The sequence below is a fragment of the Marinomonas algarum genome, from assembly GCF_020532605.1.
GTDB lineage: Bacteria > Pseudomonadota > Gammaproteobacteria > Pseudomonadales > Marinomonadaceae > Marinomonas > Marinomonas algarum.
Genome location: NZ_JAJATW010000008.1, coordinates 57,672 through 115,342, shown reverse-complemented (window position 1 = coordinate 115,342; position 57,671 = coordinate 57,672). Strand labels below are relative to the sequence as shown.

The following is a 57,671-nucleotide window of genomic DNA, read 5'->3' as shown; positions in this document are numbered from 1 at the left end:
CTTTTTTCATACCAACACCAGACATAACGGAAGCAAATTCCATTGCTGTCGCTGAGTTAATATCTAAAGGTGTCGCCGACAAGGCGGGGAGAGACACGACGGACAGAGAAAGGATAAACAGTAGACGGGTGAGAAAATCTCGAAAAACATTCGTATTCTTCATTATAAAATCCTTTTTTAAATGCTGCATCAGCACGAAATGCCATCTTGGCTAAAAAAGCTCGGCGGAATTAGATGCTACTAAAACAGCCGAACGCGATTAGAATAAAAGGTTTTCTAACGAAGTTCAATATCTACACATTGTTTTATCTGGTCGCTTTATACATGCACACCAAGTGTACGGTTTACCTCGGTCAAGGTTGCAATAGGATCTGGAGACTGCGTAATAGGACGCCCCATAACAAGATAGTGACTGCCCGCAGACATGGCCTCTGCTGGTGTCATGATACGTTTTTGGTCACCTTGAGCAGCACCTTTAGGACGAATACCTGGCGTTACTAATACAAAGTCTTTGCCCAACTCAGTCGACAACATAGACGACTCTTGGGCGGAGCAAACCACACCATCCATTCCAGACGATTTCGCCAATGCAGCCAAACGCTTAACATGTTGCTCAGGCGTGACATCAATACCGACCTCTCGTAGGTCAGATTGATCCATGCTGGTCAACACAGTCACCGCAATGAGTAAAGTTTTGTTGTCCATTCGTTGTTGCAATGCATTTGCCGATGCTTCCATCATACGACGTCCACCAGAAGCATGGACATTCACCATCCACACTCCAGCACGAGCGGCCACATCTACGGCATTTGCGACGGTATTGGGAATGTCATGGAATTTTAGGTCTAAAAATACCTCAAACCCTAACTTATGGAGCTCGTCTAAAATAACAGGACCAGACGTTGTGAATAACTCTTTTCCTACTTTTACTCGACACTGTTTTGGATCAAGTTGTTTTGCCATCTCAATAGATTGCGTCATGGTTGGGTAGTCTAGGGCAACCACAATAGGGGATTGGCAGCTCATTCAGTGTCCTCTTGTTTCAATCTTCGTTGTTAATAATGAACGGTTTAAGGCTACTCACCTTCTAAACCGTGAATGGGTTTTACTACACCCCAGTTTTTGCAACTCGGGCATTGCCAATGCAATTGATGACCGGAGAAGCCACATTGACGACATTGGTATTTGTGCTTTGCTTGAGTAAGCTGATCAATCAACTCAAATAATACCGCCAGATGCTGTTGATTGTAGCCCTGTGAGTCAGTCAGTTGTAAGCTGATTAACTCCTTAAAACCTTTAATAGTGGGATGTCTTCTCAACTGCTCAACTAAGAACATCTCTGCGTACTCGGGATCTGTTTCCATATAGTGTTGAGACAAAGCAACGATGAGCGCAGTCGACGGTTTCTTCTGGTTATACTCCTGCAAAAACTTAATATAACCACCACTGCCCCACACTTTCTGATAAGACTCTTTTAACTTGGGTAAAATCACTGAAATAAACTCAGGGTCTTGTTCTGCTGCGTGTTTTAGCTCTTTAATTGAATCACGATGTCGACCTTGTCCACTTAGCACATCTGCTGCCCCAATACTGGCACGGATGCAACTCGGATCAACGGTTAATGCGTCTTTGTAATGCTGATAAGCCGGCTTCCATAACTCATCTTTCTGTAGATTCTGAGCCATCTCACAGTGAAAATGAGCCTGTCGCTTCACTTCTTTTTTACTCGTTGTTTCCCTGAGTAGCTCATCGCCTATTTGAATGGCTTTATCCCAGCTTTGCTCGAACTCATACAAATCCACTAGCAAAGAAAGAATTTTAGACTGAAATTCGGTTTTACGCGACGTAGAAGCCATGTTGAGGAGCAAGCGCCCTGCACGATCCAATAAACCGGCCGACATAAAGTCACTGGCCAGTTCCATTTGCACCATGTGCATTTCACGCTCAGAAATTTCAGGACGCGCTAATAGACTTTGATGGATATTAATGGCTTTTTGAATTTCACCTTTTTTACGAAATAAATTTCCTAGCGTGAGGTGAATATCAAAGGTTTCAGAGTTCACCTCTAACGAGTCAACAAAGGCATCTATTGCCTCAGAATGTTGGTCGTTAAGAAGATGGTTAAGACCACGAAAATAGTCTTTCGGAATACTTTTCTTTGGCGGTTTATTTTTTAATGTCGAATTTTTGCGACCCATTATCCATCCGACAAAGAGTGCGACGAACAGGACTAGAAATAACCCCACTTCGGTCAACGCCGTTACTCCTTGCCTACAGAAAGCTCTTTCGTAATGGAGGCTTTTCTTAAGGCATCAATTTCTTGTCGCGCTTTCTCATTTTTACGAGTCAACACTCTTATCTGACGTTCATTATGTAAAAAAGCAACCGAACTGATAAGCAATGCCACACAAGCCCCAAAAGTAAAAGCGAGAATCATATAGAGCGCAACACTGAGCTCGGGACCTTGCCAAAAAACAAGGTCAAGCGAGATAATTTGCGGGTTTCGAATGGCGAAAAACACACCAATAGCAAGAAAAAAGATAATAAGAACAGCAGAGACAATTCTTTTTAGCCACTTAAGCATAAGGCAACCTATCAAAAAATAGAATGACGATATTATGCCGCTATAGCCATAAGATTTCGAGGCATAAAGAACAATTTAGTTAAGTTCATTTGTATCATTACTTGGCAGATTCACCAGCTCTCTCAACTCTTTCCCAGGCTTAAAATGAGGGACATATTTAGCATTTAGCTCAACAGAATCGCCTGTTTTTGGGTTCCTGCCAATTCTAGGTGCTCTGTAATGCAATGAAAAACTCCCAAAACCTCTAATTTCAATGCGCTCTCCATTCGCCAAAGAATCCGACATATGATCAAGCATTGCCTTGATAGCTTGTTCTACATCCTTCACCGGCAAATGAGATTGCTGGTCGATTAGCAACTCTATCAGCTCAGATTTCGTCATTTCTGTCCTCGCGACTATATTTTGATCACTACGTAAGACTAGCTAAATTCAGAAAGAAAGCAATAAGTTAACGCACTTTCAGACTTTTTTTGCTGATTTTATTTAGCCAAAATCGTGAATATTACTCATAGGAGCACTCTTCCGCTAGCGCAGAGCTTATCTAACTTTTATAATGCTGATCATATTTACTACATTGGAAGAGACAATAATGAGCTATAACAAAATCCCTGCTGGCAAAGATGCACCAAACGATATCAACGTTATCATTGAGATCCCGGCACAAGCCAATCCAGTAAAATATGAAGTTGACCATGACATGGATGCTTTGGTTGTTGACCGCTTTATGACGGCACCCATGTTTTATCCAGCAAACTATGGTTATGTTAACGACACGTTAGCCGATGATGGCGACCCAGTAGATGTATTAGTCATCACGCCTTATCCTGTTGTTCCTGGCTCTGTGATTCGCTGCCGCCCTGTTGGCGTACTCAATATGTCCGACGAAGCCGGTATGGATGCCAAGTTAGTGGCCGTGCCACACGAAAAACTCAGTAAAGAATACGGTCATATCCAAGACGTCAATGACATCCCTCAACTACTGCGTGACCAAATCGAACACTTCTTTGAAAACTACAAAACGCTTGAAAAAGGCAAGTGGGTGAAAGTAGAAGGCTGGGCAAACGCTGATGAAGCGAAAAAAGCCATTATTGAAGGCATCGCTGCGTTTAACGCTAAATAACTTCTCTGTTTTTCAAAGACCTAAAAAAACCGATTCACATCGGTTTTTTTGTTTTTGCTCGAAACAAACGTCGTCTTAAGATACTTGAGAGTCCAAGAAACGTTCAGCATCCAACGCTGCCATGCAACCTGTACCCGCTGACGTAATCGCTTGACGATAAATATGGTCAGAGACGTCACCCGCTGCAAACACGCCTTCTACACTCGTCTGTGTTGCATTACCGTGAGAGCCAGATTGAACGGATAGGTAGCCATTGCTCATCTCTAATTGCCCTTGGAATATGTCAGTATTTGGCTTGTGCCCTATCGCAATAAAAACACCTGCCACTGCGAGCTCTTTCGTATCACCTGTTTGAGTATTTTTAATACGTAAGCCCGTTACCCCGGTATCATCGCCCAATACTTCATCTAATTCTGAAAACCATTCGATGTTCACATTGCCATTTTTGGCTTTTTCTAACAATTTGTCAGATAAAATTTTCTCAGAGCGAAAAGTGTCACGACGATGAATAACCGTCACACTTTTCGCAATATTGGCAAGGTACAGCGCTTCTTCTACCGCGGTATTACCACCACCAATAACGGCAACGTCTTGATTACGATAAAAGAAACCGTCACACGTCGCACAAGCAGACACGCCCTGCCCCATGAACTTAGTCTCACTTTCTAAGCCAAGATACTGAGCACTGGCCCCTGTTGAAATAATTAGCGCGTCACAGGTGTAAACACCGCTGTCACCTTCCAAACGAAATGGGCGATTTTGTAGGTCAACCTTACTAATCTGATCAAATACAATTTCCGTCTCAAAACGTTCCGCATGCTTACGCATACGATCCATCAACTCAGGCCCTTGTACACCTTGATCATCTCCCGGCCAATTGTCGACATCCGTTGTTGTGGTTAATTGTCCGCCCATTTGCATACCAGTAATCATCACAGGGTTTAGGTTGGCTCGCGCGGCGTAAACCGCTGCGGTGTAACCTGCTGGGCCAGAACCTAGAATCATTAATTTCGCGTGTTTTACATCACTCATTGTGTTGCTCCTGTTAAAAAGTCATTTGGCCCTACTGCGGGAACCTTTAAAAAGTTAGGTGAATTCTAACGAAAATACGGTCAAATTCTTAGGGAAATATATTCATTATGCGTATAGCTCAACTCTATTGGTACTAAATACCCGTTTTACGCGAGCAAGCTGAGCATTCTGGGTCTTGTGTTAAGCGCATTTCTCGCCATTGTCCTGTAAAGCCATCAAATAAACGAAGATAACCGTGTTTTACTTCACCGCAACCACTTGCCAGTTTAAGTGCTTCTAGGGCTTGAAAAATGCCTAACATACCGACAACAGGCGCAATCACACCACTCTCATTACAACTCAGTTGTTGATCAGCAAGATCAGGGTACAAGCACTCATAACAGGGCGACGACTGTTGATGATATAAGAAATTTACTAGCTGTCCCTCCCAACGGATAGCGGCTGCACTGACTAGCGGTGTTTTTGATGCCAAGCAGGCACGATGGATACTTTTTCTTGCAGTAAAGTTATCAGTACAATCCAGCACAACATCCGCCACATCGACCGCCCGCTGAAGCGCTTCATCCTCTAAAAATTCCAATATCGTATGTATTTTTACCTGAGGATTTTTCTTAGCCAATTGTTCTGCGGCAGCGGCGACCTTATGCATCCCAATCTGAGTATCTTCATACAATACCTGACGCGGGAGATTACTCAACGCCAGCTGATCCCCATCCGCTAACGTCAGTGTTCCCACTCCAGACGTAGCAAGGTAAGTGGCTGCAATATTACCAAGGCCGCCCATCCCTACCACCAAGATATGAGACGCCATCAGTTTACACTGCCCATCGATGTCAAAATTAGGCAGTAACAGTTGTCGACTATAACGATCTAACTCTGATTCATTCATTTTTACGTAATTTCCTTACGGTCTATTCTGCCCGATCGGTCCATTCTTTGCTAAACTCCATAAAATCTTACTTTACGAGCATCAACATGAAGTTTCCTGGCAGACGAAAACTTAAACACTATTTCCCCGTTTCTCAACCCAAACCTATTTTACCCACGTCCGAAGTACAACCCGATAAAGACACCTATATTGTCGGACTAGACGAAACCATCGTTGATGTTGTCGCTAATGTATCCGATGCCTTTCTAGATAAATTCAGTATAAAAAAGGGGCTGTCTAACTTGGTAGACGCGGACACTGCGGTTGAAATTTTTGCTGAGCTCACCGCAGAACAATGCATTTCTGATCACTTTGCCGGTGGCACAATCGGCAACACGATTCACAACTACTCCGTCTTGGCCGATGACAAGTCAGTTTTGTTCGGTGTCATGTCGGCCAACATTGGTTTAGGGTCACCAGCTTACCACTATATCTGCCACACCAGCAGCAAAGTCGATATGAATCATTTACAAGGCGTCACAGGGGATATCGGGCGTGGTATCACCCTCATTACACCAGACGGTGAGCGTACTTTTGCCATTGCTCCGGGCGATATGGACGAATTAAATACCGATCATATTCCAGAAAGCATTGTCGCCGGTGCCGCAGCCTTGGTGACTTGCGCTTACCCATTACGTCATCAAGCAAAGCCCATCAAGCAAGCCATGATAATGGCGTTAAAACATTCCCGCCAGCATAACGTACCGGTTGCTTTAACGCTTGGCACCACACACTTGGTGGAAGAGCATCGCGATGAATTATTAGAGCTCATCAAAGAGTATGTGACGGTACTGGCCATGAATGAATCAGAAGCGGAGGCACTAACTGGGTTGTCTGACCCCTTGGCAGCTGCAAATAGGATTCTAGACCATGTCGATCTGGTGCTGCTAACGGCAGGTGCAGAAGGTATGTATTTGTGTGGTCACACAGAGGAAGCCTTAAAACGAGAAACAACCAATCCCATCAAATCAGGTCATCTTGCTGATTTTAATCGTTGGGAGTTCAGTCGCCCCATGGCAAAATCGGCTTGCCAACACCCCATTAAAGTCTTTTCCCATATTGACCCCTACTTGGGTGGCCCCGAGAAAATACGCAACACCAACGGTGCAGGTGATGGCGCCTTGTCTGCTCTGCTGCATGATATTTCTGCCAATCATTTTCACAAAGAAGCACAGCCAAATTCAACAAAACACCTTGCCCCCTTTCTGGCCTACTCGTCTTTTGCACAAATCTGTAAATACGCCAACCGCGTCAGTTACGAAATATTAGTACAAAATGCATCACGCTTATCACGTGGCTTGCCGGAGCGAGAAGACAGCTTAGAAGAAGCTTATTGGGAGCAATAAAAATACCTTAGGGGCTAAAAACAAGAAAACCATCGTACAGATGGTTTGCTTGTGTTCTTAAGGATTCGTAACACTTAACTCATTGCAGCAATGCCAAGCGCTTCATTGTGTTCAAACATACGATCCAGTTCCAACAAAATAACCAACTCTTCGTCTTTTTGATACACACCCTGAATAAACATCAAGGCTTCGTCGTTACCGACACTTGGACTTTGCTCGATCTCACCTTGATACAAGTAAAAGACTTCTTGTACAGCATCAACCAACAAGCCCACTTGCTCACCATCATGTTCGATAATAATGATGCGCGTGTCGTCAGAAATCGTGCACTCAGGCAAACTGAACCGCACACGCGTGTCTACCACAGTGACGACGTTACCACGCAAATTAACGATGCCTAGCACATAAGAAGGCGCACCTGGAACGGGGGCTATTTCACTGTAACGTAAGACCTCTTTAATCTGCATGACATTGATGCCATAGGTCTCATCAATCAACTTAAAAGTAAGGTACTGCAGCAACTCACCTTTCTTGTTTTCAGACAAGGATTTCCCGTTTTCTTTAATCGGTGCTAATTCAGACATGGCTCACATCCATATTCAATTTAATTAACGTGGCATAAAAAAACTCACCACAAGATTGTCTTAGCTTACAACAATTTGTGATGAGTCTACGAGCAAAATTAAGTAACAATTAGTTGTCTTGCTGGATACCAACAATCGTCCAATTGGCTTTTGCATCTGACATGTTTTTCTCTAAATGCCAAATCTCATTCGTATCAGACGTTTCGTCGCCTTCTTTAATCCAACCAGAAAACTTCAATGAAATAGAAGCTGTCGAGCCGATAAACTCACCGCGAACCAATTCCGCCATAAGAGAAATGACTTCCGTACGAGGCTTGTTATCACCGTGAGTGGCACGCTCTGTGACCAGCATGTTGTAAAGTTCAGGGCTGACATAATCAAGAATCTCATCAAAGTTATTGTCATCCCATGCCTTTTGCAAAGTAATGTAATGATTTTTCGCTTCTTCAACAAAAGCTTGCTCATTGAACCCCGGTGGTAGCTTGATCTCTGGCTCAGCGCCAAAACCACTCATACCAGACATAGGTGACGGCTGAACACTATCTCGAGTTGAATTTGGCATTTCGCGGAACATGTTGTTTGTCCCAGCCGCTTTGGCCTGTGCTTGGGCTGCACGTCGTTTTGGTGCAATGAAAAATTTGTATACCAAGAAGCCAATCAGAGCGAATAATAAAATATCACCGAATGAAATGCCTTCGAAAGCACCGCCGCCTAATAGCGTAGCAAATAAGCCGCCTAACAAGAGACCGCCTAACAAGCCCCCCCCTAAACCACCTAGGAAACCAGGTTTTTTCGCACCTGCAGCGGCATTGGTCGTGTTATTTGTACTATTAGTAGCGCTTTTAGGCTTAGAAACAGAAAAACTTTTACCAAAGCTTTTACCGCCCCCAAACTTTTTCGCCTGCACGTCAGCACTGTAACCGCCGGCACCTATTGCTAAAACAAATGCCATGAACATGGCAAATACGGTTGTTTTCACAAACTCTCTCCTTTATTTAAAATTCACTAGACCTACGGCTTGACGTAAATCTGCAATTAGACCACGAGCACGAGCTCGTGCTTTTTCGGCCCCTGCCTGTAAAACTTCTTCTACATGAGCAGGGTTCGCCATTAATTCAAGATACTTTTCTCGCGGTTCACTTAGTTGACCGTTTACTAGTGCGAAAAGTTCCTTCTTTGCTTCGCCCCATGCAATACCATCGGCAAATTTCTGACGCATATCTGCTGTTTGTTCCTGTGACGCAAACGCCTGATAAATATCAAATACCGTTGAGTCACTCGGATCTTTCGGTTCACCGGGCTCCAATAGATTCGTTTTGATCTTATTAATACCCTTTTGTAGCTTTTTCTCGGTATCAAACAGCGGAATCGTGTTGTTATAACTCTTACTCATTTTACGGCCATCCAGCCCTTTTAAAATAGAGCCTTCTTCACCAACAACCGCCTCTGGCAGTACAAAGCGCTCACCAAATAGATGATTAAAACGCCCTGCAATGTCTCGTGCCATTTCAATGTGTTGAATTTGATCTCGGCCAACAGGCACTTTGTGGGCATTGAACGCTAAGATGTCTGCCGCCATTAATACAGGATAACAAAACAAGCCCATGGTAATACCAAAATCAGGATCTTGTTCATTAGCCAGGTTTTCATCCACGGCCCCTTTATAAGCGTGAGCACGATTCATCAAACCTTTGGCCGTCACGCACGTCAGCAACCAATTCAATTCCGCAATTTCAGGAATATCAGATTGACGATAAAAAGTCGCTCTGTCTGTATCTAACCCACACGCTAGCCAAGTGGCTGCTATTTCCAAACGAGATTGCTTAACACGCTCTGGGTCTTGGCACTTAATCAAAGCATGGTAGTCTGCCAAAAAGAAATAAGACTCTGTGTTGTCTTGACGACTCGCTTCGATTGCAGGGCGAATGGCCCCCACGTAGTTACCTAGGTGTGGCGTGCCTGTGGTAGTAACACCCGTTAGAACAATTTCTTTGGCCATTGCAGTATCTCTTTCCTATAATCAGTCAATATCAAAAATAGATGAAGTAATATCAAAATCCGCACTTACATTAGCACAAAATACAGAGAGAAAGCGCCAGCCCTATAAGATAATTTCCCGTCGGTAATCTTTTACCTCAACATGTAAAAAATACCCCAGTTGCTCAGCATCATGCAGTAACTGCTGTTCATCACCGTGGTTTAAGATATTAATTCGACGCCCATGTTGCGTCAGCAAATTCAACTCATAACAACCATAGCTGAGGCCATGTTTGCTTTGAACAATCTTGTTGTTAATTTGCAAAGACACAATATGCCCTAGCTTCACGTTACGATCTTTATGATTGTTAAAGCTATTTTTTTCTTTATCAAAACTCGATCGACGTAAAAACGGTTTGATCAGCGCCATACCAAACGTCCCTATCGCAATACCGAAGCCACCCAGAAAAATCGCCAGATCATAACGATCAGGAAAGCTCAAAAGACGAACAGCAAGGCCAAGCAAAAAAACACCCACAACGATATAAATCATGCAAAACGACATTGCGCTGAGTGTCGGCTTTAGATAAGCAAGATCCCCCTTTATCACCAATTTATGGGACAAAAACTCTGGACCATTTTTAAGAATAGTACGCTGCAAACTGACAAGACAAGAATCGTGCTCATTCATAATGATTTCAGTACCCCATGTGTGTGTTTACATAAAAACGCAACAAAAAAGCCCACCGAAGTGGGCTCTTTTAGAAAACCAAAGTGGTTAAACAGCACACCAGGTCACTGTTTTATTTTTTGTACGCTTTGATCTCACCAGATTTCACACGAGCAATAAAAGAGTGCAATTCTTTTTTCACGACAGGCATCAGTAAGTACAAACCAACAATGTTGAAAATAGACATCGCAAACAAGGCCGCGTCAGAGAAATCGATGACCGCACCAAACTGGATAGTGGCACCAATCACTACGAAAAGGCAGAACAAAAGCTTAAACGCTAACTCAGGGCCTTTGCCTTCGCCAAACAAATAGGTCCATGATTTAAGACCGTAGTAAGACCAAGAAATCATCGTAGAAAAAGCAAACAATACCACGGCTAATGCCAACAAGTATTTAAAAATGCCCGCCGTTTCTGTGAAAGACGCTGCAGTGAGCGTCACACCCGTTAGACCAGAACCATCGTATGGCCCCACATTTAAACCAGCAATAGTGATAACTAAAGCGGTCATAGTACAGATCACAACCGTATCAACAAACGGCTCTAACAGTGATACTAGACCTTCCGTAATAGGCTCTTTGGTTTTTACCGCAGAGTGAGCAATCGCAGCAGAACCAACCCCTGCTTCATTAGAGAAGGTTGCACGTTTCAAACCTTGGATAAGCGCACCAATAAAACCACCGGCAACACCGGCTCCGGTGAAAGCCCCTTCGATAATCGCCCCAAACGCAGCACCCACTTGGCCAATATTCGAAATAATAACGATCAACGCCATACCAACGTATAAAGCCGCCATCCATGGAACAATTTTTTCTGTTACAGATGCAATAGAAGGCATTCCTCCTACAATCACTGAAAACACCAATGCCGCTAAAACAAGGCCGGTAATAACGCCAAACTCACTTGGCACATCAAAGGCATAAGACAACATGGCGTGAGCTTGGTTCGCTTGGAACATGTTACCCGCACCCAATGCAGCAAGAATACACGTCAATGCAAAGCGACGGCCAGAATTTTACCTAAACCGCCTAGACCCTTTTCTTTTAGACCTTGGCTTAGGTAATACATTGGACCACCCGACACAACACCAGAAGGCAGAACTGTTCGGTATTTCACACCTAATGTACACTCACAGAACTTAGACGCCATACCGAGCAAGCCACATAGAATCATCCAAAACGTCGCACCAGGGCCACCAATGGCAAGAGCCGCACCCACACCTGCGATATTACCTAGACCAACCGTCCCGGAAAGTGCCGTTGTTAACGCCTGAAAATGAGAAACCTCACCGTCTTCTTTAGCGTTGGGGTCGGTGTATTTCCCTTTCACAATATTGATCGCCAGACCCACCTGTCTAAACTGCACAAAACCAAAATAAAGCGTAAAAATAAACGCAGCGAACAACAACCAACCCACAATAAGAGGAAAACTGGCTTCGCCTACCGGTACACTCTTAAAGATTAAGCTGACAAACCATCCTGTGTAATCACTAAAAAAGCCATCTACTGTACTGCTGAATGAAGCAACGGTCTCTTTAAACGAACCGGTTTCTTCTGCAAAAGCACTGGTACTAGAAGCTAACATAAGCCCCAGTGCTGTCTCTCGTATTTTGTTCATAACAGTTTCCTTAAATATAAAATGAATGCTTATGACTGTCTCTTCGTATTAGCTTTAAAACGTGAATCAAAAAAAATGAGACAGGTGCCAGCGTAATAAAACACATAATGGCGAAGATAAGAGGCGACAAAAAATCATCACAGGACTTGGATGATTTTTTGCTCTGTTAATACATATGAAAAAACTGTGCCAAAAAAGAGATATATTTCGTTTAAAAAACAAACAAATACACTATTAATGGAAACATCCACACCACACTCTCGCACCAAAACAGTTCAGAGACTATATAATGCGTAATAATAATGCAAACAGTGTCCACAAAAAGATCACAATTCGACAAAAAACCATATCACCGGCACCAAAGTGCGTCGCTCAGTCCTGAATATCGCTCTATTTGCGTCTGTGCTGCCGTTCGAATCAATTGGCGTGACCCCCAAAGGGTAAATTCTGATTTAGCCCGAGTAATGCCTGTATAAAGCAGCTCTCGCGTTAAAACAGGAGAAGGAACCAAGGGAAGCAACAAAGCAACACGCTCAAACTCTGACCCTTGAGACTTATGTACTGTCATTGCAAACACCACCTCAAACTCCCCTAGACGACTGGGCAGCAACCCTTTAAAGTCGCCATCTGCCTGCAAAAACCAAACACGCAGTCGACCTGACTCATCCGGCATGCACAGACCGATATCGCCATTAAACAAACCAAGGGCTGCATCGTTACGCGTTAACATAACGGCTTTGCCGGGATACCAGACGTGAGGGTCTTTCATTCGCCCTCTGCGATAAAAATACTGCTCTAACTGAGCATTGACTTTTTCAACACCCAACTCCCCTTGGCGAACCGCCGTTAAAATTTGGTAACGCGAAAACACCTGATACAAGTCCGCAATATTCTTTCCTACGCGCACCGCTTCCCAATAATCGTCGTAGCCTTTTGCCAGTGTGCCAATATCTGCACTCTTTTGACCTTCTACAGGCTCACGCCATGCTATGTCATCAAAATCAGACTGAAGACACCTTAATACTCCCTGTGCGTCCCCTGCGTTCATGGACTTCGCTAAATACCCAATACCACTGTTAGCATCAAAACGATAACTGGTGCGCAACAAGGTCAACGCTCGGCTAATAGGTGGCGCAGAAGAGCGGGCGAAAGGCATTAGGTTCTCACCCGTCAGCTTGGTCAAATAAGCCCCCCATTCTGGCTGAAAATAAGCGTTCTCAATACCGGCGGATAAATCACCAAGCACACTGCCCGCTTCGACGGAAGCAAGTTGGTCTTTGTCGCCCAGTAAAATCAAACGGGCATGAGATGGCAAGGCATCGATCAGTTTCGCCATCATGGGCAAATCCACCATAGACACTTCATCGACCAAAAGAACATCCAAATGTAAGGGGTTATCTTTATTGTGCTTGAAGCGACTGCGGCCAAAATCACTGCCTAACAACCGATGAAGTGTTGTGGCTTGTTCTGGAATCGCACTTTTTATGCGGTCATCTAAAGGCAAAGACGCTTTGGCTTTCGCAATGGATTCCGTTAACCGCGCAGCGGCCTTGCCGGTTGGCGCGGCTAATTCAACCCGTAATGGTTTGTTTAACGCCGATTCAGAAAAAGCCAAAGACTGCGCCACCAGCAACGCCAAAAGCTTGGTGACAGTGGTGGTTTTTCCGGTTCCCGGCCCACCGCTGATCACAGAAAAAGGCAAGCTCGCGGCGTTCGCCACAGCGACCTTTTGCCAATCCACATGATCGTGAACGATCGGGTTAGGAAAAAGTGTCGCAAGTAAATTTGCATCCACATCAAAAGGCGTCACCGTCATATTATGGTTGAGATACTGCAACACCTGTTGTTCATACTGGTAATAACGAAATAAATACAGTCTCGTTCCCTTTAATACCAAAGGCCGCTGAGTAGGCCCTGTGCATTCATCAACGCACGTAACAAGCGTACTGCTTGCGAGCAATTCACACCAACTTGATACGCTGTCTAATCCCTCTGCAGTAAAAGAACGATAAAATCGGGCTCGATCAATGCCTTCCGGTGGTGTCTTCCAGAGTGTCGCCAAATCAATACAAATGTGCCCTTCACCTAAGTAAGCACTGCACAACGCTCCGGCGATTAAAACAGCGAAACGGTCTTCCCCAGCTTTTTCACTTAATTGCTCAACCCACTGCCGATCAATCGGTCGCAAAACCCCTTTACGCTGTAAAAAAGACAGAGTCAGCAAATCAGACTCATGCTTCTGATCAGAAAGTGCCGGTTGATCTAGCGCATTTAATAAATCAAGTTGATTAGAAAAGTCCATATTGCACTGCCTCCTCTGGGGTGTTGTTGGAAAACTCACCACGGAATAATTCATCGAGCGCATTCACATGCTCAAGACGTAAACGCGTTTGAAAAATCCCAGTTTGTTGTCCTACCGTCATACCACGTAAATACAAATAGAGAACGCCACCCACGTGTTTGTCATAGTCATAATGCGGTAAACGTTGCTTCAAAAGTCGGTGCAGAGCCAAAGTATAAAGCTGATACTGAAGGTCGTATCTGTGCTCAGCCATGGCCTGTACTAGATTGTCTGGCTCATAGTCGTCAGTGCTGTCTCCCAAGTAATTGGACTTGTAGTCTAATACGTAATAACGACCCTGCCATTCGAACAATAAATCAATAAAGCCTTTTAACATCCCTCTTAACGGGCGATCTTGTATGCTTGGCGCCACTCGGGAAACCTCATCATATTTCCTTGCAATGCGATCAAGTTGCAAAGCATTCATCCCTTCTACTGGAATAAAAAACTCCAGCTCTTTACGGCACGCTTTAGGGGACAATTGTCCCAAACTCATCCCCGGTATCAGCTCTGTGTTGATGATATCTGGCAACCAATTTTCCAGCACCGTTTGCCAGTCGCCAAAATCGTGACGTTGGTAAAATTGTGCCATTAACGATTGGTGACTGTTTTTTAACAAATCCTTAAACGTGGGATCAGACACGACACTCTGTAACGCTTTGCCTTCCAGTGTGTCATGTAAAAAAGTGCCTGGATTGGCCCCTTTAGGAAAGTTGAACCGATCAGGCTCAGGCGTGCTGTCTTTTTCTAATTTCTCCTGCGTGTCCCCCTCTTCACCTAACGCCAGAGGGTCAGCCACTTGTGTCATTTCATCCAAGCCAGGCAAGCTTTCATCTTGGTGACCCTTTTCTTCTACCACCAAAGACGAGTAGCTGCCTACCCACCAGTCACGCTCTACTCGACCAGAAAAAAGACGGGCTTGAGGCGAACTGGGCGCAGTGTACAGCATCTCAAATCGAGGCAAGATTTCAGGACTGCTCGAAAGATCCACCAGCATCATTTGCTTGGTGGAATAACATTCGCATAATGTTTGCAAACTCGGATACAAGTCCCCAGCTTCCATCCGCTCACCCTCCGCAATCAAAGCCCCTACACCACTTAAATGAACATCAGAACTCGCACTGTTTTTTTGCGTCGCCGCTTTACCCACCTCCATAACGCCAATAAAGCAGGCTTCTTTTGAACGGGTTAACGCCACATACGCCAAACGTATTTCTGCCGCATACAACTCTTCTTTATGTTGCTCTTTTTGCTCTTCTTCTGGATCGATTGCAATCCACAGCTGCTCTTCATGATCATGATACAAAGCCGAAGAACCTTGATCACGATACGGTGTAAAAGCAAAAGGCAAATACACAATGGGGTATTCCAAGCCTTTACTTTTATGAATGGTGACAATCCGCACTAACTCAGCGTCGGTTTCAAGGCGAATTTTCTGTTCATCACTGTCGCCGTTAGGATTCTGCAGCGCCAGTTTCAGATAACGCAACACACCTTCTTTTGAATCCAGCTCAAGTGACTTTTGTTGAAGCTTTTCAGTTAGGTGCAAGAAATCGGTCAGACGGCGCTCACCACCTAATCGGCTGAGCATATTCGTCGCCAGAGCCACGTCTTCCATAAACTCACGCAGCATAGGCAATAAACCTTGCTTATCCCAAACCTCTAGGTAATGACGAAACGCCTGAACCCACTTTTCATATACCACATCGTCGTGATTCAGTGTGTCCAGTTCCTCTAACGACCATTCCACCAAACGGGTCGCCAACGCAGAACGAAGCTTGGACTCTTGCCCATTGGATAAGATTGCCGTCAGTACAATTAACAACTCGCGCGCTTCGACCGTTTCGAACACTGAGCCTTTATCACTCAAATACACACTGGCGATACCTCGCTGACGCAGGGCATCTTTTAACGCATCGGCTTGCGTAAAGTTTGTCACCAACAAGGCAATATCTTTGGGTCTTACCCCTTGTTCACCAATAAAAGTCGTGCCTTTTTGACCTTCTAATAACACGCCATGGACATGGGCCGCACAAGATTCCGCCATTTGTATCCGGTACTCTTTGGCTGAAACCGGCTCATCACTTTTTAAATACAAAAATTGCAACGCAGCCTGGGTTTCCCCTTGGCGCCTAAACCCCCCTTCGACACCACGGTCTTGCACTTCAACAAAAGGGATGCCCGGTACGCGAAAAGGGGCTTTTTGCGTACTAAATAAACCATTTACTGCTTGAATCATGGCAGCGGACGAACGGTAATTGGTTGCCAGAGAATACACACCATGAACATGCTTCTTAGCGGCTAAGTAAGTATAGATATCTGCACCACGAAAGGCATAAATTGCCTGTTTGGGGTCACCAATCATGATCAGACCTAACGCGTTTTGGTCGGTAGTGGCGGCCTGGTAAATGGTCGAGAAAATACGATATTGCACGGCATCCGTATCTTGAAACTCATCAATTAACGCAATCGGATACAGGTGTCGGATACGTTGCGCCAGTTTGCCTGCCTCATCTTTTGCCAACGCCGCATCGAGAGAAGTAAGCAAGTCAGTAAAAGTAAGCGATTGCGTACTGCGCTTCCAACGCATCATGCGCTCTTGGGTTTTCTGCCAGAGTTGCGCCAGCAATACGGCTTTTAATCGCCCTGAGTCTGGGAAGCTGTCGCGCAATACTTGCACCAAAGTAAAAAATTCATGACAAGGCGGTTCACCGCCTTTTTTTAATTTCAGACTTTGTTCCGCTGCATCAAATTTCTCGAGGCTTTTATCCAATTCAAAACGGGATGAATTCGCCCATGCACTGATTGACTGAATGTCTTTGGAAGGGTCTTTTCTCCAAAAAGTACGCTTAATCCCACTGTTTTCTAGGGCATCAATAATATTTTGCGATTCTGCCAGCCACATGGCTTTGACCTTAACCATCACGGTTTGCGCATGGCTCAACGCACTTTCCCAATCGTAATCGGGCACCACCAATTTGGCATCGGGTTGGCTATTCAATAGATAAAGGTCTTTGTGTAGCGCCTCAGGCGATGACCAAATCGGCTGAATCAGCGCCGCTTTCGTGTCATCTAACGGATAAAACACACTGCGCCAGACATCTTTTACCGCTAACAAAAGCGGAGCCTGTTCGTCCGTTTCGATACTTTGCTGGAACAACATGCGACTTTCAAAGGCATTTTGACTCAACATACGCTGACAAAAACCATGGATGGTAAACACCGCGGCTTCGTCCATTTGTTTTTCTGCATAAAGCAATTTTTCGATCGCGTCGGCCTGTTGCACATCGGTCATTGCACCCATCCAGTCCACTAAAAAAGCATCTTGACTGGTTTTTAACATCAGGGCTTTGCGTGCGACTCGAATCCGCGCACGAATCCGCGCCTTTAGCTCTGCGGTAGCCGCTTCCGTAAAGGTCACGACCAGGATTTGATCGACCGTTAAAGGGTGATCTAAATCCTCTTCTTGTCCTGTTGGCACCAACAAGCGCAAATATAAATTGGCAATGGTGTACGTTTTTCCGGTCCCCGCACTGGCTTCTATCAAGCGTTTACCAAATAACGGAAAGGTCAATGCGTCGAGCATTTCTGTGGTCAATTCACCCGAGGATAAAGGCTTATTTAATGTACTCATTCAAATACCTCCAAATGACGATGCATTGGCAACCAGACCTGTTCACACAGACTGACAAAAAGATCTTGATGATCGTTTAGATTAGGAAAATAGCGTTGCCAGTAAGCGTCATTCACTTCGCTTTCGGTAAAAGCACTGTCATTGTCGTGGTATATTTTGAAGGCTTTTTCCCAAGCTTTGTCGGTATTTTCATAGGTTTTCTTCGCACAAAAACTCTTACACCACGCATCGGCACTCTTTGATGGCAGGATTAGAGGCTGACACAAACCGGTTTGCAAGAGCGCCAACATATCCAAAAGATACTGGCTCGCTTCGGCTTGAGACACGGCCATAAAACCCCGTTGTTCCAACACGCCCTCTTTGGTTAAGTTGATAAGATGATGTTCTTTAGGGGTGCCTTGGGCCGATAGCGCCAGATGTTCAATCCAAAACGACATGGTTTGATAAGAAGAGAGACCACCCAGTCGATAAGACAGGCGAGTAGTGGTGGTAGGTAAATCGACCCATCCTTGCAATACCAAACTGCCTAAGTTCACATTCACTTCAATGGGTGCTTGGCTTTCAAGGGCGTAACCTTGCAAAATCGAACATAACTGCCGACATTGATTTTGGCTTTGCTTCAATGCCAAGCGCCCCATCGCGCCATAAGGTAATGCCCCCATCAACGACAAGCGTTGGATAAATGCTTCCTCACCGCCCTCTAACATGGACTGCAAGAGTTCGTCGCGAAGCTGATAGCCTGCTAGCTTATCCAAAGCAAAAGGTTCGTCTTCTAACTCCTCCTCTGACTTAACACTTAAATAGGCTTTTAACCGACGTTGCGTAAAGTATCGTGCGGGGTGAGTGATAAAACGCGACAACTCATCCAAAGCTAACGTCAAATGTGACTGCTCTAGCCCTTCTAGCGGCGTTATTTTAGTATCTCGTTCAATTTTCACACTCAACAAAGCAGGTAGCCATTGCTTGTCATAACTAAACAATCGTGAAGGTTCTAAGGTGACACCTTCTTGATTAGGAGCGGTGTAATAAGCTGAATTAAAGGGTTGCAGCGGGTGCTCGACCATTAATTTTTCCAACAAAGCCGCTTGTGCTTTCTCTGGTAACAGCGCTTGATCCTCGCGATAGACACAACTTTGACCGATGTATTCCAGTAACTCACTGACTAAAATAGAAGGGTTTTTCGTACTATTGTCTTGAATACTGCGCCCCACGTAACTGAGGTAAAAGCAATCTCGCGCTGACATTAAAGCTTCCAGAAAGAGATACTTATCGTCTTCCCGTCGGCTTCGATCACCACTACGATACTGTCCAACCATGAGGTCAAAACCCACCGGCGCGACACTTCGCGGGTAATCGCCTTCGTTTAAACCCAACACACAAATCACTTTAAAGGGCACAGAGCGCATCGGCATCAGAGTACAAAAATTCACTCGTCCTGCGAGAAAACGCTGACCACCTTGGGATTCTTGTAACATAGGCGACAATAATTGTCGTACCACTTGTTGATCTAATACCGCCTCAAAATGCGCTTGTTGCCACTGTTGCGTTAATGCATCAAGCTGTGTGGTCAGCAAGGTGTCAAACGAGTCGTCTTCGTCCAATAAAAGGAACCGCTTTGACAAAGAATACAGTGTCTCAATCCATTCGTTTGGCGTTAACGATTTCATTAAACCGGTTTGTGTGTCTTCAATCGCCACAATAAACTCGGCCAGTTTACCGGCAACAGAGGCTTCTAAGCCCTCTACATCACCGTAACTTAAGGTATCTTGCCAGATGTGATCGTGCCCCATGGCATAGCCAAGTAACATGCGTCGAACACCATTAAGCCATGTATGGGTTTCTTGTACCGGAAGGTCGTGATGCTGTGCCGTTCTTCCGTCTAACCCCCAACGGACTCCTACTTCAGAGGCCCACTGGCGAATGCGCTCAAGCTCCTCCGCGGTTAACTCAAAACGCGCCAAAACGGCAGGCACTTCTAACACACTGATCAATTCAGACAGTGTAAAACGACTGTCAGCCAGCCCTAACAAATACAAGTAAGCGTCCACAACAGGGTTTTCCATTCCCCCTGATTGGTCAATCAAAGCAAAAGGAATACGCTTTGCACCCTTGCCTTGACCAAAGACCGCTTTCACAAAAGGGCTGTAAGCATTAACGTCTGGCAACATAACAATGATATCTTTCGGTGTTAAATCTGAGTTTTTTTCAAACATATCCAAAAGTTGATCGTGCAACACTTCCACTTCACGTAAAGCACTGTGACACAAATGCATGCGTACGCTTTGATCCTGCTCATCAATAAGGTGACGATAGTCTGCGCGTGTTATTGTGCTGTCTCTTTCTTGCTGAGAGCCGTGGTTTTCAAGTGTCAGCACATCTTGCTGTATCCAGTGCAGTAATGTACCGGACTGAGTGGTTAGATAGTCTTCAAAGACAGCTAACTCGTCGTCAGCCATGTCTTGCAACTGCGCAATATAATCGCGCCCTAATCGCCCCCAACTGGCCAGTAAAGGGTTGGCATCTAAATGCAGAGTCTCTGTGCTTAAGCCTGGCTTTAGGTTTTGACGTTTAATTTGACGGCCCAAGTAATGCTTATCCACCACGTCACCCCAATAGAACTGACAGGGGTTTTGTAGAAAAAGATGCACATCAATCCAGCCTGATTCTGCTAATACACGTAATGACTCTAGGGTATTAGGAGGCAGAGAGGAGACGCCAAAAATGAAGATCCGTTCGGGAATACCGGTCGGTCGAGAGGAGGATTGCGAGGCTTCTTTTAATGCTTCAATTAGGTTGCCACGATGATAAAGAGACGTCCCTTGCTCACTGACATCGGCAACCAAGTCGCGCCACAAAATCGCTTGCCAAGGTTGCTGTTCAAACAAAGCGTTTAACACTGGATCACTTTGATCATTTGCCTCCCAGACCTTAATCCAATCGGGCCGATAAACAAGGTATTGGTCGTAAATATCGGCAATACTGCTGCACAACTGAAAACGTCGGATCTGGGTGTCGTCTTCTTCAAGATACCAATGTAAAGCTTGAAATTCTGGCTCTTGAAGGCGAGTGTCCAGCAAACGCATCAAACGCCAGACTAGAAAGGGCTTATTAAATTCACTTTGTGATGGGATATCCTTGAGAGTCTGCTTAAAAGTATTCCAGACAAACGTAGAGGGCAAAGGAAAAGCGAGCCCTGCTGAAATAGAATGAGAGTCGGCAATAAACATTTTGAGCCACTGCGCCATTCCTGGGTTTTGCACTAAGATGTGCTCGTCGTCAAAAGGGTTATCAGGTGGTGAAATGGATAAAATTTTTGCCAGCAAAACGGCTAAATCCTCTAACCGGTTGCCTGTATAAAGTTGAAACATGCACGCGTCCTTCTATCAAGATTGGCCAAAACAATAGGATGGCTCAAACACAAAGAGTAGCGTAAAACAGGTTGGCAAAACACAGCAAAGAGGTGTTTTTTAGGATGAGATTCAGGAGGTGTTTTAAGAATGAAATAACAAAGTTATGGTGGAGCCTAGCGGGATCGAACCGCTGACCTGTTCGCTGCCAGCGAACCGCTCTCCCAGCTGAGCTAAGGCCCCATAACGTATGATCAGACAAAAATGTCTTGGGAAAATCAATGACTTAGTTGATGAGGTGAATTTTAGATTTGCTTTTAGAGACTGTCAATACCTTTCAACACTTTTAATACAAAACACTGCACAAATGTTGTCATTCGATACAAAAATCTCTCTGTCTGTTCATTGCCATAAATACGAAGCCTGTGGTTTCATTGACTGTTATTTAATGCTTCAGCCACCCAAAAGTGTGAGAAAAGAGAGACATATGATCGAGTTTCCAACGGTACTGGATGATCTAATGATGGCTCAACAACCTATTATCAAACGCACCAAAGAGATATTTGGTTATGAGCTACTGTTTCGTGACAAAGATACCCAACAAGCCAATGTCACCAACGCCGAGGCGGCCACCAGCCAAGTACTCGTGAATCTTTGTATTGGAATCACTCAACTCGAACTGCAATTAAGAAAACCCCTCTTTGTTAACATGACAACGGAGCTTATACTTTCTGATGCTTTTTTTCCGATTGCACCCGATACGGTTTACATTGAAATTATCGAAGGCCAAACCGTTACACCCGACTTTGTTGAGGCTGTGAAAAAGTGGCAAGCCGCAGGTTATCGATTCGCTTTGGATGACTATCAATTCAATGCTGATTATGACGCTCTTCTACCTTGGGTATCCATTATAAAAGTCGACGTATTAGAAACGCCGCCAAATAAATACCTTGAAGATATTAGAGCATTAAAAGCGAGAGGACTCATTTTGTTAGCCGAGAAGGTGGAAGACTCCACCATGTTTGAGCAATGCAAACAACTTGGCTTCGATTTATTTCAAGGCTATTTCCTACAGCGGCCCGAAATAGTGAAGGGTAAAAAAATAGACTCTGCTACTCACGGAGCCATCGAGCTCTTCAACGCATTACAAGACAGCAATATCAGTGTTGAAACGATCAGCGCCTTAGTTGAGAAAAACCCTAAGCTGTCTTATCAACTTTTGCGTATTCTCAACAGCCCAGTATGTGGCATCAGCAAAACCGTTACCTCAATTAAGGAGGCGGTCATTTTTTTAGGCCTAACACAGCTAAAAAAATGGACACTGCTCATCACTTTAACGTCATCGACGAATCAACCTAAAGCGCTGTTGAAAATCTTACTGACCAGGGGGCGTTGTTGTCAGCTACTCGCTATACAAAATGGCTCTAACACCAGTGAATCGGCTTTTATGGTGGGCTTGATGTCTGGCATAGACGCTGTTTTTCATGTTGAAAAATCGGTTGCGCTGTCGCAAATCGCTTTAGATCAATCAATACGCGATGCCATCTTTTCTTACACGGGGGAATGGGGAGCTTACCTGAAACACACTCTAGACTGTGAAGAGCAAAACTGGGAGGGCATGGCAGCGATGACAGCGTCGCAGAGAAGTCTACTTAACCGAGCTTTTTTAGACGCGATAATCTGGTCTGATGAAGTGACACACTCAATTGCTTAAAATAATACGATTTATTTTCCGCAATTGATTGACAGCCACGAAAAAAACCATAGAATGTGCCTCACCTTTTTCAAGGCCAGTGTGGTGGAATTGGTAGACACGACGGATTCAAAATCCGTTGCCGAAAGGCGTGGCGGTTCGAGTCCGCCTACTGGTACCATTTAGATGAAGCCCTAACTGTTTACTTAGTTAGGGCTTTGTTGTTTCTAGAGCCTGTAAAACGCTCCCTAGAAACAAATTAGCTTTAGTTCCGCCAAGCCAAATCGGTATTTCCAAGCGGCACTTCAAGACTGTTTCCGCCACTTGGCGGATGCCCTACCATTTCGTCATAAGCACTTTGATGACACAGCACCATAGCCCCTACCGTTTTATCTTTGAACAACGATTGCAACTCAAGCTTATTATGACTCGTCAAAAAGCGACCCTTGTTATTTTTTACGTAATGCTCTTGCCCGTCTATCTCTACAGACAGTTGATACAAACTTGGCTCCAAAGAATGAAGTCTTACTTTGTCGATGTGGGTGAGCTTTTTAAGTTCTTTTAATAGCATGGCAACACTCCTTTTTTGATGCATTAATTACGCACTCAATGCACTAAGAGTTCACAAAGAAAGGCAATCCAGGCTTTCTTTGCCAAGATACCTTGCCAGGCCAAGCAGGATGACACCAAATATCACCAATCGCCACTAACTGACCCTCTTCACAAATATAAGGAAGATGATCTCGCCACCAACTTGGTATTTGCCAATCATTAAGCCATTTCTTAAGTTTGCGGCTGTGTCCGTTTGGCATTAACAAGCTGATACCTTGCGGCCGTGCTATCAACTGACAGCGCCCTGTACCTTGCACCTGAATCTCATCAAAAGAACGCTGTAACACCGTATTATTAGGCAATTCACCTACCACTACAGGCAGATCTGGCGGCAACAAATACAGAACATCAAGATGACGCATAAGCCGTCCATTCAGCCATTTAAACGTGGGTTGTTTGTCTTTTGCAGAAAAGAACATTCCATCAACACTTTCTAACTGAGCATGGGGAAAAGAGACATGCTGGCGTGATAAGAAATGGCGTAACCAAAAAAGACGCTCCTCTCTCGGTTTATCGGCAATACAGCGCAAAGGCAACCCACCAGAAGCATCACACCAAATATCGAGCTGCTGGTGAGCAAACCTGGACAACATGGCATAATCCGTTGCTAAACGCTGTGCTGTTGAGCCAATGCTTTGTTCCATGTGCGCAAAGCGTGATTTCAATACGGGCATTACCTGACGGCGTAAAAAGTTTCGCGTAAAGCGTTCGTCACTATTAGACTCGTCTTCTACCCAGTGTAAGCAATTCTGTTGGGCGTAATCCTGGAGTACTTTTTTATCGACCCCCAAAAAAGGTCGTATTAACCTTGCCTCGGAACCAGCCAACACTCGCTGGTAAGGGATACCAGATAACCCTTTACCACCGGTGCCACGCAGTAAACGAAATAAAACCGTTTCCGCTTGATCGCCAGCGTGGTGCGCCAATAATAAGCTCCCCTGTCCAGCCATAATGTCCTGAAACGCTTGATAACGTGCATTTCTAGCGGCTTCTTCAATTGAGGTCTGTGATTCGAGCGTCACTCTCTGTGAAACAAACCGCACGCCCAAGGTCTGGCAAACCTGCTCACAGTGGTGCAACCAATCATCAGCATGGTCACTTAAACCATGATGTACATGAATCGCTGTTAGCGCCGCCTTTTGCGACTCTGAAAGCGGCTGAACAAGAGCGTGCAATAAAACATGGGAATCAATACCACCACTAAAGCCAAGATAGACCGGATGATTCTCGCTGAACAAAGCATCCAGCCATTGCTTATTAAACTGCAAAGATGATGAAGAGGTTAAAGGTAATCTTGTTGAAAGGCTCATCGTGCACTCGACTGTTTACAGCGGAACAATATATAGAAAAACAAAAAAGCCTCCGTACAAAGGAGGCTTTTAATAAAAACTTTATTCCATATAACGTAAATTTACATGTAACTTGCGTTTATAGACCGTAAGACATTAAACGATTGTAACGACGAGCCAAGAGCTCCTCAGTCGTTAAGGCTTCCATTCTATCAAGCGCGGCAAGGATATTTTGCTTCAAACTGTGTGCAACTTGCTCATGGGCCGTATGCGCACCGCCTAATGGCTCAGGGATAATCGTATCAACCAGACCCAGCTCTTGAAGACGCGGTGCGGTAATACCCATAGCCTTAGCCGCATCAGAAGCGCGATCCGCACTCTTCCACAAAATAGACGCACAACCCTCTGGTGAAATCACTGAGTAGGTACCGTATTGCATCATCATCAGCTCATCACAGACGCCGATTGCCAAGGCACCACCGGAACCTCCTTCACCAATAACCGTGGAGATAATCGGTGTTTTTAAACGAGACATAGCAGCTAGGTTAAAGGCTATTGCTTCACTTTGACCACGCTCTTCCGCACCAATACCAGGGTAAGCGCCAGGTGTGTCAATAAGCGTCACAATCGGCATATTAAAACGTTCTGCGGTTTCCATTAAACGCAACGCCTTGCGGTAACCCTCTGGACGAGGCATACCAAAGTTACGAAGCACCTTTTCTTTTACTTCGCGACCCTTTTGATGACCAATAATCATCACAGGACGCCCCTCTAAACGAGCAATACCGCCTACAATCGCTCGGTCGTCAGCGTAATGACGGTCACCGTGCATTTCTTCAAAGTCGGTAAAAACATGCTTAATGTAGTCAAGCGTGTACGGGCGTTTTGGATGACGCGCTAACTGAGAGACTTCCCAAGCCCCTAAGTTACTAAATAGACTTTTAGTAAGCGCTACTTTTTTGTCTTCAAGGCGACTGATTTCATCGCTAATGTTAAGTTCGTTATCGTTGCCGACTAAACGCAACTCTTCGATTTTTTGTTCGAGCTCAGCAATCGGCTGCTCGAAAGGGAGATAATTTAAATTCATGTTTAATTACACTACTGTTTGGTTGCCATCAAATTCAAAGACAAAAGACCAGAAGCCATTCGCTCCATAGCTCTATCAAGCATGTCTCTACGTTGTACTCTATTTCAAAATTGTTAAATGAGACTAAGTATACACTAACTGGACATTTTGTTTACCGTATTGTTTCTGCAGTTGATGAATTAATTCATCATCCGGCCGCACTTTCCACTCAGCCCCTAAACGAACATCGCCACAAGCTTGGTCCATATCAAAGTGCACCACCACATCACAGCCATCACCACGATACGCTTTCATATGGTTCGCTAACGTCTGTATATCACGAGGCGTTACTGTGTCAGACGTCCATTGAATACGCAATGCTTCAACATAACGAACACGCGCTTGAGGGATGTCTAAGATATTACGAGCAATGACTTTTTGTCCACCACGGAACCCATCCACTGTAATCTCACCTTCCACCACGACCACTTCGTCTTTCACAATGGCATGTTTAAAACTGTCGTAGTTATCCGGAAAAACCGTCACTTCAATACGCGCCGATCGGTCGTCTAGCGTAACAAAGGCGATGTTCCCGCCCTTTTTACTTTTCGTTACGCGTAAATCAACAATCAAACCTGCCATGATCTGGGTATCGCCACGCTTAGGTTGTAAATCAACAATTTTTGCTCGGGCGAAACGGCGAATTTCTTTTTCGTATTCATCAATCGGGTGACCTGTGACATACAGACCTAACGTGTCTTTTTCACCGTCTAGACGCTGACGCCCGGACCACTCATGCTGAATACCAATGTCTTTGTAGGCATCTTCTGTATTCTCTTCGACAGCAATACCAAATAAATCCATCATGCCTGCGTCTTGGTTTTTCGCATCTTGAACCGCTCTTTTTAGCGCTTCATCAATACTGGCAAACAACGTCGCTCGGTTTGGCCCTATGGTGTCAAAAGCGCCCGATCGTACCAAGGCCTCCATAACACGCTTATTAACCTTGCGACCAACACGCTGACAGAAATCAAAAATATGCTCAAAAGGTCCTTCTTTACGTGCCTCAACAATGGCTTCAATAGGCCCTTCACCGACCCCTTTAATGGCACCCAGCCCATACACAATCGCCCCTTTTGGGTTAACAGTAAACTTGTACACTGACTCGTTCACACTGGGCAATGCTAATTCCAGTTTCATTGAACGACACTCTTCAATGAAAATAACGATTTTATCCGTGTTTTGCATATCCGCTGATAAAACGGCCGCCATAAAGGGGGCTGGATAATGGTTTTTTAACCATGCGGTTTGATAAGACACTAAGGCGTAAGCAGCGGAGTGAGATTTGTTAAAACCATAACCGGCAAACTTCTCCATCAGGTCAAAAATATTCCCTGACAAATCACGGTCTACATTATTTTTCAGCGCGCCTTCCATGAAAATCAAACGCTGCTCTGCCATGACTTCCGCTTTTTTCTTACCCATAGCACGACGTAGTAAGTCAGCGCCACCCAACGAAAACTTAGCCAGTACCTGAGCGATCTGCATCACCTGCTCTTGGTACAAAATAATCCCGTAAGTTGGCTCTAATACAGGGATCAAGTCGTCATGTTGGTAATCCGTATGCGGGAAAGCCAGATCAGAACGACCGTGCTTACGATTGATAAAGTCATCCACCATGCCCGACCCCAAAGGCCCTGGTCGATACAAGGCCACCAAGGCGATAATATCTTCGAAGCGTGACGGCAAGAGCTTTTTAATCAATTCTTTCATACCGCGGGATTCCAGCTGAAACACGGCGGTGGTTTCTGCTCGCTTGAGTAGATCGTAAGTCGACTTGTCTTCCAGATCGATCAGTGCAATGTCCAGTGGCGGTTTGCCTTCAAGGGCATTGATGGCGTCGATGTTTTTTACCGCCCAATCCACCACGGTGAGCGTTTTTAGCCCCAAAAAGTCAAACTTTACCAAGCCCGCTTCTTCTACATCGTTTTTGTCGTACTGAGTCACCAGACCCGAGCCATCTTCTTCACAGTACAAGGGAGCAAAGTCAATCAGCTTAGTAGGCGCAATCACCACACCACCCGCATGCTTACCAAAGTTACGCACTACCCCTTCTAATGAAATCGCCATCTCCATCACTTCGGCAGCGTCTTCATCGCCCGCTAAAAACTCAGGTAACGCAGGCTCCTCTTCCAACGCTTTACTTAAGGTCATGCCAATCTCAAAGGGGATTAACTTAGACAGTTTATCGCCTAGGCTGTAGGGCTTACCTTGCACCCTGGCCACATCACGCACCACCGCTTTCGCCGCCATAGCACCAAAGGTAATAATCTGTGATACCGCATCACGCCCATAGGTACGAGAGACGTAATCAATAACCTTGTCGCGGTTTTCCATACAAAAATCGATGTCGAAATCCGGCATGGATACCCGTTCTGGGTTCAAGAATCGCTCGAACAGCAAATCGTACTCAAGGGGATCGAGATCGGTAATTTTTAAGGCATAAGCGACTAAAGACCCGGCACCGGAACCACGACCAGGCCCAACGGGAATGTCGTTGTCTTTGGCCCACTGGATAAAGTCCATGACAATCAGAAAGTAGCCGGGAAAGCCCATTTGATTAATGATGTTGAGCTCAAAATCAAGACGATCCCAGTATTCTTGGCGACGCTTTTCAATACGTTCACCGTATTTCTTCGTTAGAAAATCAAAGCGCTCTTTCAAACCATCGTAGGACAATTTGCTGAAGAAGGCTTCCATTGTCATGCCATCTGGGACAGGGTAATCCGGTAAAAAGTATTCGCCTAATAAAACATCGACACTACAACGTTTGGCAATTTCTACCGTATTTTCTAAGGCTTCTGGAATGTCCTCGAATAAGGCTTCCATTTCTTCAGACGTTTTAAAATACTGCTCTTCAGAATAACGACGCTTACGACGCGGATCATCCAGAGTCACACCATCATGGATACAAACACGTGCCTCATGAGCGTCAAAATTCTCTCGCTTTAAAAAACGAACATCATTTGTTGCAACGACAGGGCAATCTAGCTCTGCTGCCAATGGCACGACTGAATGTATGTAGCTCTCTTCGCCAGGGCGACTCGTACGTTGTAATTCAACATAAAAACGGTTTGGAAAAACCGTCATCCAATGAGTCAGACGCGCTTTTGCTTGTTCCTGTCGCCCCTTCTGCAACAGCAAACCTATGTCGCCAAAACCTGCGCCAGATAGAGCGATAACGTCTTCACTGCATTCTTCAATCCATGCTTTTTGTACAATGGGTCGACCTTCCGATTGGCCAAGTTGATAGCCACGGGAAATAATGTCAATGATGTTCTTATAACCTTGATTTGACGTCGCCAGCAACGTAAAACGATAACGATCCTCGACCTCATCATCTTCTGCCACCATGACATCAGCACCGCAGATAGGCTTTATGCCTTTTTCCATAGCACCTTTGTAAAACCGCACAAAACCGCATAGATTATTTTCATCGGTGATGGCAACGGCAGGCATCGACATGGATTCTGTCGTCCCCAGTAAGCCTTTTATTTTCACTAAGCCATCGACTAAAGAAAACTCAGTGTGTACTCGTAAATGCACAAAAGAAGCAGACAAACTTTTATCCTTCTAAAATCTTTTTAACTGGCCCGAAACTGCGCCGATGAATGGGCGTAATACCATGTTGTCGAATTGCAGCAAGATGTTGAGCGGTTGGGTAACCTTTGTGCTTTTCAAAACCGTATTCAGGATAGTGCTCTGCGGCTTTGACAATGTCTCTATCTCGGGTAACTTTGGCCAAAATAGACGCGGCGGAGATCGCAGCGTGTCGAGCGTCGCCTTTCACCACAGCTTCAGCAGAACAGGGTAAATTTGGCGGAATGCGATTGCCGTCCACCAGTACATGTTCAGGCGCAATGCACAGCTTAGCGATTGATCTAGCCATGGCTAACATACTGGCATGCAAAATGTTGATATCATCAATTTCTTCAATACTCGCGCTGGCTACGGCGTAGCACAAGGCTTTCTCTTGAATCTCTAAAAACAAAGCTTCACGTTTTTTTTCACTGAGTTTTTTTGAGTCTGCTAAGCCTATAATGGGACGCTGTGGGTCTAAAATGACCGCGGCCGCCACCACCTCTCCTGCCAACGGCCCTCTTCCAGCCTCATCCGTGCCGGCCACCAAATCACCAAGATAAATATCACTTACGAAGGGCTCATAAATCGGCGTTCCCATTAGGCTCTACCTTGTTGATCAGCGTGACGCTCCAGCATCGATAAAATCGCTTCAGCGCCGGTTTCACCGGCATTTTTACGCAGCATTTTGTGCAATTCGAGATATTTGGCTTGAATGCCTTCATCGTGCACAAACGAGCGCCAAGTGTCTAAAAGTTGAGTCGCAAGATTATCCGGCGTCGCAGCCTCCTGGAGCAATTCAGGTACCAAGGCCTCGTTCGCCAGTAAGTTCGGCAAGGAAACATACGGCACTTTGAGCATACGGGACATAATCGCAAAAGTGAGCTTATTAACTCGGTAAGCCACCACCATGGGACGCTTGACTAGCATGGCCTCCAAAGCCGCCGTACCCGATGCTAACAAAATAGCATCTGATGCAGCCATCACTGTACGAGACTGCCCTTCAACTAATACCGCCTGCATATTCGCTTCTTGCAATAGGGTTTCAATTTGTTCACGACGAGCGTGATTGGCCGCGGGGATTAAAAACGTGGCGTTCGGCTCTTTCTGTTGAATGCGCTGCATGGTGTGAATAAACAGTGGTGCCAGACGAGAAACTTCACCTTCTCTTGAACCCGGTAAAATAGCAAATACAGGGCCGTTAATAGGAGGCAAAGCCAATGCTTTTCTTGCCAGATGCGAATCACTTTCTAGAGGAATATCATCGGCTAATGTATGGCCAACACATACAACCGGGATCAGGTGCTGATGATAAATAGGCAGTTCAAATGGAAATAAGGCAAGCATAAGATCCACGGATTTTTTGATCTTAAAAATACGTTTTTGACGCCACGCCCAGACGGAGGGGCTAACATAATGCACCGTCGGAATGCCTCGCTGTTTAAGCTTGCGGGCCAAGGGTAAATTAAAATCAGGCGAGTCAATGCCAATAAAAGCCGTTGGTGGATAGGCAACACAGGATTCATACAGGCGCTTACGTATGCCGAGTAACTCTCTGAGTCGACCCAGTACTTCCACCAATCCCATAACGGATAATCTATCCATAGGAACAATACTGGTTAACCCTTGAGCTGCCATCAGCGGGCCACCAATGCCTTCAAATAGGGCATTCGGTTGGCGCTGTTTTAGATGTGCCATTAAATTGGCACCGAGAATATCGCCTGATGCCTCACCAGCCACCAACACATAACGTGTCACAGACGTACTTTGCATTTAAAACCTCTAATAATAAAAAACCCCGAAGCAGTCCGGGGTTTTCTTGTAACACGGGGTACTCATCGTACTTATCGGACAATGCCACGTTTAGATTGCCGTATCGACAAAATAAATTCGACCACTTCAGGAATATCAAAAAGGTCGCTATTCTCTATATCAGACAACGCCGTTTGCAGCGTTAGCCCCTTTAAATAAAGCGTTTTATAGGCACTACGTAAAGCTCGGATGACTTCTGTAGGCACACCACGTCGACGCATTCCTTCAAAATTCATCCCATGAGCTTTAGCAGGATTACCAGACACCATAATATAACGAGGGACATCCTTTGACACCATGGATCCCATGCCACACATGCTGAACGAATTCACCTGACAGAACTGATGTATCCCAGTATAACCACCCAAAATAACATAATCGCCAAGGGTAACGTGCCCAGCTAAAGCGGCAAAATTCGCCATAATATTATGATCGCCTACGTGACAATCATGACCAACATGCGTACTGGCCATAAACAAGTTGTGGCTGCCAATTGTGGTAATGCCCTGATCTTGCACGGTGCCGCGATGAATCGTGGCGTTTTCTCGAACCACATTGTGGTCCCCCATGACAAGCTCAGTGGGCTCGCCTTTGTACTTCTTATCTTGGTTCGCCTCACCAACAGAAGCAAACTGATAAATCTCATTATTAGAACCAATCGTCGTGTGACCATTGATCACAACGTGGGACTTAATAATGCTACCCGCACCAATTTTTACATTCGGCCCAATCACACAAAAAGGCCCAATCTCGACGCTAGAGTCAATTTCTGCTTTCGGGTCAATCAAACTAGTTGGATGTATCAGCACTATACCTTCCTGTCAGCACACAGAATTGTTGCAGAACACGCTAACTCACCGTCAACCGTTGCTTTGCAGTCAAATTTCCAGATCCCACGCTTTTCTGTAACGATTTTTGCTTCTAGTTGTACACGATCACCCGGCACAACTGGACGCTTAAAGCGCACTTTATCAGAACCCACAAAATAATAAATGGAACCATCTTCTGGTGTTTTATCCATGGTTTTAAAGCCTAAAATACCAGCGGCTTGTGCCATAGCTTCAATGATTAACACACCAGGCATAACGGGGTGGTTAGGAAAATGCCCATTAAAATAGGGTTCATTAATGGTGACATTTTTGTAAGCAACAATGGACTCTTTCAAGTTCAGTTCAACAACACGATCCACCAACAAAAATGGGTACCTGTGCGGTAGGTATTGGCGGATTTCATTTACGTCCATCATTTAGTATCAACCTTCTCTAAAAGCTTATTAACCTGTTGTTTCAATTGTAAAAACTGTTTTGCCATTTGATCTATTCTTCTGACTCTTGCTACGGTACGCCGCCACGTTTGAGTGGGCTCCATAGCGCCTCCAGATGAATAAGAACCCGGTTCTAATATAGAATGGCTGATCAAACTCATTGCTGTTACATGCACTTTATCAACGATATTTAAATGCCCAACGATGCCAACGCCACCAGAAATAGTGCATGAAGCCCCTATTTTGGTACTGCCAGCCACAGAAGTACCGCCTGCAATGGCTGTATTATCCCCAATTACGACGTTATGAGCAATTTGAACTTGATTATCTATCTTCACACCGTGACCAACTTGGGTATTTTCGATCGCACCACGGTCAATGGTAGAATTTGCACCCACCTCTACTCTGTCACCTAAAACCACAGAGCCAAGCTGATTAATCTTTTCCCAGCGGCCCTGATAAGGTGCAAACCCAAATCCATCAGCGCCAATCACAGCACCACTATGAATGATACAGTCACTGCCGAGTACCACATCATGATACAGGGTAACATTGGGATAAAGGCGAGTGCCGTGACCTATTTTCACACCTCGACTCAATACGCAGCCCGCCCCAATGATGCAGTCGCCATCTATTTGTACGCCGTCATCAATAACGACATTCGGGCCAATAACCACCCCTTCCGCCACCTTAGCCCTTGTAGAAACCACTGCGCACTCATGGATACCTGACCAAGATTCACTTTGTGGAACAAACAAGTGCGATAGCTGAGCAAACGCCAAATAAGGATTCGCAACAACAATGGCATTGTTCACCCGTTGCGCTAACTGCGTATTTTTAACAAGCACCGCACCCGCTGATGTATCTGCTAACTGGTGCTGATACTTTGGATTGGCAAGAAAGCTCAACTCTTCTTTCGTGGCCTTTTCCAACGTACCTAATCGCTCAATCACCAAGTCAGGGTCACCGCTGACGACACCCTGAACTTTCTCCGCCAGTTGCCCTAGCGTATAACTCATGGGTTAATTATCCTTATTGATGCGATTTAATAGCTCGTCAGTAATGTCTGACTCCGCGTTTGCATACATACTCAATTGTCTATTTAAAACAAGATCAAGGTTACGCTCTTCAATCAGCGCCTTTAAAGCCGCTTCACCTTGAGGGGTTATAGACTGAATCACCTCTTGCTCAAGGGCCTTAGCTTGGCGCTGCATATTGGCTGCCATAGCACGGATCTTATTTTGATCTTCCGCTAACTGCTTGCGACGTTTGTCAAACTCTTCTTTTGACAAGGTCAACTCATCGCGTTGTAAATTATTAGCCGCCGTTTTGAGATCTTCTTGGTCTTTTTGTAAACGCGCATCCATCGCGGCTATTTTTTGCTTAGGGGCTTCTGCCGCCTGTTGACCAATTTTGCTGCCTAAAAGTGCAGCCCTAAAGTCAACAACAGCGACCTCAGTAGCCTGAACTTGGCTAAAAAAACAAAGCGCAAATAAAGCGGTTATGATCTTTTTCATTTTATATCCTATTAAATAAAGTGTTCAATTTAAGCTCAACATTTACCATCAACTAGAAAAACGACTTAGAACGTTGTCCCTAGCTGAAATTGGAAAAAGTCTGTGCTATCTCCGTCTTTCGAATTTAACGGTCGTGCAAAGTTAAATGACAAAGGTGCAATCGGCGTAATCCATGTCCAACTCAATCCAACGCTGTAACGAATTTCACTTAAATCCACACCTTCATTACACTCACTGTTGTCTACATAACAGACATCGGTAAATACGTTACCACCATCTAAAAACAAGGCGGTTCTCACTGACTTATGATCTTCGACCATAGGGAGCGGGAAAATAATTTCCGCCGTACCTGTCATCAGAATATTGCCACCCAAAGCAGAAGTATCTTCATCTGGGTCGTCATAAGAGTTTTTTGGTCCTAGCGAAGAAGCGCTGTAACCACGCACAGAGTACGAGCCGCCTGCATAGTAATTCTCGAAGAAAGGCAGAGCCTCCGTGTCGCCATAACCATTACCATAACCTAAACGGCCTTTGGCATGAAATAGCCAGAGGTTAGACCCACCAAGCGACCAGTACTTTTGCGACGTTAAACCCAGTTTGTAATATTGCTGATCACCAACAGGGGTCGCGACTTCAAGTGAAGCTTTTGTAGAATAGCCATCCGTTGGTAGTACCCCACCAATCAGATCAGAGTCACTCCAGGCTAAACTGGCAATAACATCATCATAGTTTTCGCCATAGGTATCTATGTAATACTCTGTCTCATTTGAAGGGGTATAGCCCAACTGAACAACACTTTCTTTTACAGTTACACCAAAAGTTAGGCGCTGGGTGTCCGATATTGGGTAACCATAGTTAAGCCCAACACCGATTTCATCTAATTGGTAATCCTCGACATCATCATCGGCATAATCACTTTTTTCATAGAACAGACTCACACCACGACTCACACCATCCACTGTGAAATAAGGATTGTCATAAGAAATGGCGTAATCTTGTTTCGACGATGTACGAGTTGCACTAAACGAAAGCTTGTTCCCTGTTCCTAAGAAGTTACGTTTGGAAATCCCAAAACCAAGCACTGTCCCGTCTTCTTCAGAATAGCCAATGCTGGCCTGAATACTGCCTGATGCCTGCTCCTGAACCACGACATCAAGATCCACCTGATCGGATGTGCCGGCCACTGGACGAGTACGTAAATCGACACTACCGAAGAAGCCTAAACGTTCAATGCGGCGCTTAGACGATTGTATTTTAGAATGTGTGGCCAAGGCCCCTTCAAACTGAGTCATCTCTCGACGCAACACTTCATCTTGCGTCTCACTGTTACCACTAAAGGTAATGCGGCGAACATAGACCTTTGGACCTGGGGTAATTTGATAGCTTAAATTCACCGTATGATCTTCGCGCTTTTCTGGAATCACATTAACGTTGGTGAACAAATAGCCATCGTCACCAAGTTCAGTCGAAATACCTTCGATGATCTTGGTCACTTCACTTCGAGAAAACACATCACCGGTTTTCTGAGTCACTTGTTTCCACACTCGGTCTTCTGAGATAGGTAAAGAGCCACTTAGTGAAATTTCATTAAGAGAGTAAGGCTTACCCTCATCAACGTTAATCACAATATAGACATCACGCTTGTCAGACGACAAACTCACCTGACTCGACACAACATTGAAATCTAGATAACCGTTATCCAAGTAAAAGCTTTTCAGGGTATTAAGATCGCCTTCAAGCTTCGCCTTAGCGTATTCATCTGCGGAGCTGAAAGGGTTCCAAGAGCCCGTTTCGGCTGATTCAAAGTCTTTTGTCAGAAGTTCCTCATCAAACTCTTTATTACCAACGATGTTGATGTGAACAATCTTTGCTGTGTCTCCCTCGTCGATATTAATGACGATTCCGGTCCTATTACGTGGCATTTCTTCAACCGCAATACTCACCTTAGCGCTATAACGACCAAGGGCATAATATTGACGTTGTAATTCTTGCACTATCTGGTTAAGCGTTTCTGGCTTGTAAATCTCACCTATTTCCAAACCAGATAGCTTTAGGCCACGCTCAAGATCTTCGGTTTGAATTAAATCATTCCCTTCAATGGTTAAATTACCGATAGAAGGACGTTCTTCAACATCGAATATTAAAACATTATTTTCTTCATAGACGTTGATATCACTAAAGTAACCCGTACTAAACAGGGACGTAATAGCTTGATAAACTTTACCAGAATCGTAGGATTCGCTTTCACTAAAACCAATGACATCAAAAGCACGAGCGGAGGGCATTTGCACTAGCCCATCAATCCGAACGTCTTCTACCGTTTTTGCAACACTTTGCGCGCTTATTAAAGCCAACAATACCGCTGAAACGACTTTCACACATACCTCTCTATAAGCGGGCAATATCATTAAAAATGGCAATGGCCATTAAAGCAAATAAAAGAGAAGCGCCAACCCGATAAGCAAACCCTTGAATTCTCTCAGATACAGGTTTGCGGCGAGCCGCTTCAATGCCAAAAAACAACAAATGCCCACCATCTAACATGGGGATAGGCAACAAATTAAGCACCCCTAAACTGACACTAAGGTAAGCCATAAACTTCAAAAAAGACTGTAACCCTGACTCGGCGGACGCACTTGCCACTTTTGCAATGGTGATGGGTCCAGACAAATTATCAACCGAAATCAATCCCTGCAACATTTTACCAATCGAAGAAACTGTCAAAGACACCATCTTAGACATCTGCGCGACACCATAGGTCAAAGACTCAATCGGACCATAGTGACGCTCACGAATTAAACTTTCATCCCATTGCGGCGGAACCACCGCTACACCAGCATAACCGATCAAACGACCGTTCTGCTCCGTAGAATTAGGCAATAATAATAATTCTAACGTGCGACCTTCTCGATCAACTTCAACCAACAGAGATTGACTTGGGTTCGCTTGCACGAGCTCAACCACTTGACGCCATCTAGAAACAGGTTGGTCATCAATCGCTAAAATCGTATCGCCAGCCATAAAACCAGCAGAGGCTGCCGCTCCCCCTTCTACAACTTGAGCAATAGTAGGTACCACCTCTGGCTGCCACGGGGAGAAGCCAAAAGCGCGAATTAAATTACTGGGCTCTTCACCCACTAACCAACGGTTTAAAGCCACCGTATCTTCTTGTAAAGAATCGGACTCTGCAAGTTGGTAACGAACGATAATGGTTCCTGTTTTACCAATCAAGTCCGCTAACACTAAATTTACGTCATCCCAAGAAGAAACTGCCTCACCATTAACGGCGACCACTTCATCACCAGACCGCATCTGAGTCTGAGACACCGGTGAATTTTCAACAATATCACCGACTTTGGGTGCCATTGTCTGAATACCCAACAATGCGACACCCGCGTAAATCACCACGGCTAAAATAAAGTTAGCAATAGGACCCGCCGCAACAATCGCAATACGTTGCCATACGCTCTTAACATTAAATGTTTGCGACATGAGTTCAGGTGGTACATCCCCTTCTCGTTCGTCAAGCATGCGAACGTAGCCACCCAATGGAATCATAGCAAGGGTGTATTCTGTTCCCGTTTTTCCAACATAACGATAAATCGGTTTTCCAAATCCCACAGAAAAGCGCAATACCTTCACACCACAACGGCGAGCAACAAAGAAATGCCCAAATTCATGAAAAGTGATCAGCACCCCTAACGCCACAACAATAGAAAGAATATTTTGTATCATGAAAAACATCCGCGAAAAATAATGTCATTAGCCAACTGTCGCGCTACTTTATCTGCTTCAAAAACGTCATCAAGCGTTCTAACAGGCATAATATTCGCTTTCGTTAAGACACTTTCATTCAAAGCAGCAATATCCAGAAAACCCATCTTTTTCTGCAAAAAAGCCGCGACAGCAACCTCATTTGTCGCATTAAGCACGGCCATAGCGGTTCCTCCCATGTACCAAGCCTCTGCTGCCAGTCTTAGATTAGGAAAACGCTGCTTGTCCGGTGCTTCAAAATTCAATTTTGCGACATCAATGAGACTCAAAGGCGCCACATTAGTTTCAATTCGATCTGGCCAACTCATTCCATAAGCAATAGGGATTTTCATATCAGGGTTGCCCATTTGTGCAATCACTGAACCATCTCGGTAAGACACCATCGAGTGAATAATGCTTTCAGGGTGTACCACAACGTCTACATCGTCCGGTGTGACATCAAACAGCCAGCACGCCTCGATTAGCTCAAGCCCCTTATTCATCAAGGAAGCAGAATCGATGGATATTTTCTGCCCCATCGACCAATTAGGGTGCTTACAAGCCTGCTCCGGTGTAACTTGCTTCATTTCTTTGAGTGAGAAATTACGAAATGGACCACCAGACGCTGTTAGAATGATTTTAGCCACGTCTTTTTGGTGAGCGCCCTGGGGAGTTTGTGGCAAGCTTTGATAAATAGCATTGTGCTCACTATCAATTGGCAACAGAGCAACATTATTGCGAGCAACCTCATCCATAAACAGCTTGCCCGCTGTCACCAATGACTCTTTATTAGCCAATAAAATACGCTTGCCTGAACGAATACCGGCCAACGTTGGCTTTAATCCAGCAAATCCCATGATCGCCGCCATAACTTGGTCTACCGCAGCATCACAAGCAATACTGTCTAAAGACGCCTCCCCCCATTCAAAGGAAATGGCTAGATCATTGCACTGTTCAGCCAACGCCTCACGGGCTCTTTGCGATCCCATAACCACGCGCTGAGGTAAAAACTGACGACATATTGCCGCCATTTTATCGACGCTTTCATTGGCCGAGGCACTGACTAAAGTAAACTTATCTGGGTGCTGAGCAATAATATCCAGTGTGCTTTGACCGATCGAACCGGTAGCGCCTAGTAAACAAATTCCCTGCATCAAAGCCACCCGATCAAACTAAGTAACAGTACATAAATAGGTGCCGCCGCCGTCAGGCTATCGACACGATCCATCACACCACCATGACCAGGAATCAAATGACTGGAGTCCTTAAGCTGCTCGTGACGCTTGAACAAACTTTCAGTCAGATCTCCTAATACAGACACAAAAGAAATAATCAACGCCACCAAAGCCAATCCTATCCATTTTGCCAATGAGAAATCGGAGTAAAATGAAAACAGCATCACACCGACTTGTGTCAAAACCACACCGCCGATCACCCCTTCCCAAGACTTTCCAGGACTGACAGAACGCGCTAATTTATGCTTACCAAATGCTCGACCAGCAAAGTAGGCACCTGAATCTGCCCCCCAAATTAAGCCCATTAACAGTAATACCCACACCACAAACGCTTCTGACTGTTTCAGTACAACCAATGACGCCCATGTAGTGACCAACACCAAGACACCGAACACTAAACGACTGAGTACATGCTGCCAAATAAGTTGAGTGGGATAGCGAATCACCCAATACAGGGCAAGAAGCCACAATGCAGGGCTAATCGACAAAGATATTTTTGATAAGTCAGTTTGGTAAACAAGAAAACACACAACACCGATGAGACAGGCGAAAACTAAGCGGGCCAACTGATTCTGAACACCTGAAAGGCGCGCCCACTCCCAGCCCGCTAAGAACACAACACCGCCCATTGCGAGAATAAAATTGGTTTCTTCTAAGACAAAAACGGCACAAACAAACAACACAGCCATAACAATGGCACTAAGAATTCGGGGAAGTAACATACTTATCGGCCACCATAACGTCGCTGACGATTCTGAAAGGTCTGGATAGCCTCTTCAAAATGTTGTTGATCAAAGTCCGGCCATAACACCGGCAAGAAGACAAACTCAGAATACGCCGTTTGCCATAATAGAAAGTTACTGATTCGCTCTTCACCAGAAGTACGAATAAGAAGGTCAGGGGCAGGTAGATCGGCAAGCTGCATATGCTGACCTAACAAGGTTTCGTCGATATCATCAGGGGCTAATTCACCCTTAGCCACCAAATTCGAAATATTTTTTACCGCTTGAGTGATGTCCCAGCGGCCACCGTAATTGGCAGCGATCACCAGTGTCATGTGATCATTCTGCTCTGTACTGGCTTCAACGCTTTTGATTTGCTTACGCAACCCCTCACTGAAACCCGATAAATCCCCAACAACTTGCAGGCGAATTTTATATTGATTGAGTCGTTTCAGTTCTTTTTTCAAAGAGCGCATAAACAACGCCATCAAACCATCCACTTCCAGCTTCGGTCGCTTCCAGTTTTCACTGGAAAAAGCAAATAGGGTCAAGACCTGTATACCGCGTTTTGCTGCCGCCTCAACCACGCGTCGCACAGCAGAAGCACCCGCTGTATGACCCGCGATACTTGGTAGGTGTTTCTTTTTAGCCCAGCGATTATTACCGTCCATAATAATAGCAATATGAGCCGGTACGACAGCTGAATCAATGCCAGCGCCATCCAATTCAGTCATAGCGATACCTTAGCAAATAAAAAAAGCGAGCCAAGACTCGCTTTCCTCATTAAATTTCCATCAAGTCTTTTTCTTTTGCAGCAAGACGCTCTTCAACAAGTCCTACGTACTTATCAGTAATCTTCTGCACTTGATCTTGACCACGACGATCATCGTCTTCAGAAATTTCTTTCTCTTTCAGTAGGTCTTTCAAACTACCATTCGCATCACGGCGAATGTTACGAATAGCAATACGACCGTTTTCTGCTTCGTTTTTCGCTTGCTTGAAGTAGTTTTTACGCGTTTCTTCCGTTAAAGCTGGCATTGGGATACGAATCAAGTTGCCATTTGTTGCTGGATTTAAGCCAAGGTCAGATTTCATAATGGCTTTTTCAATCTCAGGCACAAGGTTATTTTCCCAAGGAGAAATACCTAAGGTACGTGCGTCTTCCACGGTAATGTTTGCCACTTGGCTAAGAGGCGTATCAGAACCGTAATAATTTACTTTTACAGAATCTAGAATACTTGGGTGCGCTCGACCCGTACGAATTTTTTTGAACGCAGATTCAACTGAAGAAACCGCTTTACTCATACGGTCTTCAGCATCTTTAAGAATTTCGTTAATCATCATTTCCTCACTTAATCAGTGTGCCTTCATTGCCGCCAACCATAATGTTGACTAGGGCACCAGGCTTGTTCATATTAAATACACGAATAGGCATACTGTGGTCACGAGTCAAACAAATAGCAGTAAGATCCATTACACCAAGCTGTTTCTCAAGGACTTCGTTGTAATCTAATGTATCATATTTCACAGCCGCTGGATCTTTCATAGGATCAGCAGAATACACACCGTCCACTTTTGTCGCTTTCAGTACAACATCAGCATCAATCTCAATACCACGCAAACAAGCGGCAGAGTCAGTTGTAAAGAATGGGTTGCCCGTACCAGCAGAGAAGATCAATACATCGCCTTCTTTCATTAAACGCATCGCGCGACGTCGATCATAGGGCTCTACAATACCCGTCATCGTTATGGCTGACATAACGCGTGTGGCAATATTCGCACGCTCCAATGCATCACGCATTGCTAAGGCATTCATAACCGTTGCCAACATGCCCATATGATCACCCGTCACACGATCCATGCCCGCTTGGCTTAATGCTTGACCACGGAATAAGTTGCCGCCACCAATAACAATCCCAACTTCTACACCAATGCCACGCAGTTGGCCGATTTCAAGAGCAATTCGGTTCAATACTTTAGGGTCGATACCAAACGACTCGTCTCCCATCAAAGCTTCGCCGCTCAGCTTAAGCAAAATTCTTTTGTATTTTGGACTCTTTTCTTTTGGCATATCAACCTCCGGCAATGGTTTTACTTATAATATCAATAAACATCGTATTGATTGTATTTGTCTTTCATAAAAAGGGGCAGTCAAGCTGCCCCTTTTCTTTGCAAGACAACACCACTAAGGATTAACCTTTAAGCTGTGCTGCTACTTCTGCTGCAAAATCTACTTCTGCAACTTCGATACCTTCACCTACTTCTAAGCGAATGAAAGAAGAAACAACAGCGCCAGCATCTTTTACAAGCTGACCGACTTTGACTTCTGGATTCTTAACGAAAGGCTGCTCAGTCAAGCTGTTTTCAGCCAAGAACTTTTTCATACGGCCAACAATCATTTTGTCAACGATTTCTGCTGGTTTACCAGCCATGTCTGGCTGCGCACGAACGATTTCTTCTTCTTTCGCTAGCACTTCTTCAGGCATGTCTTCACCGCGAACAACGCGAGGAGCAACAGCAGCAACATGCATAGACACGTCTTTAGCCAGCTCATCAGAACCGCCTTCAAGTTGCGTCAATACAGCGATCTGACCGTTACCGTGAAGGTAACCACCTACTAGGCCGCCTTCAACAAGTACGGCACGACGAGGTGTGATGTTCTCACCGATTTTTTGAACTAACGCTTCACGTGCTTCTAACATGTCGCCCGTGATGACTTTAGCCATATCTGTTTCTTTTGTTGCAAAAACAGCGTCAGCCACTTTGTTTGCAAACGCAACGAAACCTTGGTCACGAGAAGCGAAGTCAGTTTCAGAGTTAACTTCCACTAACACACCGTAAGAAGCATCGTCAGCAACACGCATAATAATGGTGCCTTCTGCTGCTGTGCGGCCTGCTTTTTTCGCTGCTTTCATGCCACTTGATTTACGTAGCTCTTCAATCGCTACTTCAACGTCAGCGTTCGCCGCAACGAGTGCTTTTTTACACTCCATCATGCCTAAGCCTGTACGTTCACGTAGCTCTTTTACCAATGCTGCAGATACTGCGGCCATGTTCAATCCTCTTTTACCAATTCAAACTTAAAAAAAGGAGGCTTAGGCCTCCCTTTAGAAACCACAACAAACTCAAAGGTTTGATTATGCTTCGGTTGTGTCAGCAGCCGCTTCGCTTACTTCAACGAATTCTTCTGCTGAACCCGCTGTTGCATTACGACCTTCAAGGACGGCATCTGCGAAAGCACCAACATACAATTGAACAGCGCGAATAGCGTCGTCATTTGCAGGGATAACGTAATCAACGCCATCTGGGTTACTGTTTGTATCGACGATACCAATAACTGGGATACCTAGTTTGTTTGCTTCTTTAATAGCGATACGTTCATGATCAACATCAACAACAAACAACACATCAGGCAGGCCGCCCATGTCTTTAATACCACCCATAGAAAGCTCAAGTTTTTCAAGCTCACGAGTACGCATCAACGCTTCTTTCTTAGTCAATTTGTCAAACGTGCCATCGGCCATTTGACCTTCAAGTTCACGTAGACGTTTGATAGAAGTACGGATGGTTTTGTAGTTTGTCAACATACCACCTAACCAACGGTGGTTAACGTATGGCATACCAGAGCGAGCAGCTTGCTCTTTAATCGTTTTAGATGCAGCACGCTTAGTACCAACAAACAAAACCTTGTTTTTGCTTTCAGCCATTTTTTTAACAAGCTCTAGGGCATTGTTAAGTGCTGGAACAGTGTGCTCAAGGTTAATGATGTGGATCTTGTTACGAGCACCGAAAATGAATGGCTTCATTTTTGGGTTCCAGTAACGAGTTTGATGACCGAAGTGTGAACCAACCAATAATAGGTCGCGCATAGAAACTGTAGGCATTTTACTATCCTTTATTTGGGTTATTTAAGCTTACCAGCTAAAAGCATCAGTCGAACAAGGTTTAAGGCAACCTAAGACACCCAAGATACTTTTATTCGTTGCGGCAAGATCGTTGATTTGAATAATTTAGCTTATAAGAGGCACAAGCCTTTTAAGCTGGCGTTTTATATCATATTCAAATAAAAACCAAAAGGATTGAACGCTTTTTTTCACCATCATCAGGCATACGTTTTTTTCGGTGTGAGAGGCGATTATAGTCCTTAAGTCATGTAGAATAATGCGCAACTTCACTCTATGTGAAAAAATTACATGGAAATAAACTTCTTAAAGACAGTGACATTATGAGTAACGAGACCCTACAAAAAATTGCAGAACTGACCAAAGATGGACGTTTAGATGTGCCAAAATGGACACCACGCCCAGCGTCAACACGGTTTACAGACATCAGTGACATAGAAGGTATGCGCTTAGCTGGCAAACTGGCCGCTGACGTTTTGGTTATGCTTGAAGAATACGTTGTGCCCGGTGTGACCACTGAACAAATCGATATTATTGCCCATAACTACATTGTTGGTGTTCAAGGTGCTGTTCCTGCGCCATTGAACTACCACGGCTTTCCTAAATCATGCTGTACCTCTGTAAACGATGTTATTTGTCATGGTATTCCTAATGACAAAGCGCTGAAAAAAGGCGACACCGTTAATATTGATATCACTATTATCAAAGATGGCTACTATGGCGACACCAGCAGAATGTTTTTTGCGGGCCCTGCTTTACCGCACGCTGAACGCCTTGCCAAGGTGACGCAAGAGTCTCTTTATTTAGCCATCGACCTTGTCAAACCTGGCGTACGTTTAGGCGACATCGGGGCGGCAATCTCAGCCTACGCTCACAAACACCACTGCAGCGTAGTGGAAGAATATTGTGGCCACGGCGTAGGAACCACGTTTCATGGCGAGCCTCAAGTTGCGCATTACGGTAAAGCCGGTACAGGCTATATGTTAGAAGAAGGCATGACCCTAACAATAGAGCCTATGATTAACGCAGGTAAAAAACAGGTTAAACACACAGGCCCTGATAATTGGATTGCAAAAACCAAAGACGGTCGCTTGTCTGCGCAATATGAGCACACACTGCTCGTTACCGCGACTGGCGTTGAAGTATTAACCCGTCGACCTGAAGAAACGCGCTTCTCATAGAAGCGCCGTTTGAGTTATTGTTTTTGTTTATTCTTCATAATTTATGATCATTATTTGTGCCGATTTCGTATTTCTCTTCGTTAATAGATGATCAAATACCACAACGCTTAGAGGCTTTTGTATGGACTTCCCTGCTTTTCCAGACGCTCCGCCATTATTGACACAAGATGAAAAAAACGAACTGGCCCAAGCGGGCTGCTCCATCACTCGTTACAAAGCCATCATTGAAGAAAAAACGAATCTTTACAATGACTTATTTCATTCACTTTATCCAATAGAAAAGCTGGTTAAAGGGTTATCTGCCTTTTTTGACGAAATCATGCGAGCCGCATGGTCTGCCAAAGGGCTAGATGATGAAGAGCATGTTAGTTTAGTCGCTGTAGGTGGCTATGGTCGCGGCGAATTGCACCCTAAATCAGACATTGATCTCTTAATTCTGATTGAAAATGAAACTTCTGCACCCAAAGAAAAACTCGAAGCCTTTATTACTTTCTTATGGGACATCAACTTAGACGTTGGCCACAGTGTTCGGACCGTCAATGAATGTACGGATATGGCGGCTAAAGACATCACTGTCATCACCAATCTCATTGAATCTCGAACCTTAATCGGCTCACCCGATCTACTTGCGACACTTAAACTGCACGTTGATATTTCACAAATGTGGGATGGCCACTCCTTTTACCTTGCCAAAGTGGAAGAGCAAAAAAAGCGCCACGCTAAGTATCAAAACACAGCGTATAACTTAGAACCGAATTTAAAAGAATGCCCCGGTGGCCTTCGAGACATGCAAGTCATTGACTGGGTCGCCAAGCGCCACTTACACACAACTCGACTCAGCGCTCTGATCGAAAAAGAGTTTTTATCTGAAGACGAATACATCCAACTTAAAGGAGCGGTCAGTCACTTGTGGCGTGTGCGTTGGGCATTACACATGATCGCAGGACGCAAAGAAGACAGATTACTGTTTGATCACCAGCGCACCTTGACCAAACTTTTTGGTTTTGACGATGACGACCTAAAACGCAACGTTGAGCGCTTTATGCAGGGCTACTATCAAAGTGTGGCTGCCATACAACAACTCAATGATCTACTCTTACAGCACTTTGAAGAATCCTTTCTTGAAACAGACACCGTAGACGCCGTTGACGTTCTTAACGATCACTTCCAAGTGTCTAATGGGCAGATAGAAGCCCGCTCCGAAACTTTATTTCAAGATAACCCTTCTAGCATGATGGAAATTTATGTGTTGCTCGGTGCCAATGAACACATCAAAGGCATTCGCGCCAACACCATGCGACAACTTCGAGACAACCTTGATCTCATTGATGATGATTTTCGCAGCAATAAACGTAATACCGATTTATTTCTTGATATTATTGCCAGCCGTTATCGACTGACCAGTATCTTGCGTTCAATGAAACACCTTGGCCTACTCGGACGTTATCTGCCTGAGTTTGGTGCTATTATCGGTCAAATGCAGCACGACTTATTCCACATTTACACCGTCGATGCCCATACCCTTCAATTGGTCGAAAACTTACGTCGCCTTTGGTTACCCGAATTCAAGCAGAAATTCCCTATCTCAGGACAAGCCATCCGTCATGTTCCAAAAGTTGAATTACTCTATATTGCGGGTCTTTACCACGACATCGCCAAAGGACGAGGCGGTGATCACTCGGAGCTAGGTTGTGTCGACGCACAAGCATTTTGTGAACGCCATGGGCTTTCAAAACGTGATACTGCGTTGGTGGTATGGCTCGTAAGAAACCATTTGTTTATGTCCGTCACAGCGCAGCGTAAAGACATCTCTGACCCTGAAGTAATCTGGGAATTCGCCAGCTATGTTAAAGACCAAGAACACCTAGATTATCTGTTCATCTTAACGGTAGCAGACATCAATGCTACCAACCCGACAATGTGGAACAGCTGGCGCGCCTCTTTAATGCGTCAGCTGTACCTTGAAACAAAACGCGCTTTGCGTCGTGGCTTAGATTCCCCTATTGATGCCGATATGATCAGTGATGAACACAAGCAACGAGCATTGGAAATCATGATAGAACGCAATGTCGATATCACAGAAGCGGAGACTATCTGGGACACCATTGAAGACGAATATTTTATTCGCTCCAATGGCGATGAAATTGCTTGGAACACCGAGGCCATTTTACGCCACCGCCCGAGCGACAAGCCACTGATTGCGATCACCCCACTTGGTGGCCGTAACTTTTCCGGTGCCAGTAAAATCTTTATCTACACACCAATCAGCAGACACTTATTTGCCGTCACCGCTGCTACCTTTGAACAACTTGGCTTAACAATTTTAGACGCGAAAATCAGTCACACCACAAATAATTACAGCTTAGACAGCTTTGTGGTGATGGACAGTAATGACAATGACACTATTTTGCACCTTGATAAAGAGCGCATCACTCTGATCCGCAAAGCATTGATGGAACAACTGCAAAACCCTTCTATGTACGCCAGTGTTGTGCAACGTCATACACCAAGAATACTGAAGATTTTCAATTCGCCCTCCACCGCGCACTTTGTTAGTCAACCAGAAGAAGTTTGGTCAGCACTCGAAGTCACCGCACCGGATCGATTAGGTCTACTTGCCCTGATCGGACAGTTTTTTATGAATCACAACATTATGCTGCACAAGGCCAAAATCGCCACACTCGGCGAACGAGTCGAAGATACCTTTTACATTACCGATGAAAACGGGGATCTGATTACTGACTCTGAACGCATGGACAGCATTTGCACCCTTTTAAAAGAGAAAATAGACCGTTTTTCTCAAGCAGTGGACTGATAACAATGAACCCTTTAATACATTCTTTGCACCCATACCCCTTCCAAAAGCTTGCAGAGCTTATTGAAGGCATCACACCTAATCCAGACAAAAAGCTGATCAAACTGACCATTGGCGAGCCCCAACACGAGGCACCCCAAGTCGTATTGGAGACACTTGCTAATAGTCTGGCAGGCGTCAGTAAATACCCCAGTACAAAAGGAGAGCTGCCTTTACGTAGCACCATCAGCGATTGGGCTAAAAAACGCTTTTCACTGGATACGCTCAACCCAGACACACAGATACTGCCGGTGTCAGGCACACGCGAAGCACTGTTTGCGATCACGCAAACCTTGGTAGGTGAAAAACAAAACGCTCTAGTGATTAGCCCAAATCCTTTTTATCAAATCTATGAAGGGGCCGGTATCTTAGCTGGGGCTGAGCTTCACTATTTGCCTTGCGGATCTGATACCCAATACAAGGTAGATTACTCGCGTGTTGACGATGCAACATGGGCCCGTTGTGAGGTGTTATTTGTTTGCTCACCCAACAACCCAAGCGGCACCGTCACAACGCTAGAAGAGTATGCTTACCTAATCGAAAAAGCACATACCTTTGATTTCACCATCGTCGCGGATGAGTGCTATTCAGAGATTTATTTTGGCGATCAGGCGCCGCTTGGCTTACTGGAAGCTTGCCAAAAACTGGGCAACACCGACTATAAAAACTGCCTAATTTTTCAGTCATTGTCGAAACGTTCAAACTTACCAGGACTTCGCTCTGGTTTTGTTGCGGGTGATGCCAATATATTGAAGCCTTTCTTGCTTTATCGAACCTATCAGGGTTGTGCTATGCCCATTCACCATCAAGATGCTTCAATTGCCGCATGGAATGATGAGAATCATGTGGTTAAGAATCGTGAAATCTACACACGCAAATTTGATTCGGTACTGGAGATTTTGTCTCCTGTAATGCCAATAAACAAACCTGAGGCGGGCTTTTACCTTTGGCCAGAGTTAAGCATGACAGACGAAGACTTCTGCACCTCGCTTTATAAAGAAGAAGCGGTACTGGTGCTGCCAGGCAGTTATTTAGGTCGTGAAGCCAATGGCAAAAACCCAGGCAGCCATCATGTTCGCATGGCCTTAGTCGCAGAAGAATCTGAGTGTGTTGAAGCAGCAGAACGTATCCGACACTTTATTCAGCGCCGATAGTTTTATTTTTTACTGTATTTCGTTAATTTCTATTTTTATAACAAGCTAACTCATTTTGGAGTACATACATGAGCAACCCCATTTTCGCATTCGGTCTTGGCATCGGCACACAAAACAAAGAAGGTAACTGGTTAGAAGTCTTCTATTCAGCGCCAAGCCTAGGGGCTGAAAAAAGCACTCAAGATGCCCTATTAGAAAGCACCAATTACGAAGGCGGCAACAGTACGTTGGTACTGGATGAGAGCGACTTAAACCGCTTACACATGAACCTATTAAAAGCAGGAAACATCGAACAAGCCGAGTTGGCTTCTCGACTCAAAGCCTCTCGTCAGCCGGTTATTTTATGTGTCCTAGCAAACGATGAAGCACCCAGCAATCCAGCAGAAGTCTACTTGAAGCTGCAATTGATCTCCCATCGTTTGATCACGCCTCATGCAACGGTTCTTGATGGCATGTTTGGTTTATTGATCAACACCGCTTGGACCAATGAAGGTCCAATTGATGTTCGTGAATTAGCGGATCGTCAACTGAGTGCACGTATGGAAGGCCGTACCATTGAAGTCTTCAGTGTGGATAAATTCCCTAAAATGCTTAACTTTGTTGTACCAGCAGGCATTCGCGTTGGCGATGCTGCACGTATTCGCTTGGGTGCCCACCTAGCCGAAGGCACAACGGTAATGCACGAAGGCTTTGTTAACTTTAATGCCGGCACACTGGGCAACAGCATGGTAGAAGGTCGTATTTCAGCAGGTGTTGTTGTTGGTAATGGCTCTGACCTAGGCGGTGGCTGTTCCACTATGGGGACGTTATCTGGCGGTGGCAACATCGTTATTGCCGTTGGCGAAAAATGCTTAATCGGTGCCAATGCCGGTATCGGTATTGGTTTAGGTGATCGCTGTATCGTGGAGTCGGGCTTGTACATTACTGCAGGTTCTAAAGTCGCTGTACTCGATGAAAACAACCAAGTTGTTTCGACCGTGAAAGCACGTGAATTGTCTGGTCAATCAGATCTATTATTCCGTCGTAACTCATCAACAGGCGCCATCGAATGCAAAACCAATAAAACCGCCATTGAGCTGAACGAAGCACTGCATTCACATAACTAATAAAACACCAGGATAAAACGCGCCACGTTTGCAATAGCATACGTAGCGCGCAATGGAGTCAATTATGATCGAAGTCTTTGGCATTAAAAACTGCGATACCATGAAAAAAGCGTTCCGCTGGCTAGAAGAAAATAAAGTGGAATATCGCTTTCATGATTATAAAAAAGAAGGCTTAGATGCTGAACTTGCCAGCAACTGGATAGCAACACTCGGCTGGGAAAACGTCATCAACAAGCGTGGCACAACGTGGCGTAAACTCGACGACGAAACAAAAAATACCATGAATGCAGAAAACGCCGTTCAACTAATGATAACGCAAACGTCTATCGTGAAGCGCCCTGTCATCGTTTCAGGGGAAACCAAGCTACTCGGCTTCAACCCTGATGACTATGCTAAACACTTACTTTAGTGCGGCAATGGCGTATAAATAGTGGGTCGATCCAGACGTCTTATTGTCGGCGCTACTGGTGTGACACTGGGTCTGTATCCTGACGTTGTGACATCCGATTGAATCACTGGTAAAAAATACGACTCTTGGATGACTGGCTCATAAAATAGGCTGCACCCAGTCAATAACAAGCCTAGAAAAATACTAACGCCTAATTTCATAACCCCACCTTTATTTGATTCTCCTGTTATAGTAACGGAGTTTTTTCATAAGGTAGCGAAAACTAACACAAAGGTAAAGAATGTCTGACTTATCTCCCACACTCGACCTCGCCATTGATTTAATGTCTCGCCCTTCGGTTACGCCCGAAGACGCTGGTTGCCAAGAAGTTATGATACAACGACTTAAAAACATGGGCTTTGAAATTGAGCTCATGCCTTTTGGTGAAGTAAAAAACTTTTACGCGAAACGCGGTCATACCGGTCCTAATCTTTGTTTTGCCGGTCACACTGACGTTGTGCCTACAGGGCCAGAAAGCGAATGGAAAGTACCGCCCTTCTCCCCAACCATCATTGATGGCATATTGTATGGTCGTGGTGCAGCTGACATGAAAGGCAGTCTTGCCGCCATGATAACCGCCGTTGAAGACTTTGTGAGTAAACACCCCGATCATGATGGACAGATTTCTTTTTTAATCACCAGCGATGAAGAAGGCCCTTTTGTTGACGGCACAACTCGAGTAGTTGATGCCTTGATGGCACGCAATGAAAAAGTGGACTGGTGCATTGTCGGTGAGCCTTCTAGCACCCATACGTTAGGAGACATTATAAAGAATGGTCGTCGCGGTTCTTTCAGTGGCAACCTTACTGTGTATGGCAAACAAGGTCATGTCGCTTACCCACACCTGGCACAGAACCCCATTCACCTTGCCGCACCTGCTCTCGCTGAAATGGCAGAGGCTCACTGGGACGACGGCAACGACTTCTTCCCACCGACCAGTTTTCAAGTGTCCAATATCCATGCTGGCACAGGGGCAACCAATGTGGTTCCTGGCACCCTTAACGCCCAGTTCAACTTTCGTTTCTCATCAGAATTGGATTTTGACGCATTAAAAGCACGCGTCATTGATATTCTAGACAAACACCAGCTACGCTATGACGTTGAATGGACTTACAACGGTCTACCCTTTTTGACACGCCCTGGCGAACTGGTCGACGCTATGATTGACGCGGTGGAAAGTACCGTCAATATTACACCGGAACTTTCTACCTCCGGTGGCACGTCAGATGGCCGCTTTATTGCGAAAATGGGCACACAAGTGGTTGAGCTTGGTCCGATCAACGCGACGATTCATCAAATCAACGAATGCGTCGATGCAGAAAGTCTAAACCAGCTTTCCAGTATTTACTCTCGCATTCTCAGCAATTTATTTGCTGGTAAAAGCACCAAAGAGTAACCTGAGCCAATGAGACACGCTATTCACAAATTCGCCATGAAGCAGGGAAATAACCCAAGAGCTGCGCTCGTCAAAATGATTCAAGGCGGTATTGTATTTGTGTTTGGCGTTCTCATTTTGATGGTGGCCGATCGTGTTGTTATCGCCTCCCTTGAGCAGGAGATCATGGCCTTATTCGGCATCATTCTCGCTGGAGCAGGCGTAATTTGGACCTTTGTTGGTTATTTCTCCATGAGCATTCTTCGTATTTACCACATGATTAATAAAAAGGATTAGCGCCATGACGCTACCGCAATCAGACATAGAAGTGTATGTGTTGTCTTGCCCAACTGAAAACATCATTGCTTGGCTTGAAAATACCTTTACAATCGTCGACCAGTCGCCTCTCTCATCGTTAAGCACAAAAGTGACGCTGTCTTTCAAAGAGAACCGCATTGATGTCACTATTTTAGAGCAAGCAGCAGGTAAACGTTTCACCTCAATCTGGTTCGATTCAGATCAGACTCCGTGGGAAAACGACATGGCTTGCGCAAAACAAGTGTTTGAATCCCTAAATTGTGAAGTGCGTTGTAACTTTCAAGGGTGGGAAGAAGAAGGTGACCAAGACCCTGATCAATGGTGGCGAATTAACAGCCACGGTGAAGGGCCTTTTATTTGGAATTAGCCACTAACGTGCTTTCTATTACTAATGGAAAAGCCTATTACTAATGGAAAAGCAAAAGTGGCATAACAAGCAATACTGAAAATTTAAGAGACTTTATATATGCAAATTACACTAATGAAAGGCAAGCTTCATATGGCCAGCGTAACACAAGCAGAGCTTTGGTACGACGGCTCCTGCGCCATTGATAAAGACCTTGTTGAACTTGCAGGATTTAGAGAGTTCGAAAAAATTGATATTTACAACGTCGATAACGGCGAACGTTTTCATACTTACGTTATCTTAGCAGAAGCAGGCTCGGGCACCATTTCTATGAATGGCGCGGCAGCAAGAAAAGTTCAAGTCGGCGACCGTGTTATCATCGCAACCTACGCCCAAATGGAAGAAGCCGAAGCGGATCAATTTGATCCCAAGCTAGTCTACTTGAACAAAGACAACAGCGTTGAGCGAACAACCAATACTATCCCAGTACAAAAAGACTAGTATTGTACTGGCTCTTACCGAGCGCCCATAAAAAAGCCTTTTTCCTATCAAAACATGAGAATAACTCATTATTTGGACAGTAAAAAAGGCTTTTTTTATTTCAATTTTTTCTTGGAAAACGGGTAAAGATTTATGCTAATGCCGCTAAGGCTGCATCGTAGTTTGGCTCATCGGCAGTCTCGGCGACTTGCTCAGTGTAAAGAACCTTCCCCGACTCATCAATAATCACAACAGAACGAGACAACAAGCCTTTTAAAGGCCCTGTTGTAAAGCTTAAGCCGTAATCTGCGCCAAACGTAGAACGAAACGTTGACCCCATATCGACGTTATCAATACCTTCTGCACCACAAAAACGCCCTGCGGCAAAAGGCAAATCCGCTGAAACGCACATAACGTTCACATCTTTTAATGCCGCAGCAGACTCATTGAATTTACGCACAGACGTCGCACAAGTCGGCGTATCCACGGATGGGAAAATATTTAATACCAGCTTTTGACCTTCGTAATCAGCCAAACTAGCAACGGACAAATCTGTTTTTACCAATTCAAATGCTGGCGCAGCAGACCCTACCGCGGGCAAACTGCCCACTGTTTCAAACGCATTGCCTTTTAATGTTACTGTTGTCATAAAAACCTCTAAAAAGTACGATTAACCGCGAATAATAGACACGTTTTCTGCTTGTTTGCCCTTCTCACCTTCAGTGACATAGAAGCGTACTAATTGACCTTCTACAAGGAAACGACGGCCACGACCACGGATAGCACGGTAATGAACAAACACATCATCACCATTTTCCATGGTTAAAAAACCAAACCCTTTTGAGGAGTTAAACCACTTAACCGTACCTTGCTCACGGTCGTCATTTTCGTCTTCTTCCTCATCGTCACTCTCTTCTTCAACGTGGCGTTTTGGTGATTCAACAACAGAAGATGGCGTCGCTGGTGCCGCTTGGCTTACCATGGCACCGATATAGACAGACACTAAAATAAAAGCAAAGTAGACAAGGTAATTGTGCCCTATTGATTCCCCTAAAACACTCGCTAAAAGAAGAGGGATAACCAAAGCAATAACAAGGCTAACAACAAAAGTGCGTAACGAAAACAAACCGGAACCAACAGAAGATCCATTATTACGCGAAGCATTATCCTGATGATCATTCATAACAGTATTTCTCTTATTAAATTAAATAATATTGTAAAGTAGAGCCAGCTCAAGTGAAGGTGGCTGCATGTAAGTACAAAAGTGAATAGATGAATATTTTGCTAAATTCTTTCTAAAATCAGCGTGTGAAGCAAAAGAAGATAGTAGTAAAATACCCGCTTCTTTATGAGAGCAAATTTCACGCCACTCTTATCTAATAAATACCCGCAAACTATGCGTTAACTCGTTTAGAATCGCTCATAAAATACAAACTTAGCAAAATAAGATTAACACACAGAAGGTAGCTATGAACACCTCGCAAATCAACCAACGTATTGACGAACTTGAGTTTAAATTACAGTTTCAAGAAGACACCATCGACACGTTAAATAAAGCCCTTGTCAGTCAGCAAAAGGACCTGTTATTAATGCAGGAAAAGCTGGTTTTACTTGGAAATCAACTTGAATCTTACCGCCAACAACAGCCTATTCATGACGGCGATCGACCTCCGCATTATTAATAAAAAAAAGCGATAAAAATACGTCTAACGGTTGGGGCATCGCTAATGTCACGAAGCCTCTAAAGACTTCGAAACATAAATATCAAAACGCCCTGACTTGCCTTCTAGCTGATAAGTCGGCTCTTGTTGATCTAAGAAAGGTGCACCTTTAGGGCGCTTTACGACGACGCGATACTCAGCAAGTGCCATCGCATGGGGCAATAAATGATCGGCATCCAAATCTTTTCCCACCAAATCACGAAAAAACGCCATTTCCTTTTTCGCTGCAGCGGAGCTTTTTTCAGTGTGTGGATACATAGGGTCTAAATACACAACGTCAAATTGATTCGACGTCGATAAACCGCGTATGTCGGTTGCCAACAACGACATACGATTCACAATATCCGCAACCTCATGGTGCAAGCTTCCGCGCTCTAAGCCATCCTTTAACAGGGCTCTGACAAAACCAACACGCTCACAAAGGGAAACAGTGCATCCCAAACAGGCCAACACAAAAGCATCACGGCCTAACCCCGCCGTTGCATCCAGCACAGAGAGATCAGCACGTTTGTTTAATCCTACTGCTTTGGCAATATCTTGCCCTCTGCCCCCCCCAAATCGTCGCCGATGATCAGCGGCGCCAGAGGTAAAGTCGACGAAAACAGGCTTAGGTGCTCCCTTACCTGTTTTGGCCACAGAGACACCATCTACTGTATTCAGCAACAAATAATCGTAGTTTGTCACAAACTTAAGCGGATCAAGCAGATACATATAATCCAGGCAAAGCGATTGCGCTAACGCCTGTGTTTCTTTTTCTAGATACCGTTCATTTGTTGCAACGGCCAGTCGATTAAGCAAAATACTTGCCCTCCGCAAATACTACGGCCCTCATCTCTTTATTAAGAATGACACTCAATACCCGTGTCTATTTTCAAATAAATAGGGCAAAATTTTTCTATCGAGTTACTTATGGCAGCGAAGGTAAAAAAAGAAAAGCCTCCGAGACAGGAAGCTTTTCTAAGTTGACCATTACCCTGTTTGCATTTTAAGTATAAGCAATAAATAAAAGGGCTGACCCTAAGAGAATTCTGTACACAAAGAAAGGGAAAAAACCAATCGTGTTAAGCCACTTTAAAAATAAATAAATACATAAATACGCGCTGATCGCAGACAAAATAACCCCTGCTAGGATACTCATCCAATCAACCGCAATATCGGATGACACAAGCTCCACTGACTTTAAACTGCCTGCCGCCAATATCAGCGGTATAGACAGTAAAAATGAAAACTTGGCGGCACTTTCACGATCAAAGCCTAAAAATCGTGCCGCTGTCATAGTAATACCAGAGCGAGATGTACCCGGAATTAAAGCAAGCGCCTGTGCAAAGCCAATACACAAAATACTTTTTAGCCCAAAGTCGGCTTCCGCTTTATGGGTCGAGCCAAAGCGGTCTGACAGCCACAATAACACGCCAAAACCGATGGTCGAATAAGCAATGACCTCCATGGAACGGAAGTGTTCACTGATAAAATCATTAAACAAGAAACCAGCCAATCCTGCAGGTAAAGTGGCAATCACAATCCACCACGCCAAACGACTGTCCGCTGTCGACTGGCGTACTTTTAACGAAATCAGCCAGGCCGACACAATCTGAAAAATGTCTTTTCTAAAGTAAGCAACGATCGCCATTAAGGTGCCCACATGAACCGCAACATCAAAGGCTAAGCCTTGATCAGGCCAATCAAACAGCTGTGCAGGAAGAATCAAATGAGCGGAACTGGAAATCGGCAGAAACTCGGTCAGCCCCTGGATGACCGACAAAAAGACAATGTGATACCACAACATGGTGTTAACGTTTTCCTATACGGGGGGCTTGTTTTTCCCAACTAATTTCATCTCTTAAATACGTGGGTATCGCGTCATAAGCTGAAATAAGCTGACCTTTTTCAAAGGCCAACTGCGCTAACTCAGCCACGCAAGAGGCACGTGGGGCTAAATCAACAAGAACATTCATAGGCAATTCAGGCAATAGAGCGCTTAGTGTTTCTTGGTAACACCAACCTGATCCAACGCCATCAAATGCCGTCGTAAAACCCTGTAACGCTTCAGGTTTCACCACACATTCTTCTATGACGGGCGTTACTTCATAGCAACCTTCCACTTTATTGACATGATAACCGCCCATATAAATCTCACCCATGCGGGCGTCTAATGCCGCTAACCAGTCATTTCGACCTGTTTTTTGAAATCCCTCTAGAGACAATGCAGCTAAAGTAGAAACAGGAATCACAGGCAGATCAGCGCCATAAGCAAGCCCTTGAACGATACCCGCACTGATGCGCAAGCCAGTAAAAGAGCCAGGGCCACGACCAAAAGCAATCGCATCAAGATCCGCTAAGCGCAGCTCTGCTTGCTGAAGAAGCTGATCGATCATGGGTAAAATTAAATCATTGTGAAGACGTGGCGCCATACGAAAATCTTCGAGCACCACTCCGTTTATGTTCAACGCCACAGAACACGCTGGCGTTGAAGTATCTAATGCTAAAATGACCGCCATGAACGGGTTAAGCCTTTAAAGATGCTAATAAACTTTGTTTAATGTCGTTTAGGTCACCGACACCGTTAACCGAAACAAATTGAGGAGCATTATCACTGTCGGCTTTTAACCAATCTTGATAATAACCGATCAGCGGCGCAGTTTGATCATGGTAAACCCCAAGGCGTAAACGAACCGTCTCTTCAGTATCGTCCGCGCGTTGAACTAGGTCTTCTCCGGTGACATCGTCTTTCCCTTCCATTTTTGGTGGATTGTAAACCGTATGGTAGGTTCGACCGGATGCTTCGTGAACACGGCGTCCACTCATGCGCTGTACAATTTCTTCGTCCGCGACGTTGATTTCGACAACGTAATCGATTTTCACGCCCGCATCTTTTAACGCATCGGCTTGCGGAATGGTACGCGGAAAGCCATCAAACAAGGCGCCTTTAACACAGTCTTCCTGT

Annotated in this window: 55 protein-coding genes and 2 tRNA genes (2 of these 57 cut by a window edge); 14 read left to right on the top strand and 43 right to left on the bottom strand. The window is 44.8% G+C overall.

Annotated features, from left to right (window positions below):
- From LG368_RS07180 to ihfB, 5 genes are all read right to left on the bottom strand, one after another.
- Positions 1 to 163 carry the 5' portion of a ComEA family DNA-binding protein gene (locus LG368_RS07180; protein WP_226754051.1) on the bottom strand. Its footprint begins 167 nt before the window's first position, so 163 of the gene's 330 nt are visible here — the first part of the coding sequence; it begins with the start codon at positions 161 to 163; its stop codon lies beyond the left edge, outside the window.
- Positions 164 to 318: 155 nt separating this feature from the next.
- Positions 319 to 1,026: an orotidine-5'-phosphate decarboxylase gene (gene pyrF, locus LG368_RS07175; RefSeq protein ID WP_226754050.1), complete on the bottom strand. Its 708-nt coding sequence runs from the start codon at positions 1,024 to 1,026 to the stop codon at positions 319 to 321.
- Between the two features lie 50 nt (positions 1,027 to 1,076).
- The gene (gene lapB, locus LG368_RS07170; protein ID WP_226754076.1) at positions 1,077 to 2,246 is read right to left on the bottom strand and encodes a lipopolysaccharide assembly protein LapB; all 1,170 of its coding nucleotides are present in this window, start codon (positions 2,244 to 2,246) and stop codon (positions 1,077 to 1,079) included.
- Positions 2,247 to 2,260: 14 nt separating this feature from the next.
- Positions 2,261 to 2,584 (bottom strand): lipopolysaccharide assembly protein LapA domain-containing protein, encoded by a 324-nt coding sequence (locus LG368_RS07165; protein ID WP_226754049.1) that lies wholly within the window; start codon positions 2,582 to 2,584, stop codon positions 2,261 to 2,263.
- A 75-nt stretch (positions 2,585 to 2,659) separates the two neighbouring features.
- Positions 2,660 to 2,983: an integration host factor subunit beta gene (ihfB, locus tag LG368_RS07160; RefSeq protein WP_226754075.1), complete on the bottom strand. Its 324-nt coding sequence runs from the start codon at positions 2,981 to 2,983 to the stop codon at positions 2,660 to 2,662.
- A 190-nt stretch (positions 2,984 to 3,173) separates the two neighbouring features.
- Here ihfB and ppa point away from each other — a divergent pair, with 190 nt between their 5' ends.
- Positions 3,174 to 3,704: an inorganic diphosphatase gene (gene ppa, locus LG368_RS07155; protein WP_226754048.1), complete on the top strand. Its 531-nt coding sequence runs from the start codon at positions 3,174 to 3,176 to the stop codon at positions 3,702 to 3,704.
- Positions 3,705 to 3,779: 75 nt separating this feature from the next.
- Here ppa and trxB read toward each other — a convergent pair whose 3' ends face one another.
- Together trxB and LG368_RS07145 are read right to left on the bottom strand one after the other, a co-directional pair.
- Positions 3,780 to 4,736, bottom strand: coding sequence for a thioredoxin-disulfide reductase (trxB, locus tag LG368_RS07150; RefSeq protein WP_226754047.1), 957 nt, complete (start codon positions 4,734 to 4,736; stop codon positions 3,780 to 3,782).
- 133 nt (positions 4,737 to 4,869) lie between these two features.
- Entirely contained in the window at positions 4,870 to 5,625 is a 756-nt protein-coding gene (locus LG368_RS07145) for a HesA/MoeB/ThiF family protein (RefSeq protein WP_226754046.1), read from the bottom strand.
- 86 nt (positions 5,626 to 5,711) lie between these two features.
- Between LG368_RS07145 and LG368_RS07140 the strand changes: the two genes are divergently transcribed.
- Positions 5,712 to 7,010, top strand: a complete 1,299-nt coding sequence (locus LG368_RS07140) for an inosine/guanosine kinase (RefSeq protein WP_226754045.1) — start codon at positions 5,712 to 5,714, stop codon at positions 7,008 to 7,010.
- A 74-nt stretch (positions 7,011 to 7,084) separates the two neighbouring features.
- On the opposite strand, the gene LG368_RS07135 is transcribed toward LG368_RS07140, so the two are convergent.
- The 10 genes from LG368_RS07135 to LG368_RS07095 all read right to left on the bottom strand — a co-directional run bounded on the left by LG368_RS07135 (position 7,085) and on the right by LG368_RS07095 (position 21,483).
- Positions 7,085 to 7,594, bottom strand: coding sequence for a chemotaxis protein CheW (locus tag LG368_RS07135; protein WP_226754044.1), 510 nt, complete (start codon positions 7,592 to 7,594; stop codon positions 7,085 to 7,087).
- Positions 7,595 to 7,703: 109 nt separating this feature from the next.
- Positions 7,704 to 8,573, bottom strand: a complete 870-nt coding sequence (locus tag LG368_RS07130; RefSeq protein ID WP_226754043.1) for a Tim44 domain-containing protein — start codon at positions 8,571 to 8,573, stop codon at positions 7,704 to 7,706.
- Positions 8,574 to 8,585: 12 nt separating this feature from the next.
- Positions 8,586 to 9,593, bottom strand: a complete 1,008-nt coding sequence (locus LG368_RS07125) for a tryptophan--tRNA ligase (RefSeq protein WP_226754042.1) — start codon at positions 9,591 to 9,593, stop codon at positions 8,586 to 8,588.
- A gap of 102 nt (positions 9,594 to 9,695) precedes the next feature.
- Positions 9,696 to 10,262, bottom strand: coding sequence for a hypothetical protein (locus LG368_RS07120; protein ID WP_226754041.1), 567 nt, complete (start codon positions 10,260 to 10,262; stop codon positions 9,696 to 9,698).
- A gap of 112 nt (positions 10,263 to 10,374) precedes the next feature.
- The gene (locus LG368_RS15480; RefSeq protein ID WP_264193999.1) at positions 10,375 to 11,295 is read right to left on the bottom strand and encodes an alanine/glycine:cation symporter family protein; all 921 of its coding nucleotides are present in this window, start codon (positions 11,293 to 11,295) and stop codon (positions 10,375 to 10,377) included.
- Positions 11,292 to 11,918, bottom strand: a complete 627-nt coding sequence (locus LG368_RS15475) for an alanine:cation symporter family protein (protein ID WP_264193998.1) — start codon at positions 11,916 to 11,918, stop codon at positions 11,292 to 11,294. Before LG368_RS15475 ends, LG368_RS15480 begins: the two co-directional genes overlap by 4 nt.
- Before the next feature lie 349 nt (positions 11,919 to 12,267).
- Positions 12,268 to 14,220 carry an exodeoxyribonuclease V subunit alpha gene (recD, locus tag LG368_RS07110; protein ID WP_226754040.1) on the bottom strand — a complete coding sequence of 651 codons (1,953 nt, stop codon included), beginning with the start codon at positions 14,218 to 14,220 and terminating at the stop codon, positions 12,268 to 12,270.
- A complete protein-coding gene (gene recB / locus LG368_RS07105) occupies positions 14,207 to 17,893 on the bottom strand; it encodes an exodeoxyribonuclease V subunit beta (RefSeq protein ID WP_226754039.1) in 3,687 nt (1,228 codons plus the stop codon). Before recB ends, recD begins: the two co-directional genes overlap by 14 nt.
- Positions 17,890 to 21,261, bottom strand: a complete 3,372-nt coding sequence (recC, locus tag LG368_RS07100) for an exodeoxyribonuclease V subunit gamma (RefSeq protein ID WP_226754038.1) — start codon at positions 21,259 to 21,261, stop codon at positions 17,890 to 17,892. Before recC ends, recB begins: the two co-directional genes overlap by 4 nt.
- Before the next feature lie 146 nt (positions 21,262 to 21,407).
- Positions 21,408 to 21,483 (bottom strand) — tRNA-Ala (locus LG368_RS07095).
- 244 nt (positions 21,484 to 21,727) lie between these two features.
- Here LG368_RS07095 and LG368_RS07090 point away from each other — a divergent pair.
- Complete coding sequence (locus tag LG368_RS07090; protein ID WP_226754037.1) at positions 21,728 to 22,954, top strand: EAL and HDOD domain-containing protein; 1,227 nt, start codon at positions 21,728 to 21,730, stop codon at positions 22,952 to 22,954.
- A 75-nt stretch (positions 22,955 to 23,029) separates the two neighbouring features.
- Positions 23,030 to 23,114, top strand: a tRNA-Leu gene (locus LG368_RS07085).
- Positions 23,115 to 23,198: 84 nt separating this feature from the next.
- Here LG368_RS07085 and LG368_RS07080 read toward each other — a convergent pair.
- The 19 genes from LG368_RS07080 to rpsB form a co-directional block, all read right to left on the bottom strand.
- Positions 23,199 to 23,504 carry a DUF6482 family protein gene (locus LG368_RS07080; protein ID WP_226754036.1) on the bottom strand — a complete coding sequence of 102 codons (306 nt, stop codon included), beginning with the start codon at positions 23,502 to 23,504 and terminating at the stop codon, positions 23,199 to 23,201.
- A gap of 43 nt (positions 23,505 to 23,547) precedes the next feature.
- Positions 23,548 to 24,855, bottom strand: coding sequence for a tRNA lysidine(34) synthetase TilS (gene tilS / locus LG368_RS07075; RefSeq protein ID WP_226754035.1), 1,308 nt, complete (start codon positions 24,853 to 24,855; stop codon positions 23,548 to 23,550).
- A 118-nt stretch (positions 24,856 to 24,973) separates the two neighbouring features.
- A complete protein-coding gene (gene accA, locus LG368_RS07070; protein ID WP_226754034.1) occupies positions 24,974 to 25,921 on the bottom strand; it encodes an acetyl-CoA carboxylase carboxyl transferase subunit alpha in 948 nt (315 codons plus the stop codon).
- A gap of 123 nt (positions 25,922 to 26,044) precedes the next feature.
- The gene (gene dnaE / locus LG368_RS07065; protein ID WP_226754033.1) at positions 26,045 to 29,521 is read right to left on the bottom strand and encodes a DNA polymerase III subunit alpha; all 3,477 of its coding nucleotides are present in this window, start codon (positions 29,519 to 29,521) and stop codon (positions 26,045 to 26,047) included.
- A 4-nt stretch (positions 29,522 to 29,525) separates the two neighbouring features.
- On the bottom strand, positions 29,526 to 30,140 hold the full coding sequence (gene rnhB / locus LG368_RS07060; RefSeq protein ID WP_226754032.1) for a ribonuclease HII: 615 nt from the start codon (positions 30,138 to 30,140) through the stop codon (positions 29,526 to 29,528).
- Positions 30,140 to 31,312 (bottom strand): lipid-A-disaccharide synthase, encoded by a 1,173-nt coding sequence (gene lpxB, locus LG368_RS07055; protein ID WP_226754031.1) that lies wholly within the window; start codon positions 31,310 to 31,312, stop codon positions 30,140 to 30,142. Before lpxB ends, rnhB begins: the two co-directional genes overlap by 1 nt.
- A gap of 71 nt (positions 31,313 to 31,383) precedes the next feature.
- Entirely contained in the window at positions 31,384 to 32,160 is a 777-nt protein-coding gene (gene lpxA / locus LG368_RS07050; protein ID WP_226754030.1) for an acyl-ACP--UDP-N-acetylglucosamine O-acyltransferase, read from the bottom strand.
- The gene (gene fabZ, locus LG368_RS07045) at positions 32,160 to 32,597 is read right to left on the bottom strand and encodes a 3-hydroxyacyl-ACP dehydratase FabZ (RefSeq protein WP_226754029.1); all 438 of its coding nucleotides are present in this window, start codon (positions 32,595 to 32,597) and stop codon (positions 32,160 to 32,162) included. Before fabZ ends, lpxA begins: the two co-directional genes overlap by 1 nt.
- On the bottom strand, positions 32,594 to 33,634 hold the full coding sequence (gene lpxD / locus LG368_RS07040) for a UDP-3-O-(3-hydroxymyristoyl)glucosamine N-acyltransferase (RefSeq protein ID WP_226754028.1): 1,041 nt from the start codon (positions 33,632 to 33,634) through the stop codon (positions 32,594 to 32,596). Before lpxD ends, fabZ begins: the two co-directional genes overlap by 4 nt.
- A 3-nt stretch (positions 33,635 to 33,637) precedes the next feature.
- The gene (locus tag LG368_RS07035; RefSeq protein WP_226754027.1) at positions 33,638 to 34,132 is read right to left on the bottom strand and encodes an OmpH/Skp family outer membrane protein; all 495 of its coding nucleotides are present in this window, start codon (positions 34,130 to 34,132) and stop codon (positions 33,638 to 33,640) included.
- A gap of 65 nt (positions 34,133 to 34,197) precedes the next feature.
- Positions 34,198 to 36,510: an outer membrane protein assembly factor BamA gene (bamA, locus tag LG368_RS07030; protein ID WP_226754026.1), complete on the bottom strand. Its 2,313-nt coding sequence runs from the start codon at positions 36,508 to 36,510 to the stop codon at positions 34,198 to 34,200.
- Positions 36,511 to 36,520: 10 nt separating this feature from the next.
- Entirely contained in the window at positions 36,521 to 37,867 is a 1,347-nt protein-coding gene (rseP, locus tag LG368_RS07025) for an RIP metalloprotease RseP (protein ID WP_226754025.1), read from the bottom strand.
- Positions 37,864 to 39,039, bottom strand: a complete 1,176-nt coding sequence (ispC, locus tag LG368_RS07020) for a 1-deoxy-D-xylulose-5-phosphate reductoisomerase (protein WP_226754024.1) — start codon at positions 39,037 to 39,039, stop codon at positions 37,864 to 37,866. Before ispC ends, rseP begins: the two co-directional genes overlap by 4 nt.
- The gene (locus tag LG368_RS07015; protein WP_226754023.1) at positions 39,039 to 39,842 is read right to left on the bottom strand and encodes a phosphatidate cytidylyltransferase; all 804 of its coding nucleotides are present in this window, start codon (positions 39,840 to 39,842) and stop codon (positions 39,039 to 39,041) included. Before LG368_RS07015 ends, ispC begins: the two co-directional genes overlap by 1 nt.
- Before the next feature lie 2 nt (positions 39,843 to 39,844).
- The gene (locus LG368_RS07010) at positions 39,845 to 40,576 is read right to left on the bottom strand and encodes an isoprenyl transferase (RefSeq protein ID WP_226754022.1); all 732 of its coding nucleotides are present in this window, start codon (positions 40,574 to 40,576) and stop codon (positions 39,845 to 39,847) included.
- A gap of 49 nt (positions 40,577 to 40,625) precedes the next feature.
- Positions 40,626 to 41,183 (bottom strand): ribosome recycling factor, encoded by a 558-nt coding sequence (gene frr / locus LG368_RS07005; RefSeq protein WP_226754074.1) that lies wholly within the window; start codon positions 41,181 to 41,183, stop codon positions 40,626 to 40,628.
- A 7-nt stretch (positions 41,184 to 41,190) separates the two neighbouring features.
- Positions 41,191 to 41,913 carry a UMP kinase gene (gene pyrH / locus LG368_RS07000; protein ID WP_226754021.1) on the bottom strand — a complete coding sequence of 241 codons (723 nt, stop codon included), beginning with the start codon at positions 41,911 to 41,913 and terminating at the stop codon, positions 41,191 to 41,193.
- Positions 41,914 to 42,034: 121 nt separating this feature from the next.
- The gene (gene tsf, locus LG368_RS06995) at positions 42,035 to 42,895 is read right to left on the bottom strand and encodes a translation elongation factor Ts (protein WP_226754020.1); all 861 of its coding nucleotides are present in this window, start codon (positions 42,893 to 42,895) and stop codon (positions 42,035 to 42,037) included.
- 84 nt (positions 42,896 to 42,979) lie between these two features.
- Positions 42,980 to 43,726, bottom strand: a complete 747-nt coding sequence (rpsB, locus tag LG368_RS06990; RefSeq protein ID WP_226754019.1) for a 30S ribosomal protein S2 — start codon at positions 43,724 to 43,726, stop codon at positions 42,980 to 42,982.
- 341 nt (positions 43,727 to 44,067) lie between these two features.
- On the opposite strand from rpsB, the gene map reads away from it, so the two are divergent.
- From map to LG368_RS06965, 5 genes are all read left to right on the top strand, one after another.
- The gene (gene map / locus LG368_RS06985; RefSeq protein WP_226754018.1) at positions 44,068 to 44,925 is read left to right on the top strand and encodes a type I methionyl aminopeptidase; all 858 of its coding nucleotides are present in this window, start codon (positions 44,068 to 44,070) and stop codon (positions 44,923 to 44,925) included.
- Positions 44,926 to 45,046: 121 nt separating this feature from the next.
- The gene (glnD, locus tag LG368_RS06980) at positions 45,047 to 47,740 is read left to right on the top strand and encodes a [protein-PII] uridylyltransferase (RefSeq protein WP_226754017.1); all 2,694 of its coding nucleotides are present in this window, start codon (positions 45,047 to 45,049) and stop codon (positions 47,738 to 47,740) included.
- Positions 47,741 to 47,745: 5 nt separating this feature from the next.
- Positions 47,746 to 48,933, top strand: coding sequence for a succinyldiaminopimelate transaminase (gene dapC, locus LG368_RS06975; protein WP_226754016.1), 1,188 nt, complete (start codon positions 47,746 to 47,748; stop codon positions 48,931 to 48,933).
- A gap of 68 nt (positions 48,934 to 49,001) precedes the next feature.
- Positions 49,002 to 50,039, top strand: a complete 1,038-nt coding sequence (dapD, locus tag LG368_RS06970; RefSeq protein WP_226754015.1) for a 2,3,4,5-tetrahydropyridine-2,6-dicarboxylate N-succinyltransferase — start codon at positions 49,002 to 49,004, stop codon at positions 50,037 to 50,039.
- A gap of 64 nt (positions 50,040 to 50,103) precedes the next feature.
- The gene (locus tag LG368_RS06965) at positions 50,104 to 50,448 is read left to right on the top strand and encodes an ArsC family reductase (protein ID WP_226754014.1); all 345 of its coding nucleotides are present in this window, start codon (positions 50,104 to 50,106) and stop codon (positions 50,446 to 50,448) included.
- Here LG368_RS06965 and LG368_RS06960 read toward each other — a convergent pair.
- A complete protein-coding gene (locus LG368_RS06960; protein WP_226754013.1) occupies positions 50,445 to 50,648 on the bottom strand; it encodes a hypothetical protein in 204 nt (67 codons plus the stop codon). The genes LG368_RS06965 and LG368_RS06960 overlap by 4 nt on opposite strands.
- 80 nt (positions 50,649 to 50,728) lie before the next feature.
- Between LG368_RS06960 and dapE the strand changes: the two genes are divergently transcribed.
- The 4 genes from dapE (at position 50,729) to panD (ending at position 53,027) form a co-directional block, all read left to right on the top strand.
- Positions 50,729 to 51,883: a succinyl-diaminopimelate desuccinylase gene (dapE, locus tag LG368_RS06955; protein WP_226754012.1), complete on the top strand. Its 1,155-nt coding sequence runs from the start codon at positions 50,729 to 50,731 to the stop codon at positions 51,881 to 51,883.
- A 9-nt stretch (positions 51,884 to 51,892) separates the two neighbouring features.
- Positions 51,893 to 52,159, top strand: a complete 267-nt coding sequence (locus tag LG368_RS06950) for a hypothetical protein (protein ID WP_226754011.1) — start codon at positions 51,893 to 51,895, stop codon at positions 52,157 to 52,159.
- Positions 52,160 to 52,163: 4 nt separating this feature from the next.
- Positions 52,164 to 52,547, top strand: coding sequence for a hypothetical protein (locus LG368_RS06945; RefSeq protein WP_226754010.1), 384 nt, complete (start codon positions 52,164 to 52,166; stop codon positions 52,545 to 52,547).
- Between the two features lie 99 nt (positions 52,548 to 52,646).
- Positions 52,647 to 53,027, top strand: a complete 381-nt coding sequence (gene panD, locus LG368_RS06940; protein WP_226754009.1) for an aspartate 1-decarboxylase — start codon at positions 52,647 to 52,649, stop codon at positions 53,025 to 53,027.
- Positions 53,028 to 53,157: 130 nt separating this feature from the next.
- On the opposite strand, the gene tpx is transcribed toward panD, so the two are convergent.
- Positions 53,158 to 53,655: a thiol peroxidase gene (gene tpx / locus LG368_RS06935; RefSeq protein ID WP_226754008.1), complete on the bottom strand. Its 498-nt coding sequence runs from the start codon at positions 53,653 to 53,655 to the stop codon at positions 53,158 to 53,160.
- Between the two features lie 21 nt (positions 53,656 to 53,676).
- Complete coding sequence (locus tag LG368_RS15540) at positions 53,677 to 54,189, bottom strand: cold-shock protein (protein WP_276572995.1); 513 nt, start codon at positions 54,187 to 54,189, stop codon at positions 53,677 to 53,679.
- 286 nt (positions 54,190 to 54,475) lie between these two features.
- Here LG368_RS15540 and LG368_RS06925 point away from each other — a divergent pair, with 286 nt between their 5' ends.
- Entirely contained in the window at positions 54,476 to 54,688 is a 213-nt protein-coding gene (locus LG368_RS06925) for a SlyX family protein (RefSeq protein WP_226754007.1), read from the top strand.
- A gap of 48 nt (positions 54,689 to 54,736) precedes the next feature.
- On the opposite strand, the gene LG368_RS06920 is transcribed toward LG368_RS06925, so the two are convergent.
- The 4 genes from LG368_RS06920 to adk form a co-directional block, all read right to left on the bottom strand.
- Positions 54,737 to 55,525, bottom strand: a complete 789-nt coding sequence (locus LG368_RS06920) for a class I SAM-dependent methyltransferase (RefSeq protein WP_226754006.1) — start codon at positions 55,523 to 55,525, stop codon at positions 54,737 to 54,739.
- Positions 55,526 to 55,712: 187 nt separating this feature from the next.
- Entirely contained in the window at positions 55,713 to 56,513 is an 801-nt protein-coding gene (locus LG368_RS06915; protein ID WP_226754005.1) for an undecaprenyl-diphosphate phosphatase, read from the bottom strand.
- 4 nt (positions 56,514 to 56,517) lie between these two features.
- Entirely contained in the window at positions 56,518 to 57,225 is a 708-nt protein-coding gene (gene tsaB, locus LG368_RS06910) for a tRNA (adenosine(37)-N6)-threonylcarbamoyltransferase complex dimerization subunit type 1 TsaB (protein ID WP_226754003.1), read from the bottom strand.
- A 7-nt stretch (positions 57,226 to 57,232) separates the two neighbouring features.
- A protein-coding gene (gene adk / locus LG368_RS06905) for an adenylate kinase (RefSeq protein ID WP_226754002.1) crosses the window boundary here: on the bottom strand, positions 57,233 to 57,671 show its 3' portion. 218 nt of this gene lie beyond the right edge of the window; the window shows 439 of its 657 coding nt (coding positions 219–657); its start codon lies beyond the right edge, outside the window — the gene reads right to left on this strand; the stop codon is at positions 57,233 to 57,235.

Coding starts and splice junctions, on each gene's coding strand:
- panD (WP_226754009.1), top strand. CDS start 52,647: ATGCAAATTACACTAATGAAAGGCAAGCTTCATATGGCCAGCGTAACA.
- pyrF (WP_226754050.1), bottom strand. CDS start 1,026: ATGAGCTGCCAATCCCCTATTGTGGTTGCCCTAGACTACCCAACCATG.
- dapD (WP_226754015.1), top strand. CDS start 49,002: ATGAGCAACCCCATTTTCGCATTCGGTCTTGGCATCGGCACACAAAAC.
- fabZ (WP_226754029.1), bottom strand. CDS start 32,597: ATGATGGACGTAAATGAAATCCGCCAATACCTACCGCACAGGTACCCA.
- dapC (WP_226754016.1), top strand. CDS start 47,746: ATGAACCCTTTAATACATTCTTTGCACCCATACCCCTTCCAAAAGCTT.
- LG368_RS07015 (WP_226754023.1), bottom strand. CDS start 39,842: ATGTTACTTCCCCGAATTCTTAGTGCCATTGTTATGGCTGTGTTGTTT.
- LG368_RS07120 (WP_226754041.1), bottom strand. CDS start 10,262: ATGAATGAGCACGATTCTTGTCTTGTCAGTTTGCAGCGTACTATTCTT.
- recD (WP_226754040.1), bottom strand. CDS start 14,220: ATGGACTTTTCTAATCAACTTGATTTATTAAATGCGCTAGATCAACCG.
- LG368_RS07135 (WP_226754044.1), bottom strand. CDS start 7,594: ATGTCTGAATTAGCACCGATTAAAGAAAACGGGAAATCCTTGTCTGAA.
- tpx (WP_226754008.1), bottom strand. CDS start 53,655: ATGACAACAGTAACATTAAAAGGCAATGCGTTTGAAACAGTGGGCAGT.
- rpsB (WP_226754019.1), bottom strand. CDS start 43,726: ATGCCTACAGTTTCTATGCGCGACCTATTATTGGTTGGTTCACACTTC.
- accA (WP_226754034.1), bottom strand. CDS start 25,921: ATGAATTTAAATTATCTCCCTTTCGAGCAGCCGATTGCTGAGCTCGAA.
- LG368_RS07010 (WP_226754022.1), bottom strand. CDS start 40,576: ATGACTGAATTGGATGGCGCTGGCATTGATTCAGCTGTCGTACCGGCT.
- LG368_RS07140 (WP_226754045.1), top strand. CDS start 5,712: ATGAAGTTTCCTGGCAGACGAAAACTTAAACACTATTTCCCCGTTTCT.
- pyrH (WP_226754021.1), bottom strand. CDS start 41,913: ATGCCAAAAGAAAAGAGTCCAAAATACAAAAGAATTTTGCTTAAGCTG.
- LG368_RS07090 (WP_226754037.1), top strand. CDS start 21,728: ATGATCGAGTTTCCAACGGTACTGGATGATCTAATGATGGCTCAACAA.
- LG368_RS06945 (WP_226754010.1), top strand. CDS start 52,164: ATGACGCTACCGCAATCAGACATAGAAGTGTATGTGTTGTCTTGCCCA.
- trxB (WP_226754047.1), bottom strand. CDS start 4,736: ATGAGTGATGTAAAACACGCGAAATTAATGATTCTAGGTTCTGGCCCA.
- LG368_RS15475 (WP_264193998.1), bottom strand. CDS start 11,918: ATGAACAAAATACGAGAGACAGCACTGGGGCTTATGTTAGCTTCTAGT.
- LG368_RS15540 (WP_276572995.1), bottom strand. CDS start 54,189: ATGAATGATCATCAGGATAATGCTTCGCGTAATAATGGATCTTCTGTT.
- frr (WP_226754074.1), bottom strand. CDS start 41,183: ATGATTAACGAAATTCTTAAAGATGCTGAAGACCGTATGAGTAAAGCG.
- LG368_RS06950 (WP_226754011.1), top strand. CDS start 51,893: ATGAGACACGCTATTCACAAATTCGCCATGAAGCAGGGAAATAACCCA.
- lpxB (WP_226754031.1), bottom strand. CDS start 31,312: ATGCAAAGTACGTCTGTGACACGTTATGTGTTGGTGGCTGGTGAGGCA.
- recC (WP_226754038.1), bottom strand. CDS start 21,261: ATGTTTCAACTTTATACAGGCAACCGGTTAGAGGATTTAGCCGTTTTG.
- LG368_RS06915 (WP_226754005.1), bottom strand. CDS start 56,513: ATGTTGTGGTATCACATTGTCTTTTTGTCGGTCATCCAGGGGCTGACC.
- rnhB (WP_226754032.1), bottom strand. CDS start 30,140: ATGGGAACGCCGATTTATGAGCCCTTCGTAAGTGATATTTATCTTGGT.
- map (WP_226754018.1), top strand. CDS start 44,068: ATGAGTAACGAGACCCTACAAAAAATTGCAGAACTGACCAAAGATGGA.
- ppa (WP_226754048.1), top strand. CDS start 3,174: ATGAGCTATAACAAAATCCCTGCTGGCAAAGATGCACCAAACGATATC.
- tilS (WP_226754035.1), bottom strand. CDS start 24,855: ATGAGCCTTTCAACAAGATTACCTTTAACCTCTTCATCATCTTTGCAG.
- LG368_RS07165 (WP_226754049.1), bottom strand. CDS start 2,584: ATGCTTAAGTGGCTAAAAAGAATTGTCTCTGCTGTTCTTATTATCTTT.
- LG368_RS06925 (WP_226754007.1), top strand. CDS start 54,476: ATGAACACCTCGCAAATCAACCAACGTATTGACGAACTTGAGTTTAAA.
- dapE (WP_226754012.1), top strand. CDS start 50,729: ATGTCTGACTTATCTCCCACACTCGACCTCGCCATTGATTTAATGTCT.
- lpxD (WP_226754028.1), bottom strand. CDS start 33,634: ATGAGTTATACGCTAGGGCAACTGGCGGAGAAAGTTCAGGGTGTCGTC.
- LG368_RS07125 (WP_226754042.1), bottom strand. CDS start 9,593: ATGGCCAAAGAAATTGTTCTAACGGGTGTTACTACCACAGGCACGCCA.
- LG368_RS06960 (WP_226754013.1), bottom strand. CDS start 50,648: ATGAAATTAGGCGTTAGTATTTTTCTAGGCTTGTTATTGACTGGGTGC.
- LG368_RS07035 (WP_226754027.1), bottom strand. CDS start 34,132: ATGAAAAAGATCATAACCGCTTTATTTGCGCTTTGTTTTTTTAGCCAA.
- rseP (WP_226754025.1), bottom strand. CDS start 37,867: ATGATACAAAATATTCTTTCTATTGTTGTGGCGTTAGGGGTGCTGATC.
- LG368_RS06965 (WP_226754014.1), top strand. CDS start 50,104: ATGATCGAAGTCTTTGGCATTAAAAACTGCGATACCATGAAAAAAGCG.
- tsf (WP_226754020.1), bottom strand. CDS start 42,895: ATGGCCGCAGTATCTGCAGCATTGGTAAAAGAGCTACGTGAACGTACA.
- ispC (WP_226754024.1), bottom strand. CDS start 39,039: ATGCAGGGAATTTGTTTACTAGGCGCTACCGGTTCGATCGGTCAAAGC.
- LG368_RS07080 (WP_226754036.1), bottom strand. CDS start 23,504: ATGCTATTAAAAGAACTTAAAAAGCTCACCCACATCGACAAAGTAAGA.
- tsaB (WP_226754003.1), bottom strand. CDS start 57,225: ATGGCGGTCATTTTAGCATTAGATACTTCAACGCCAGCGTGTTCTGTG.
- LG368_RS07145 (WP_226754046.1), bottom strand. CDS start 5,625: ATGAATGAATCAGAGTTAGATCGTTATAGTCGACAACTGTTACTGCCT.
- recB (WP_226754039.1), bottom strand. CDS start 17,893: ATGAGTACATTAAATAAGCCTTTATCCTCGGGTGAATTGACCACAGAA.
- glnD (WP_226754017.1), top strand. CDS start 45,047: ATGGACTTCCCTGCTTTTCCAGACGCTCCGCCATTATTGACACAAGAT.